This is a genomic window from Actinoalloteichus sp. AHMU CJ021 (genome assembly GCF_002895405.1).
Classification (GTDB): domain Bacteria; phylum Actinomycetota; class Actinomycetes; order Mycobacteriales; family Pseudonocardiaceae; genus Actinoalloteichus_B; species Actinoalloteichus_B caeruleus.
Map to the genome: position 1 here is coordinate 4,776,983 of NZ_CP025990.1, position 57,671 is coordinate 4,834,653.

Annotated in this window: 53 protein-coding genes and 1 riboswitch (2 of these 54 running past the window's edge); of the genes, 37 read left to right on the top strand and 16 right to left on the bottom strand. The window is 73.5% G+C overall.

The features are described 5' to 3' along the window. Window positions 1-152, bottom strand: partial view of a redox-sensitive transcriptional activator SoxR gene (gene soxR / locus C1701_RS20285; RefSeq protein WP_026420050.1) — the 5' portion only. 310 nt of this gene lie to the left of the window's left edge; 152 of the gene's 462 nt are visible here — the first part of the coding sequence; the start codon lies at window positions 150-152; its stop codon lies off the left edge, out of view. A 52-nt stretch (window positions 153-204) separates the two neighbouring features. Between soxR and C1701_RS20290 the strand changes: the two genes are divergently transcribed. From C1701_RS20290 to priA, 7 genes are all read left to right on the top strand, one after another. Beyond that, window positions 205-975 (top strand): thiamine pyrophosphate-dependent enzyme, encoded by a 771-nt coding sequence (locus C1701_RS20290; protein ID WP_372493001.1) that lies wholly within the window; start codon window positions 205-207, stop codon window positions 973-975. Continuing rightward, window positions 972-1,925, top strand: coding sequence for a transketolase family protein (locus tag C1701_RS20295; protein WP_211237584.1), 954 nt, complete (start codon window positions 972-974; stop codon window positions 1,923-1,925). The genes C1701_RS20290 and C1701_RS20295 overlap by 4 nt, the downstream gene beginning before the upstream one ends. Before the next feature lie 116 nt (window positions 1,926-2,041). Further along, window positions 2,042-2,905 (top strand): helix-turn-helix domain-containing protein, encoded by an 864-nt coding sequence (locus C1701_RS20300; protein WP_026420053.1) that lies wholly within the window; start codon window positions 2,042-2,044, stop codon window positions 2,903-2,905. Further along, on the top strand, window positions 2,902-3,132 hold the full coding sequence (locus tag C1701_RS20305) for a DUF397 domain-containing protein (protein WP_337661844.1): 231 nt from the start codon (window positions 2,902-2,904) through the stop codon (window positions 3,130-3,132). Before C1701_RS20300 ends, C1701_RS20305 begins: the two co-directional genes overlap by 4 nt. Before the next feature lie 480 nt (window positions 3,133-3,612). Then, window positions 3,613-4,242: an imidazole glycerol phosphate synthase subunit HisH gene (gene hisH, locus C1701_RS20310; protein WP_337661845.1), complete on the top strand. Its 630-nt coding sequence runs from the start codon at window positions 3,613-3,615 to the stop codon at window positions 4,240-4,242. After that, on the top strand, window positions 4,239-4,448 hold the full coding sequence (locus C1701_RS20315) for a hypothetical protein (protein WP_026420056.1): 210 nt from the start codon (window positions 4,239-4,241) through the stop codon (window positions 4,446-4,448). Before hisH ends, C1701_RS20315 begins: the two co-directional genes overlap by 4 nt. A 78-nt stretch (window positions 4,449-4,526) precedes the next feature. Continuing rightward, entirely contained in the window at window positions 4,527-5,276 is a 750-nt protein-coding gene (priA, locus tag C1701_RS20320; RefSeq protein ID WP_026420057.1) for a bifunctional 1-(5-phosphoribosyl)-5-((5-phosphoribosylamino)methylideneamino)imidazole-4-carboxamide isomerase/phosphoribosylanthranilate isomerase PriA, read from the top strand. Window positions 5,277-5,309: 33 nt separating this feature from the next. Here the strand turns inward: priA and C1701_RS20325 are convergent, their stop codons facing one another. After that, entirely contained in the window at window positions 5,310-6,041 is a 732-nt protein-coding gene (locus C1701_RS20325; RefSeq protein WP_026420058.1) for a CPBP family intramembrane glutamic endopeptidase, read from the bottom strand. 35 nt (window positions 6,042-6,076) lie between these two features. Here C1701_RS20325 and C1701_RS20330 point away from each other — a divergent pair, with 35 nt between their 5' ends. The 12 genes from C1701_RS20330 to C1701_RS20385 all read left to right on the top strand — a co-directional run bounded on the left by C1701_RS20330 (window position 6,077) and on the right by C1701_RS20385 (window position 18,057). Then, window positions 6,077-7,264, top strand: a complete 1,188-nt coding sequence (locus C1701_RS20330) for an acyltransferase family protein (protein ID WP_103056447.1) — start codon at window positions 6,077-6,079, stop codon at window positions 7,262-7,264. A gap of 192 nt (window positions 7,265-7,456) precedes the next feature. Continuing rightward, window positions 7,457-8,230: an imidazole glycerol phosphate synthase subunit HisF gene (gene hisF, locus C1701_RS20335; protein WP_026420060.1), complete on the top strand. Its 774-nt coding sequence runs from the start codon at window positions 7,457-7,459 to the stop codon at window positions 8,228-8,230. After that, window positions 8,227-8,613, top strand: a complete 387-nt coding sequence (locus C1701_RS20340; protein WP_026420061.1) for a hypothetical protein — start codon at window positions 8,227-8,229, stop codon at window positions 8,611-8,613. The genes hisF and C1701_RS20340 overlap by 4 nt, the downstream gene beginning before the upstream one ends. Window positions 8,614-8,695: 82 nt before the next feature. Continuing rightward, entirely contained in the window at window positions 8,696-9,055 is a 360-nt protein-coding gene (gene hisI, locus C1701_RS20345; protein WP_026420062.1) for a phosphoribosyl-AMP cyclohydrolase, read from the top strand. Between the two features lie 68 nt (window positions 9,056-9,123). Next, the gene (locus C1701_RS20350; RefSeq protein WP_026420063.1) at window positions 9,124-10,752 is read left to right on the top strand and encodes an anthranilate synthase component I; all 1,629 of its coding nucleotides are present in this window, start codon (window positions 9,124-9,126) and stop codon (window positions 10,750-10,752) included. Then, complete coding sequence (locus C1701_RS20355) at window positions 10,736-11,419, top strand: Trp biosynthesis-associated membrane protein (RefSeq protein ID WP_026420064.1); 684 nt, start codon at window positions 10,736-10,738, stop codon at window positions 11,417-11,419. Before C1701_RS20350 ends, C1701_RS20355 begins: the two co-directional genes overlap by 17 nt. Before the next feature lie 119 nt (window positions 11,420-11,538). After that, window positions 11,539-12,348 carry an indole-3-glycerol phosphate synthase TrpC gene (gene trpC / locus C1701_RS20360; protein ID WP_026420065.1) on the top strand — a complete coding sequence of 270 codons (810 nt, stop codon included), beginning with the start codon at window positions 11,539-11,541 and terminating at the stop codon, window positions 12,346-12,348. A 38-nt stretch (window positions 12,349-12,386) separates the two neighbouring features. Further along, complete coding sequence (gene trpB / locus C1701_RS20365) at window positions 12,387-13,664, top strand: tryptophan synthase subunit beta (protein ID WP_245588910.1); 1,278 nt, start codon at window positions 12,387-12,389, stop codon at window positions 13,662-13,664. Beyond that, window positions 13,664-14,461 (top strand): tryptophan synthase subunit alpha, encoded by a 798-nt coding sequence (trpA, locus tag C1701_RS20370; protein ID WP_103056448.1) that lies wholly within the window; start codon window positions 13,664-13,666, stop codon window positions 14,459-14,461. The genes trpB and trpA overlap by 1 nt, the downstream gene beginning before the upstream one ends. Before the next feature lie 362 nt (window positions 14,462-14,823). Next, on the top strand, window positions 14,824-15,864 hold the full coding sequence (lgt, locus tag C1701_RS20375; RefSeq protein ID WP_245588911.1) for a prolipoprotein diacylglyceryl transferase: 1,041 nt from the start codon (window positions 14,824-14,826) through the stop codon (window positions 15,862-15,864). 40 nt (window positions 15,865-15,904) lie between these two features. Next, window positions 15,905-16,582, top strand: coding sequence for a response regulator transcription factor (locus C1701_RS20380; RefSeq protein ID WP_016699564.1), 678 nt, complete (start codon window positions 15,905-15,907; stop codon window positions 16,580-16,582). Beyond that, window positions 16,582-18,057: a sensor histidine kinase gene (locus C1701_RS20385; protein ID WP_016699565.1), complete on the top strand. Its 1,476-nt coding sequence runs from the start codon at window positions 16,582-16,584 to the stop codon at window positions 18,055-18,057. The genes C1701_RS20380 and C1701_RS20385 overlap by 1 nt, the downstream gene beginning before the upstream one ends. 613 nt (window positions 18,058-18,670) lie before the next feature. Here the strand turns inward: C1701_RS20385 and C1701_RS20390 are convergent. Next, window positions 18,671-19,642 (bottom strand): TAXI family TRAP transporter solute-binding subunit, encoded by a 972-nt coding sequence (locus C1701_RS20390; protein ID WP_337661846.1) that lies wholly within the window; start codon window positions 19,640-19,642, stop codon window positions 18,671-18,673. 297 nt (window positions 19,643-19,939) lie between these two features. On the opposite strand from C1701_RS20390, the gene dctA reads away from it, so the two are divergent. The 5 genes from dctA (at window position 19,940) to C1701_RS20415 (ending at window position 24,969) form a co-directional block, all read left to right on the top strand. After that, window positions 19,940-21,346, top strand: a complete 1,407-nt coding sequence (gene dctA, locus C1701_RS20395; RefSeq protein WP_035274813.1) for a C4-dicarboxylate transporter DctA — start codon at window positions 19,940-19,942, stop codon at window positions 21,344-21,346. Between the two features lie 106 nt (window positions 21,347-21,452). Beyond that, window positions 21,453-22,181, top strand: coding sequence for a (d)CMP kinase (gene cmk / locus C1701_RS20400; protein WP_026420068.1), 729 nt, complete (start codon window positions 21,453-21,455; stop codon window positions 22,179-22,181). Further along, entirely contained in the window at window positions 22,178-22,933 is a 756-nt protein-coding gene (locus C1701_RS20405; RefSeq protein WP_245588912.1) for a lysophospholipid acyltransferase family protein, read from the top strand. Before cmk ends, C1701_RS20405 begins: the two co-directional genes overlap by 4 nt. After that, complete coding sequence (der, locus tag C1701_RS20410; protein WP_026420069.1) at window positions 22,914-24,332, top strand: ribosome biogenesis GTPase Der; 1,419 nt, start codon at window positions 22,914-22,916, stop codon at window positions 24,330-24,332. Before C1701_RS20405 ends, der begins: the two co-directional genes overlap by 20 nt. A gap of 16 nt (window positions 24,333-24,348) precedes the next feature. After that, on the top strand, window positions 24,349-24,969 hold the full coding sequence (locus tag C1701_RS20415) for a hypothetical protein (protein WP_026420070.1): 621 nt from the start codon (window positions 24,349-24,351) through the stop codon (window positions 24,967-24,969). Window positions 24,970-25,195: 226 nt separating this feature from the next. Here C1701_RS20415 and C1701_RS20420 read toward each other — a convergent pair whose 3' ends face one another. The 4 genes from C1701_RS20420 to C1701_RS20435 all read right to left on the bottom strand — a co-directional run bounded on the left by C1701_RS20420 (window position 25,196) and on the right by C1701_RS20435 (window position 27,678). Beyond that, entirely contained in the window at window positions 25,196-25,660 is a 465-nt protein-coding gene (locus C1701_RS20420; RefSeq protein WP_026420071.1) for a DUF2690 domain-containing protein, read from the bottom strand. A 134-nt stretch (window positions 25,661-25,794) separates the two neighbouring features. Then, window positions 25,795-25,968 (bottom strand): hypothetical protein, encoded by a 174-nt coding sequence (locus C1701_RS20425; RefSeq protein ID WP_155886229.1) that lies wholly within the window; start codon window positions 25,966-25,968, stop codon window positions 25,795-25,797. Window positions 25,969-26,136: 168 nt separating this feature from the next. Then, window positions 26,137-26,844: an HAD family hydrolase gene (locus C1701_RS20430; RefSeq protein WP_026420073.1), complete on the bottom strand. Its 708-nt coding sequence runs from the start codon at window positions 26,842-26,844 to the stop codon at window positions 26,137-26,139. Between the two features lie 279 nt (window positions 26,845-27,123). Next, window positions 27,124-27,678: a GNAT family N-acetyltransferase gene (locus C1701_RS20435; RefSeq protein ID WP_026420074.1), complete on the bottom strand. Its 555-nt coding sequence runs from the start codon at window positions 27,676-27,678 to the stop codon at window positions 27,124-27,126. Window positions 27,679-27,805: 127 nt separating this feature from the next. On the opposite strand from C1701_RS20435, the gene C1701_RS20440 reads away from it, so the two are divergent. Continuing rightward, entirely contained in the window at window positions 27,806-28,570 is a 765-nt protein-coding gene (locus C1701_RS20440) for a hypothetical protein (protein ID WP_026420075.1), read from the top strand. Between the two features lie 477 nt (window positions 28,571-29,047). Here the strand turns inward: C1701_RS20440 and lpdA are convergent, their stop codons facing one another. The 7 genes from lpdA to C1701_RS20475 all read right to left on the bottom strand — a co-directional run bounded on the left by lpdA (window position 29,048) and on the right by C1701_RS20475 (window position 39,315). Next, window positions 29,048-30,445 (bottom strand): dihydrolipoyl dehydrogenase, encoded by a 1,398-nt coding sequence (gene lpdA, locus C1701_RS20445; RefSeq protein ID WP_103056450.1) that lies wholly within the window; start codon window positions 30,443-30,445, stop codon window positions 29,048-29,050. Between the two features lie 573 nt (window positions 30,446-31,018). Further along, window positions 31,019-31,810 (bottom strand): ECF transporter S component, encoded by a 792-nt coding sequence (locus C1701_RS20450; protein WP_051314266.1) that lies wholly within the window; start codon window positions 31,808-31,810, stop codon window positions 31,019-31,021. Window positions 31,811-32,196: 386 nt separating this feature from the next. After that, on the bottom strand, window positions 32,197-33,825 hold the full coding sequence (locus tag C1701_RS20455; protein WP_030225519.1) for an ABC transporter ATP-binding protein: 1,629 nt from the start codon (window positions 33,823-33,825) through the stop codon (window positions 32,197-32,199). Continuing rightward, complete coding sequence (locus C1701_RS20460; protein WP_081715629.1) at window positions 33,825-35,054, bottom strand: CbiQ family ECF transporter T component; 1,230 nt, start codon at window positions 35,052-35,054, stop codon at window positions 33,825-33,827. The genes C1701_RS20455 and C1701_RS20460 overlap by 1 nt, the downstream gene beginning before the upstream one ends. Further along, window positions 35,051-36,085, bottom strand: coding sequence for a hypothetical protein (locus C1701_RS20465; protein WP_103056451.1), 1,035 nt, complete (start codon window positions 36,083-36,085; stop codon window positions 35,051-35,053). The genes C1701_RS20460 and C1701_RS20465 overlap by 4 nt, the downstream gene beginning before the upstream one ends. Beyond that, window positions 36,085-38,049: an LPXTG cell wall anchor domain-containing protein gene (locus tag C1701_RS20470; RefSeq protein WP_103056452.1), complete on the bottom strand. Its 1,965-nt coding sequence runs from the start codon at window positions 38,047-38,049 to the stop codon at window positions 36,085-36,087. Before C1701_RS20470 ends, C1701_RS20465 begins: the two co-directional genes overlap by 1 nt. A gap of 154 nt (window positions 38,050-38,203) precedes the next feature. Beyond that, window positions 38,204-38,289, bottom strand: a riboswitch (cobalamin riboswitch). A gap of 174 nt (window positions 38,290-38,463) precedes the next feature. After that, window positions 38,464-39,315 (bottom strand): fumarylacetoacetate hydrolase family protein, encoded by an 852-nt coding sequence (locus tag C1701_RS20475; RefSeq protein ID WP_103056453.1) that lies wholly within the window; start codon window positions 39,313-39,315, stop codon window positions 38,464-38,466. Window positions 39,316-40,165: 850 nt separating this feature from the next. On the opposite strand from C1701_RS20475, the gene C1701_RS20485 reads away from it, so the two are divergent. After that, window positions 40,166-40,762: a cadmium resistance transporter gene (locus C1701_RS20485; RefSeq protein WP_030105926.1), complete on the top strand. Its 597-nt coding sequence runs from the start codon at window positions 40,166-40,168 to the stop codon at window positions 40,760-40,762. A 288-nt stretch (window positions 40,763-41,050) separates the two neighbouring features. On the opposite strand, the gene C1701_RS20490 is transcribed toward C1701_RS20485, so the two are convergent. Together C1701_RS20490 and C1701_RS20495 are read right to left on the bottom strand one after the other, a co-directional pair. Further along, complete coding sequence (locus C1701_RS20490) at window positions 41,051-41,749, bottom strand: hypothetical protein (RefSeq protein WP_103056455.1); 699 nt, start codon at window positions 41,747-41,749, stop codon at window positions 41,051-41,053. A gap of 365 nt (window positions 41,750-42,114) precedes the next feature. After that, complete coding sequence (locus tag C1701_RS20495) at window positions 42,115-42,780, bottom strand: phosphotransferase (RefSeq protein WP_026420083.1); 666 nt, start codon at window positions 42,778-42,780, stop codon at window positions 42,115-42,117. A 200-nt stretch (window positions 42,781-42,980) separates the two neighbouring features. Between C1701_RS20495 and C1701_RS27725 the strand changes: the two genes are divergently transcribed. From C1701_RS27725 to rapZ, 11 genes are all read left to right on the top strand, one after another. Continuing rightward, a complete protein-coding gene (locus C1701_RS27725; protein WP_337661847.1) occupies window positions 42,981-45,815 on the top strand; it encodes an ATP-binding protein in 2,835 nt (944 codons plus the stop codon). A 350-nt stretch (window positions 45,816-46,165) separates the two neighbouring features. Next, complete coding sequence (locus tag C1701_RS20500) at window positions 46,166-47,749, top strand: WD40 repeat domain-containing protein (protein ID WP_245588922.1); 1,584 nt, start codon at window positions 46,166-46,168, stop codon at window positions 47,747-47,749. 404 nt (window positions 47,750-48,153) lie between these two features. Next, window positions 48,154-48,417, top strand: coding sequence for a hypothetical protein (locus C1701_RS20505; protein WP_026420086.1), 264 nt, complete (start codon window positions 48,154-48,156; stop codon window positions 48,415-48,417). A 316-nt stretch (window positions 48,418-48,733) separates the two neighbouring features. Next, on the top strand, window positions 48,734-49,846 hold the full coding sequence (locus C1701_RS20510; RefSeq protein ID WP_051314233.1) for a glycerophosphodiester phosphodiesterase family protein: 1,113 nt from the start codon (window positions 48,734-48,736) through the stop codon (window positions 49,844-49,846). 907 nt (window positions 49,847-50,753) lie between these two features. Then, window positions 50,754-51,209, top strand: a complete 456-nt coding sequence (locus C1701_RS20515) for an HIT family protein (RefSeq protein WP_030105931.1) — start codon at window positions 50,754-50,756, stop codon at window positions 51,207-51,209. A 333-nt stretch (window positions 51,210-51,542) separates the two neighbouring features. After that, window positions 51,543-51,626 carry a putative leader peptide gene (locus tag C1701_RS28205; RefSeq protein WP_372493023.1) on the top strand — a complete coding sequence of 28 codons (84 nt, stop codon included), beginning with the start codon at window positions 51,543-51,545 and terminating at the stop codon, window positions 51,624-51,626. A 177-nt stretch (window positions 51,627-51,803) separates the two neighbouring features. Beyond that, on the top strand, window positions 51,804-51,956 hold the full coding sequence (locus tag C1701_RS27730; protein ID WP_169731700.1) for a hypothetical protein: 153 nt from the start codon (window positions 51,804-51,806) through the stop codon (window positions 51,954-51,956). Beyond that, a complete protein-coding gene (locus C1701_RS20520; RefSeq protein WP_026420089.1) occupies window positions 51,956-53,119 on the top strand; it encodes a YeiH family protein in 1,164 nt (387 codons plus the stop codon). The genes C1701_RS27730 and C1701_RS20520 overlap by 1 nt, the downstream gene beginning before the upstream one ends. Before the next feature lie 290 nt (window positions 53,120-53,409). After that, complete coding sequence (locus C1701_RS20525) at window positions 53,410-54,792, top strand: hypothetical protein (RefSeq protein ID WP_026420090.1); 1,383 nt, start codon at window positions 53,410-53,412, stop codon at window positions 54,790-54,792. A 70-nt stretch (window positions 54,793-54,862) separates the two neighbouring features. Further along, a complete protein-coding gene (uvrC, locus tag C1701_RS20530) occupies window positions 54,863-56,920 on the top strand; it encodes an excinuclease ABC subunit UvrC (RefSeq protein ID WP_030105935.1) in 2,058 nt (685 codons plus the stop codon). Further along, window positions 56,917-57,671: the 5' portion of an RNase adapter RapZ gene (gene rapZ / locus C1701_RS20535; RefSeq protein ID WP_245588914.1), read on the top strand. It continues 148 nt past the right edge of the window; 755 of the gene's 903 nt are visible here — the first part of the coding sequence; its start codon is at window positions 56,917-56,919; the stop codon falls past the right edge of the window. Before uvrC ends, rapZ begins: the two co-directional genes overlap by 4 nt.

Below are 57,671 nucleotides of genomic sequence, written 5' to 3' on the forward strand. Positions count from 1 at the left end.
CGCAGGACGGACCGCTCGTAGCGGCGCTGGTTCCCGCTGGTGCGGTGGGAGGAGATCAGGCCGCGGTCCTCGTAGAAGCGCAGGGCGCTGTGGGGGACTCCGCTGCGGTGGGCGATCTCGCCGATGCTGAGGGTGGGGCTGCTCGCGGGCATGAAACAGCCTAACCCTTGACCTAAACCAATGTCGAGGTATCAGGCTGGGGTCATGATGATGAAGAACCCCACCACCCCCACCACCACGCGGTGGGGGTACGCGGACCTGCCAGCCCTCGTCCGCCGGATGACCGGCGACGAGAAGCACCACTCCGCGTCCTCCTCCACCCTGGACGTCCTCTGGGTCCTCTACGACCGGATCCTCGACGTCAGCCCCGAGCGGATCGACGACGAGGGGCGCGACCGCTTCCTACTCTCCAAAGGGCACGGTCCGATGTCCTACTACGCGGTGCTCGCGGCCAAGGGGTTCCTCGACGCCGACCAGTTCCCGGACTGGGCGTCCTTCGGCTCCCCCCTCGGCCACCACCCCGACCGGATGCTGCTCCCGGGGGTGGAGATCGGCAGCGGCTCCCTGGGTCACGGGCTCCCCCTGGGCGTCGGCACCGCGTTGGGACTGCGCGCCCGGGGCATCGGCTCCCGCGTCGTGGTCCTCACCGGGGACGCGGAGCTGGACGAGGGCAGCAACCACGAGGCCATCGCGGTCGCCGGTCGACTGGGGCTGGAGCAGCTGACCACGGTGGTCGTGGACAACGACTCCGCCTCGTACGGCTGGCCAGGCGGCATCGAGGACCGGTTCACCCGGGAGGGCTGGAACGGGGCCACCGTGGACGGACGGGACCACGACGCGCTGTACGCGGCGTTCACCAGGCCCTCGAACGGGCGGCCCTCGGTGGTCGTCGCCCAGGTCGAACCGTACGACGACGACGCTTCCGAGAGCCAGGACCAGGGCACGGCCACGACGACGGAGGAGCAGACCCGATGAGCACCCGACCCGCCACCAGCAGCGAGATCGACGAGCGGCCCACCCGGACCATGCGCGACGTGTTCGTCGAGACGACCACCGCCCGCTTCGACACCGACGACCGGCTGGCCGTGGTGCTGGCCGACATCAGCGCGGACAGTTTCGCCCCGGCGGCGGCCCGCTGGCCGGACCGCGTGCTCAACGTCGGGATTCGTGAACAGGCCATGGTCGGGGTGGCCGGCGGCCTCGCGTTGACCGGTCTCCGCCCCGTGGTCCACTCCTACACCCCGTTCCTGGTGGAACGGCCCTTCGAACAGCTCAAGATCAGCATCGGTCACCAGGGGGTGGGTGCGGTGCTCGTCAGCATCGGCGCCTCCTTCGACGCCAGCAGCGAGGGACGCACCCACCAGGCACCCGGGGACGTGGCCCTGCTCGACACGCTGCCGGGGTGGCGGGTGCACGTCCCCGGCCACCCCGACGAGGTCCCCGCGCTGTTGCGGGACGCCTTCGACTCCGACGGCCCCGTCTACGTGCGGTTGTCCGGTCAGACCAACTCCACGCCGATGCCGGTCGGCGCCGGATTCCACCAGGTCAGGGGCGGGTCAGGCTCGGACAGGGGGGTGGTGCTCGCGGTAGGCCCCGTGCTCGACCAGGTCATCGAGGGCGTCGGGGACCTCGACGTCACCGTGCTCTACACCCCGACCGTCCGGCCCTTCGACGCGGTCGGCCTGGCCGAGGCGGTCGGTCGTGCCCGGCACGCCGACGTCATGCTGGTCGAGCCTTACCTGGCGGGAACCTCCGCGCACCGGGTGGGCTCGGCGCTCGAGGCCGTGCCCCACCGCGTCCGGTCGCTGGGCGTGTCCCGGGACGCCGAGTTGCGCGCGTACGGCACACCCGAGGAGCACAGGGCGGCGCACGGCTTGGACGCGACGAGCATCGGGCTGGCCGCCCGGGAGTTCTTCCGACCGTGACGGCGTCAGCCAATATCACTAGTGGCTATCGCCCAAGAGGTTGATTGCCACTGCTACACCGATGGGGTTGTGTGGGCGGCGGCAATTCGCACGACAGTTCGAAGGAAGGAACCGTGATGGCGCCGTCCTCACCCACCGTCGCAAGTTGGGAACTGGGACTTCGGCTTCGTGAACGTCGGGAGCTGATGGGGCTCACGGCGCAGGCGGTGGCCAAGCGCAGCGGGTGCACCCAGGGCTACCTCTCGGAGGTCGAACGGGGAAAGACCAAGATCGCCGAGGAACGGCTGGCCGCGTTGACCGAGATCTACGAGTTCCACCGCGACGAGGCCGAGGAACTGGCGGCGCTGCGGCGCGACGCCAACCAACGCCCGTGGTGGAACTCCTACTCGGCCCTGTTCAGCGACGACCTCCTCCGGTTCTTCGGCTACGAGCACGGCGCGGAGAGCTGCCGCGCCTACGACGGGGGCCTGGTGCCCGGTCTCCTCCAGACCGAGGACTACGCCCGCGCGGTGATCCGGGGAGGGGGCCCCAACATCCGGCTCGCGGAGGTCGACCGGCGGGTCGAGGCGCGGATGCAGCGCAAACAGCGGCTCACCGGCCCCACACCCATCCACTACACGGCGGTGATCAACGAGGCCGTCCTCCGCCAACACGTCGGAGGCCCCCGGGTGCTGGCCGACCAGCTCACCTACCTCGTCGACATGATCGAGTCCTGCCCGGACACCCTCGACCTGCGGGTCGTGCCCTTCACCGCGGACGCCTACCACGCGCTGGGCGGATCGACCTTCTACCTGCTCGACTTCGCCAGCTCGCGGTTACCCACGCTGGTCTGGCAGGAGACCGTCACCTCCACGGACCTGATCGATCACTACATGAGGGTCCGCGAGTACGATCTGGCGTACTCGCAGGCCGCCACGCTGGCCCTGAGCGCGGCCGACTCGTTAGCCCTCATCCGCCTGATCGCCAAGGAGCTGCTGTGACCAGTCGGGTGTCCCCCGTTCGTCACGATCGGTCGGCGCGCTCCTCCTGGTTCAAGTCGACGCGGAGCGCGGGCAACTCCTCCTGCGTGGAGGTGCGGTTCGTCTCCGGGGAAGCCGGGGTGCGGGACTCCAAGAACCCGTGCGGGCCGGCACTGGTCTTCGCCTCCTCGCAGTGGTCGGGCTTCGTGGGCAACGTGCGGCGGGGCTCGTTCGACGACACCCCCTGAGCGCCGGCTGGCGGTAGCTCGGTGGCGCGGATCTCACTCGGATCGGTGGTAGGCACCCGCACGCTTCGTGAGCGGTGCGGATCCGGGGTCCCAAGGCCCCGATCGGGTGCCGTCACGGTGAACAAGTGGGCGTGGTGACCTGTCCGGGGCCCGGCCGAGGTGGCCCTGGACGGGCGGAGCGCCCGAGGCGGGGCGCCCGAGGCGGGGTGCCCCGGGGCATCAGCCGCGGTAGGTGGTCCCCACCTTCCGCGTTCCGCCAGGGCCGCCGCCGCTCCGGCCGCTGACCAGGGCCTCGTCCGCGTGTGGCCCTCCGGTCAGGGCGGGAGGTGGCGGAACGCGGACGGGACGCCGAGGCCACTCGCGCCCGACCCGCTCCGGCGATGGCCGCCGCCGACCTCCCTCGGCGCGGCGTCCGTCACACCCCGCCTCCTCCCGACTCCGGCCCGTGGGCAAGCCGGCCCGACGGTTTAGCCTGGACGCGTGGCATCAGTCGTCGTGTTGGATTACGGGTCGGGCAACCTCCGGTCCGTCGAGCGGGCGTTGGAGCGAGCGGGCGCCGAGGTGACGGTGACCTCCGACGCTCGCGCGGCCGTCGAGGCGGAGGGCCTGGTGGTGCCGGGCGTGGGCGCGTTCGCCGCATGCGCGGGAGGGCTGCGCGAGGTGGGCGGCGCCGAGATCGTGGACCGGCGCCTCCGCGACGGGCGCCCCGTCCTCGGGGTCTGCGTCGGCCTCCAGATCCTCTTCGAACGCGGCGTCGAGCACGGGGTCACCGCCGACGGGCTCGGCCGGTGGCGGGGTCAGGTGGAGCGCCTGAAAGCGGATGTCCTACCCCACATGGGCTGGAACACGGTCCGCGTGCCGGCGGGCAGCCGGCTCTTCGCCGGCCTCGACCCGGAGACCCGCTTCTACTTCGTCCACTCCTACGCCGTCCGCACCTGGGAGCCGGACGGAACCGGCGGCGCGGGACCGCTGGTCACCTGGGGGCACCACGGCGAGGACTTCGTGGCCGCCGTGGAGGACGGTCCGCTGTGGGCGACGCAGTTCCACCCCGAGAAGTCGGCGGACGCGGGCGCGGTCCTACTCCGGAACTGGTTGCGGGAACTCCGGTGACCGGGCGCCGCTACCGCTCCGTGCGGCCCGGGAGGGGGTCCAGGTTCGTCGCGCTCCTGTTGATCGTCGTGATGACGGCGAGCGTCGGCCAGGCCGTGCTGGTCAACTTCGGGCTCTCGCTGTGGGAGGCGCTGGCCGTGCTGTTGCTGGTGATCGCGGTCCCCGCCGCCGTGGTGTTCGGCCGCAACCGGGACCGCGACCGCTGAGCCACGATGTGCCGCCCAGCGCGCCGGTACGGGGAACCGCTCCGGCGTCGGCGGCGCGTCAGGCCTTAAGGTTGCCCGGTGACTTTCACCTTGCTCCCCGCCGTGGACGTGGTGGACGGCCAGGCCGTCCGGCTCGTGCGCGGTGAGGCCGGTACCGAGACCTCGTACGGTTCCCCCCTCGACGCCGCGCTCGCCTGGCAGCGCGACGGAGCCGAGTGGGTGCACCTGGTGGATCTGGACGCCGCCTTCGGACGGGGTGAGAACCGCGAGCTCCTCGCGGACCTCGTGGGGCGCCTTGACATCGACGTGGAACTGTCCGGCGGGATCCGGGACGACGCCTCGCTGCGCGCCGCCCTGGCCACCGGCTGCCGACGGGTGAACCTCGGAACGGCTGCGCTGGAGAACCCCGACTGGTGCGCCCGCGCCATCGCCGAGCACGGCGACCGCATCGCCGTCGGCCTCGACGTGCGCATCACCGAACGCGGGCACCGGGTGGCCGCCCGGGGCTGGACCAGCGACGGCGGCGACCTGTGGGAGGCGCTGGAACGCCTCGACCGGGACGGCTGCGCCCGCTACGTCGTCACCGACGTGGGCCGGGACGGGACCCTCACCGGCCCCAACCTGGACCTGCTCCGCGCCGTCTGCGAACGGACGCCGGCGCCGGTCGTCGCCTCCGGTGGCGTGGCCAGCATCGAGGACCTGACCGCCCTGGCCGGCCTCGCCGACCTCGGTGTGGAGGGCGCGATCATGGGCAAGGCGCTCTACTCCGGCGCGTTCACCCTCCCGGCGGCGCTGGCCGCGGTCCGGGACACCGCCGTCCGAGGCTGACCCGCTCCGGTGGCGGCGCCTGACCGGGCCCGGTCAGGCGTGCAGCAGCCAGGCCAGCAGGAACGCGCCACTGTTGCTGGCCAGGTGTCCGAGGACCGGCGCCAGCAGGCCGCCTCCGAGCCGCCGCACGCCGCACAGCACCAGACCGAGGACGAAGGTGGCCAGCACCGCGGTGAGGCTGGTCAACAGGGTGGAACCGCCGAAGAGCGCGCCCACCGCGTCGTTGCCCTCGCTCAGGCCGAGCGAGGGCAGGACGTGCCACAGGCCGAAGCACGCCGAGGCCAGGGCGGCCGCCGGCCACCAGCCGCGGCCCTCGGGCCGGAACAACGCGGGCAGGACCCCCCGGAACGCCACCTCCTCCAGGAGGACGGTCCCGACCGGGATGCGGACCAGCACCGCCCACAGCATCGCCCCGGTGCCGACCTCGGCCGCGCGTTCGTCGGCGAAGGCCTGCCGGAGTTCGGGAACGACCAGCGCGATGGCGAACGCGAGCAGCACCACCGCCACGGCGGCGGCGCCGACGAGGAGCCCGCGCCGGTCCAGATCGGACCCGATGCCCAGCGTCCGCCAGCTCAGGCCGCAGCGGCGGGCCACGACGACGGCGAGCACGGCGACCACCCCGTTCCAGAACGGGTAGGCGGTCGCGGGCAGAATCGTGTTGGTCATCACCACCGAGCAGGCCAACATGACCAGCACGAGGAACAGGCCGCGGCGGCGGGACCACCGAGCCGTCCCCGGATCGGAACCGACCTGCGCCATCGTCATGCCATCCTGCCGGAGAACCTGGGGAGAGGGTAGCGATGGTCGGGCCGGACGGGGTGGGGCAGGCTCCGGGCGCGGGGGACGAATCCCAGTTCACCGCGTCCGGCCAGCGGGACCGCTACGTCGACCTCCTGCGAGCTCTCAGCCTGCTGGTGGTGGTGTTGTGGCACTGGGCGTTCACCATCCTGATCTGGACTCCCGACGGCCCCGTCGCCACCAGCCCGCTCGGTTTCACCTCGGGGCTGTGGATCTTCACCTGGCTGCTCCAGGTGATGCCGGTGTTCTTCTACATCGGCGGCTACGTGCACATGATGTCCTGGCGGCGGGCGAAGGCGCGGGGCTCGGGACTCGGTGGCTTCGTCTGGCGCCGGATCAGGCAACTCGCCGTCCCGGGTGCCGCGCTGATGCTCACGTGGATCGTGCTCGGACTGGTCCTCGGCGCGCTGTTCGACATCCAGTGGATCGGCCAGGCGGTGCTGATGGTCATCAGCCCGCTGTGGTTCCTCGCCGTCTACCTCATGCTGATCGCCCTGCTCCCCGTGGCGCTCTGGTTGCACCGCCGCTTCGACGTGCTCGCCCTCGTCTGGTTGGGCGGCCTGGCCATGTGCGTGGACGTCCTCCGGTTCCGCTACGGGCTGGAGGAGCTGGGCTGGCTGAACATGGTGCTGGTGTGGGGACTGGCCCACCAGGCCGGCTTCTTCTACCGGCGCCTCGTCCTCGCCTCCCGCCGACTGGACCTGTCCTTGTTGTGGGCCGGGCTGTTCGCCCTGGTGGGGCTCGTGTTCTCCGGGCTCTACCCGGGGTCGATGGTGGGCGTCCCCGGCGACCGGCTCTCGAACATGGCGCCGCCGACCTTCGTCATCGTGGCCCTGCTCGTCTTCCAGATGGGTGTGGTGGAGACCCTCCGCCCCCGGATGGAGGGAGTGCTCGAGGGCGTGCGCTGGCGACGGTTCAACGACGTCATCAACCGGTTCGCGTTGCCGCTGTTCCTCTTCCACACGACCGGGATGGCCCTGTGGCTGGTGGTGTCGTGGGGGGTGTTCGGCGTCACGGTGCCGGAGGCGATCGTGCCAGACGCCGGGTGGTGGGTCCGCCGCCCGCTGGCCCTGGTGGGCCCGCTGTTGTTCACCCTCCCGGTGATCGCGCTGTTCGGGAAGTTCTGGATGCGGCATCGCACCGAACGGCGCCCCGCCGTGATCCCACCCCGCCCCCCGGGACCCGGGTAGGACGTGGCGCCGGAGCCCCGGACGGGCGACGTCCTGGCCGGCCCGGCCACCTGGGGGCGGACGGGGCGGCGCCCTCGGCCAGGTGGTGGCCGGCCCGGCCGGCGGGGGAGAACGCGGGCCCTGCCCGCCCGAACCGGAGCGCGGTGACCGGCGGTCGACGGACGTGGAGGGGGCAGCCTCTACCCTGGGCGCATGTCAGTCGCCGTACGCGTGATCCCCTGCCTGGACGTGGACCGGGGACGGGTCGTGAAGGGGGTCAACTTCACCGACCTCGTGGACGCCGGTGACCCGGTGGAGCTCGCGGCCGCCTACGACGCCGAAGGCGCGGACGAACTCACCTTCCTCGACGTCACGGCCTCCTCCTCCGAGCGGGAGACCACCTTCGACGTGGTGCGCCGGACCGCCGAGCAGGTGTTCATCCCCCTGACGGTCGGCGGCGGGGTGCGCAGCGTCGAGGACGTCAACCGGCTGCTGCGTGCCGGTGCCGACAAGGTGAGCCTGAACACCGCCGCCGTCGCCCGCCCCGAGCTCCTGCGGGAGGCCTCCCACCGGTTCGGCGCCCAGTGCGTCGTGTTGTCGGTGGACGCCCGACGGGTCCCGGCCGGGCAGCCACCCACCCCGTCGGGGTTCGAGGTGACCACCCACGGGGGCCGCCGGGGCACCGGCGTGGACGCGGTGGAGTGGGCGGCCACCGGCGAACGACTCGGAGTGGGGGAGATCCTGTTGAACTCGATGGACGCCGACGGCACGAAACGGGGCTTCGACCTCGAACTGATCGAGGCGGTCCGCCGGGAGGTCTCGGTCCCCCTGATCGCCAGTGGCGGCGCGGGGACCCCGGAGCACTTCGCCCCGGCGGTGCGGGCCGGTGCGGACGCGGTCCTCGCCGCCAGCGTCTTCCACTTCGGCGAGCTGCGCATCGGCCAGGTCAAGGACGCGCTGCGCGAAGGCGCGGTGACGGTGCGATGACCCGGGCGGAACGCTCGACCGAGGCTGGTCCGCCACTGGAGGTGCGGGTGGCCATCGGCGTCCTCTCCGGTGGGGGCCTGTTGTTCCTGGTGCTGGGCCTGGTGCGCCTGGTGACCGAGGGTGGCTCCGACGTGATGTTGCTGCCCACCATGATCACCATGCTGGTGCTGGCCGCCTCGGTGAGCATCTACGCCGGCCGCCCGTCGCTGCGCGCCCTGGGACTGGCGGGGGCGACATTGGCCGGGCTCCTCTACCTGCTGCTGGCGATGAGCGACGGACCCTGGTGGCTGACCGTGGTCGGTCTGCTGCTGGCCGCCAGCGCCTTCTACACGCTGGTCCTGCTCAACACGGGGCCCGCCCGCCGGTACGGCGGACTGGCCTGATCCCGGGGGCCGCCCCGACCGGGGCGCCGCCGGCCACGCCGCCCCTCCAGGGCGGCGAACACCGAGAACGTGGAGGTCGTCGATGAGTTCGGCGCGGCTGGATCCCACCATCGCCGACCGGCTCAAGCGCAACGAGGCGGGTCTCGTCTGCGCGGTCGCGCAGCGCCGGGAGGACGGCGCCGTGCTGATGGTGGCGTGGATGGACGACGAGGCCCTCCGACGCACCCTCGCCACCCGGCGCGCCACCTACTTCTCCCGGAGCCGGGGGGAGTACTGGGTCAAGGGGGAGACCTCCGGGCACACCCAGTACGTGCACGAGGTGCGGTTGGACTGCGACGGCGACACCGTGCTGCTCACCGTCGACCAGACGGGCGCCGCCTGCCACACCGGCAGCGCCACCTGCTTCGACGACGGGCTCCTGCTCGCCGCCGAGACGGGCTGAGCGCCTCGCGGGCAGGGCGTTCGCCGAGCCCAAACCCGGTTTGGGTGACGGCCCGGTCCGGCGGCACAATGGCCGGCATGGCTGGCGTGCACGGTGGCGGTACTGGTTCGGTGAGCCCGACCAGGGAGGAGTTCCGGCAGCTCGCGGTCCAACGGCGGGTGATCCCGGTGGTGCGCAAGCTCCTCGCTGACGGGGAGACGCCCGTCGGCGTCTACCGGAAACTCGCCAGGAACCGGCCCGGGACCTTCCTGTTCGAGTCGGCCGAGAACGGCAAGTCCTGGTCGCGCTGGTCCTTCGTCGGTGTGCGCAGCCCCGCCGCGTTGACGGTGGTCGACGGCCAGGCCACCTGGACCGGGAGCCCACCGGTCGGGTTGCCCAGTGGGGGTGATCCGATGGCGGTGCTGCGGGAGGCGGTGGAGCTGCTGCGTACCGATCCGCTGCCAGGCCTGCCGCCGCTGACCGGCGGCATGGTCGGCTACGTCGGCTACGACGCGGTGCGCCGGCTGGAACGGCTGCCCGAACTGACCGAGAACGACCTCCAGGTGCCCGAGCTGATGATGCTGCTGGCCACCGACCTCGCCGCGCTGGACCACCACGAGGGCACCGTGACCCTCATCGCCAACGCGGTCAACTGGGACGACAGCCCGGAGAACGTCGACGCCGCCTACGCCGACTCCGTCCGCCGCCTCGACGAGATGACCCGGCTGCTGTGCACCCCGGCCGAGCCGACGGTCTCGGCGTTCGGCCGCCCCCGCCCGAGTTTCACGCGCCGCCGGTCCCGTGAGGAGCACTTCGCGGCGGTGGAGACCGCGAAGGAGGCGATCCGGGCCGGCGAGGCGTTCCAGGTCGTGGTGTCCCAGCGGTTCGAGGTGGAGACCGACGTCGACGCCCTCGACGTCTACCGGGTGCTGCGCACCACCAACCCCAGCCCGTACATGTACCTGCTGCGGCTGTCCGCGCCCGACGAGGACGGTGTGGAGCGCCCGTTCAGCGTCGTCGGCTCCAGCCCCGAGTCGCTGGTCACGGTGCGGGACGGCCACGCGACGACCCACCCGATCGCCGGCACCCGGTGGCGGGGCGCCGACCCGGACGAGGACGCGCTGTTGGAGAAGGACCTGCTCTCCGACGAGAAGGAACGCTCCGAACACGTGATGCTCGTCGACCTCGGCCGCAACGACCTCGGCCGGGTGTGCCGCCCGGGCAGCGTGCACGTCGTCGACTTCTTCCGCATCGAGCGCTACAGCCACGTCATGCACATCGTCTCCACCGTGCGCGGTGAACTCGCCGAGGGCCGCACCGCCTTCGACGCCGTCGCCGCCTGCTTCCCCGCCGGGACCCTGTCCGGCGCTCCGAAGCCCAGGGCGATGGAACTCATCGAGGAGCTGGAGCCGACGCGCCGGGGGCTGTACGGCGGAGTGGTGGGCTACCTGGACTTCGCCGGCGACGCCGACACCGCCATCGCCATCCGCACCGCGCTGATCCGGGAGGGCGTGGCCTACGTGCAGGCCGGGGGCGGTATCGTCGCCGACTCCGACCCGGAGGCCGAGGACAACGAGTGCCTGAACAAGGCCGGTGCCGTCCTCTCCGCGATCGCCACGGCCGAGACCCTGGCCGAACCGGGACCCGTGGGTGGCGAGGGCACGGACGGCGGTGCCGAGACGACGACGAGGGCGGCGGCGGATGTCGCGGGCGTCTGAACCCGGCGGTTCGGGAACGGGGCCCGCCCAGGCGGAGGCTCCCGCGAGCAAGGACGCCGCCCGCCGGCGCGGCGGTCGGCTGTGGCCGCTGGTGGCCGGCCTCGTGTCGGCCGCGCTCCTGCTGTGGGGCGCCAACCAGCTCAGCTGGGGTTTCGTCGCGGACTGGCGGCCGGGGCAGGCCAGGCTGCCCGGGGACATCCCGGGTTCCGCGGCCGTCGGTGGACTGGCCGCGGTCGCGCTGCTGTCCCTGGCCGCCGTGGCGGCCGTGCTCGGCACCCGGGGCTGGCTGCGCCGAGGGGTGGGCGTCGTGCTGGCCCTCGCCGGGATCTGGGTCCTCTGGTCGGTGAGTTCCTTCGATCCGGGCGCGGCTGTCGGTGTGGTCGGCGACACTGGTCACGTCCCGGTGGACCCGATGTCCGTCGCCGACCCCGGCGACGGGGGCCCGCCGTGGGGCAGGGTGCTCGGCGGCGCGGGCGGCGTCGTCCTGGTGCTCAGCGGGCTGTCGCTGGTCCTGCGTTCCGGCGCGCTGCCCGTGCTGGGCGGGCGCTACCGCACGCCCGCCGACCGGCGCTCGGCGGCGCCGTCCGACCGCCAACTCTGGGAGGCGATGGACAGTGGTGACGATCCGACCACCGCACGCGACCAGCACGACGCGGCGCGCGAGTGATGGTCCACCCAGTGCGGGGGGTCGCCCGCGAGCGGAGTTAGCATCCTCGACAACCAGCGGCGCGCGAGGGGAGTGGGCGTGATCGAGCGCACGAACGGGCACGGCGACGAGGTGATCTCGTGAGCGTCCTGGAGTCCATCCTCGACGGGGTGCGGGCCGACCTGGCGGAACGCGAGTCCGCGGTCCCCTTCGAGGAGATCAAGAGGCGGTCCCTGGAGGTCGCGCCTCCCAAGGACGTCAAGTCCGCGATGCTGGCCCCGGGTGTGGGGGTCATCGCCGAGGTCAAGCGGCGCAGCCCCTCCAAGGGTGAGCTCGCCGAGATCGCCGACCCGGCGGAGCTGGCCAGCTCCTACGCGGCGGCGGGGGCCAGGGCGATCAGCGTCCTGACCGAGCGGCGACGTTTCGGCGGATCGCTGGAGGACTTCGACGCCGTCCGGGCGGCGGTGGACGTCCCTCTGCTGCGGAAGGACTTCATCGTCAGCACCTACCAGGTGCACGAGGCCAGGGCGCACGGCGCGGACATCGTGCTGCTGATCGTCGCCGCCCTGGACCAGAACACCCTGTCCGCGTTGCTGGACCGGGTCGAGTCGTTGGGCATGATGGCGTTGGTGGAGGTGCACACCGCCGAGGAGGCGGACCGCGCGCTGGAGGCCGGGGCCAGCCTGGTGGGCATCAACGCGCGCGACCTGCACACCCTGGAGGTCAACCGCGAGGTGTTCGGGCGGATCGCGCCGGGCATGCCGGCCGACGTGCTCAAGGTCGCCGAGTCCGGGGTGCGGGGCCCCAGCGACCTGATGGCCTACGCGGGCGCGGGCGCGGACGCCGTGCTCGTGGGTGAGGGCCTGGTCGTCAGCGGTGACCCGAGGGCGGCGGTCACCCAGCTGGTGACGGCCGGTTCCCATCCGGCGTGCCCCCGCCCCAGCCGCTGATGGCGGGCGCGCACCAGGGAGCAGGAGACGGACGGACGGTGGGTGACGTGAGCGGAGACGACGGAGCGGCGCGGACCACGGACGCGGCCCCTCCCGCGAGCACCCTCCCCAGCGGGCACGACCCCGACGAGCGCGGGCGCTTCGGCCCCTACGGCGGCCGGTTCGTCCCCGAGGCCCTGGTCGCGGCCCTCGACGAGCTGCATGCGGAGTACGAGAAGGCCCGGGTCGACCCGGCCTTCGTCGACGAGTTGCGCCGACTGCTCCGTGACTACACGGGGCGGCCGTCGCCGCTCACCGACGCGCCCCGGTTCGGTGAGCACGCCGGTGGGGCCCGGGTCCTCCTCAAGCGGGAGGACCTCAACCACACCGGCTCCCACAAGATCAACAACGTGTTGGGGCAGGCCCTGCTCACCCGGCGGATGGGCAAGACCCGGGTGATCGCCGAGACCGGCGCCGGGCAACACGGCGTGGCCACCGCCACCGCCTGCGCCCTGTTCGGTCTGGACTGCACGGTGTACATGGGCGAGGTCGACACCCGGCGGCAGGCGCTCAACGTCGCCAGGATGCGCCTGCTCGGGGCGGAGGTCATCCCCGTGCGGACGGGGTCGGCCACCCTCAAGGACGCCATCAACGAGGCGATGCGGGACTGGGTCACCAACGTCGCCGACACCCACTACCTGCTGGGTACCGTCGCCGGACCCCACCCCTTCCCCGTGATGGTGCGTGACTTCCACCGGGTGATCGGACTGGAGGCGCGGGCGCAGGTCCTGGACCGGGTCGGTCGGCTGCCGGACGCCGTCGCCGCCTGCGTGGGGGGCGGTTCCAACGCCATCGGCGCGTTCCACGCGTTCCTCGACGACCCGGGCGTGCGATTGGTGGGCCTGGAACCCGGTGGGGAGGGCCTGGAGACCGGGCGGCACGGCGCCACCCTGACCGCCGGTTCGCCCGGCGCGCTGCACGGCGCCATGTCCTACCTCCTCCAGGACGAGGACGGCCAGACCCAGGAGACGCACAGCATCTCCGCCGGTCTCGACTACCCCGGTGTCGGGCCGGAACATTCCTGGTTGAAGGACACCGGGCGGGCCGAGTACCGGCCCGTGACCGACGCGGAGGCGATGGACGCCTTCCAGCTGCTGTGCCGCACCGAGGGCATCATCCCGGCGATCGAGTCCGCGCACGCCCTGGCCGGGGCGTTGACCCTCGGCCGTGAGCTCGGCGAGGACGCCGTGGTCCTGGTCAACCTCTCCGGTCGGGGCGACAAGGACGTGGACACCGCGGCCCGGTGGTTCGGGCTGCTTCCCGGAGAGGACGCCTGATGGGGCGGTTGGATTCCCTGTTCGCCTCCTGCCGGGCCGAGCGGCGGGCCGCTCTCGTGGGCTACCTGCCCGCCGGTTACCCGACCGTGGCGGACTCCGCCGCCCTGCTGGGCGAGATGGTCGCGGGTGGCTGTGACCTGGTCGAGATCGGTGTGCCGTACTCGGACCCGGTGATGGACGGGCCGACCATCCAGTCCGCGGCCGACACCGCGCTGCGGGCCGGGTTCCGGCTGCGGGACGTGTTCTCGCTCGTCGAGTCGGTCGCCACCGCCGGTGGTCGCGCCGTGGTCATGACCTACTGGAACCCGGTGCACCGCTACGGCGTGGACGCCTTCGCCCGCGACCTCGCGGCCGCCGGGGGGCTCGGCGTGATCACCCCCGATCTGATCCCGGACGAGGCGGAGCCGTGGCTGTCGGCCTCCGACGCCCACGACCTCGACCGGATCTTCCTGGTGTCGCCGTCCTCCACCGAACAGCGGATCGCCATGACGACGAAGGCGAGCCGGGGTTTCGTGTACGCGACCGCCGTCATGGGGGTGACCGGGGCCAGGGACCAGGTGGGTTCCGACGCTCCCGGTCTCGTCCGCCGCACCCGGCAGCACACCGACCTGCCGGTCGGCGTGGGGCTGGGTGTCCGGTCGGGGGCGCAGGCGGCCGAGATCGCCGGTTTCGCCGACGCGGTGATCGTGGGCTCGGCCTTCGTGGCGCGCGCCGGCGGTGACCAGGAGCGGGCCCGGTCGGACGTCCGGTCGCTGGCCGAGGAGCTCGCCGCCGGGGTCCGGGGCCAGGTCAGCTGACCGGCCGGCTGCCCGGCGGCCCGTCACGGGAGGACCGCGCCCACCGGCCGGGGACGAGCCCCGCCCCTCCGCTGACCGGGGGCGTCGGCCGCCCGACCAGCCTGGTGCCGCCACCAGCCGGGGCGGACCCACGCGCCCGCCGGCGGCGGCGACATCGGTGGAGTCCGCTCGGGGGCGGCCTCGCCCGACCCGTCGCGGGCCGCTGGCGGCGGCCCGCCATCACCCGAACGGCGGCACCCGAGGTGCTCCCGAGGGATCTTGCGCGGCCACCCCGACCACCGCGCGTCCGGACCGCCCGCTGCCAGCGCGATCGCGACCACACCGCCGGACGCCGGGGACACGTGGACGGTTAGTGTGGTCCGGTGAGCACTACGGCAACCGTGTTCCTGGCGAACATCCCGAGCCCGGACCAGGGTGTGTGGCACCTCGGCCCGATATCGCTCCGCGCCTACGCGCTGTGCATCCTCGCCGGCATCCTCATCGCACTGTGGTGGGGCGACCGGCGGCTCGTCGCCCGGGGCGCGGAGAAGGGCACCGTGCTCGACATCGCGGTGTGGGCCGTCCCGTTCGGGCTGATCGGCGGCCGCCTCTACCACGTGATCACCGACTACCACCAGTACTTCGGCCCCGGCCGCAACCCGCTCGACGCGCTGGCGATCTGGAACGGGGGCCTGGGCATCTGGGGAGCGATCGCCCTCGGCGGGGTCGGGGCGTGGATCGCCTGCCGGCGGCGGGGGATACCGCTGCCGGTGGTCGCGGACGCCATCGCCCCGGGCATCATCGTGGCGCAGGCCGTCGGACGCGTCGGCAACTGGTTCAACCAGGAGCTCTACGGTGGACCGACCGACCTGCCGTGGGGGCTGGAGATCTACCAGCGGGTGAACCCGGCGACCGGGCTGAACGACCCGCTGAACGGAGTGGCCATCGACCACACCCCGATCGCGGTCGTCCACCCCACGTTCCTCTACGAGCTGCTGTGGAACGTGCTCGTCGCCCTCGTGATCGTCTGGGCCGACCGCCGGTTCCGCCTCGGCCACGGCCGGGTGTTCGCCCTCTACGTCGCCGGTTACACGCTGGGCCGGTTCTGGATCGAGCTGATGCGGACCGACCAGGCAACCGAGATCCTCGGGGTGCGGGTCAACGTCTACGTCGCGGCGCTGGTCTTCCTCGGTGCCCTGGTCTACCTGCTCGTCGCCCCCAAGGGACGGGAGGACCCGTCGGTGTTGGCCGTCACCCGGACCGACGATGACGGGGACGTCCCGGCCGGAGCCGGGGACGCCCCGGCGGACGGGGACACCGCGGCCACTCCTCGCACCCCGGCCCGCCCCGCCGGTACCGAACCCCGCCAACCCCGTCGCCCGGCCGGCGGAACGGACCGCTCGGACGGAGACGGGACCAGCTGAGAAGCGGCGCCGTGCCGTCGGAGCCTTACGATCCCCAGTCATGCGAATCCTCCTCGTCGAGGACGACGACCGGGTCGCGGGCGGGTTGACCGTGGCGTTGCGCCACGCCGGCTACGAGGTGAACCGGGTCGGTACGGCCGCCGCGGCGCTCGCCGCGCCGGAGTCCGACGTCGTGCTGCTCGACCTCGGACTGCCCGACGGTGACGGGATCGACGTGCTGCGCCGACTCCGGGAGCGGCCCGGCGTCGCGGTCATCGCGGTGACCGCGCGCGGCGAGGAACGCGACCGGGTTCGGGGCCTGCGGACCGGCGCGGACGACTACGTGGTCAAACCCTTCGGGACGGCGGAGCTGCTCGCGCGCATCGAGGCGGTGCTGCGGCGGACCCGCGCCGCGCGGGCGCACTCCGCGCCCGCCGCGCCGCTGCGCGCCGGCGATCTCGTCCTCGACCCGGCGACCCGGGTGGCCAGCACCCCCACCGGCCCGCTGCCGCTCACCCGCAAGGAGTTCGACCTGCTCGCCCTCCTGGTGGCGCAGGCGGGAGCCGTCGTGAGCCGGGTGCACATCCTCGACCAGGTGTGGCAGGCGGCCTGGGAGACGTCCTCCCGGACCCTGGACACCCACATCGCCTCGTTGCGGGCGAAGCTCGGGGACGCCGCGCGCATCGACACCGTCCGGGGGATCGGGTACCGGCTCTCACCCGGCGGGCGGGCCGACTAGTGCTGCGCCGGTTGCTGGCCGTCCTGGTCCCGCTGCTGGTCGTGCTGATGGCCGCTCTCGGGGTGCCCCTGGGCGCGGTGGTGGCCCAACGGGTGACCCAGGAGGTGTACCTGGACCGCCTCAGCGATGTCGGCCGGTTCGCCTCGCTCGCCGAGAGCGCCCTGTCCTCCGGCCGGATCGAGGCCCTGCGGGACGAGATCGCCCGCTACGACGACCTGTACGGCATCCCCGTGGCGGTCCTCGCACCCGGCGGTGAGGTGCTGCTCTCGTCCAGGGACGCGTGGCCGGCGGCCGACGAGATCGACGGGGACGACCTGTCGGGGCAGCTGCGGCAGGCGTTCGCCGGGTACCGACCGGAGCCACCCGCCCTCCTCTGGCCGTGGCAGGCGCGACCCCTGCACGTCGTGGAACCGGTCGGCCGGGACAGCGAGGTGGTCGCCGTGGTGGCGATGGCCTCCCCGACGGGCGGGTTGCGGGCGGAGATCGGCTGGCAGTGGCTGCTGCTCGGGCTGGTCGGGCTGGTTCCCCTCGGGGGGCTGGTCCTGGCGGCCTGGCCCATCTCCCGCTGGGTGCTGCGACCGGTGCGCCAGCTCGACGAGGCCACGGCGGCCGTCGCGCGGGGACGCCTGGACACCCGCGCCGACGAGGTGACCGGCCCGCCCGAACTGCGGCGGTTGGCCGCGTCGTTCAACACGATGGTCGGCGTGGTGGGGACCGCGTTGGAACGGCAGCGGGCCTTCGTCTCCGACGCCTCCCACCAGATGCGCAACCCCCTGGCCAGCCTGCGGCTGGCCGTCGAGAACCTGGAACCGCACCTGCGGGACGACGACGCCAGGGAGGCGCAGCGGGTCGCCGTCGACGAGGCGGCCGCCCTCGGGCGCCTGCTGGACGCGATGTTGGCCGCGACCCGGCTCGACAGCGCCACCGACGCCGAGCCGGTGGCCCTCGACGACCTCTTCGCGACCCATGAGCCCGGGTGGCGGGTGCAGGCGAGGCAGGCTGGCATCCGCCTGGAGGTCGACCCGGGGCGGGGCCTCGGTGCCCTGGAGCCTCCCGGCGGGTTGGGCGGTGTCCTCGACGAACTCGTGGGCAACGCGGTTCGGCTCTCGGGCGCGAGTTGGGTGACGGTTCGGGCCCGCCGGGTGCGGGAGCCGACCGAGCTGGCCGACCTCAGCTCGGAGGAGGTGGCCACTCCGGCCTCCGGCACGGAATGGGTGCGGCTGGAGGTCACCGACGACGGGACGGGTCTCGACGAGGCCGAACGGACGGCCGCCCTGAACCGCTTCTGGCGTTCCCCCCGGCACCAGAACGTCGCCGGGACCGGGCTGGGCCTGGCGATCTGCCACGAGCTGGTCACGGCGGCGGGGGGAAGGTTCGAGCTGCGCCCCGCCGGCGAGCACGGGCTGGCGGCGGTGGTCACGCTGCGCGCGCCCGCCGGGTCCGTCGAAGGGGAGGTGGCTGGCGGGACGCCCTGACGTCGCCGGCCGGAGCGCGTGGGGGACCCCGGCCCGCGTCGCCGGGCGCGGGCCGAGCCGTCGGGGTCGCCCGGGATGTTCGGGCGCCGGGACGGTGCCGAATGTGCGCGAACCACGGGGCCAGGCACCGGCCGCGTCGGACGGTACCCACCCGCCCCCGCTGCGACGACCCGGGTGGGGCTCGCCGGCGACCGGGGTCGAGGAACGGCGGGGCGGGTGTGCCGACCCACCGGGCCCGGGCGGGCAGGGGCGTCGGCCGGCGACGTCCCCGCACCCCGGGGCCGCTGGCGGGGGCGCGCTCGTCCTTCCCACCGTCCACGCCGCCGCGCGGGAAGGCCTGATGCCGTGACCGTGCCCGTCCAGGGCCGCCCCGACGTCGTCGTGCTCGGCTGGGCGGCGGACCACCCGGGAGTCGTGGGACCGGGGGTCAGCGAGTGGACGGCACCCGTCGAACCCCGGCCGGCGCGTCTCCGGCCGAGCGGGCGGTCGAACTCCCTCCCGCGCCTGCCGGGAGGGGGCCTCGGGGCTCCCGCCGGTGCCGGCTCCCGCTGGGCGCCTGCCGGCGTCGACGGCCACCACTCGGGCGCACCGACCGGCAGCCCGCCGGCCGCCCTCACCGCTTGGCGTCCTCGAACCAGTCCCGCGCCCCCGGGTGCAGGGGCACGGGACCGGTGGCGATCCCGGTGCGCACGTTGATCCGCGCCGCCTCGGGGCGGTTGGCCGCGATCCGGCCCGACTCGGTGAACACCACCTCGGTGACCAGGGTGGCCACCTGGTCCGCGACGTCGTTCCTGACCAGGAGCACGTTCGGTACGGCCACCGTCGGACAGGGCGGCACCCGGTGGTAGGTGGTGGCGGGGACCGTCGCCGGGATGTAGGCGCCACGGTGGGCGTCGGCCATCCGGTCGGCCTCCTCGTCCAGGGGCACCAGGCGGAAGGGGGCGACCCCGGCGAGGGTGGTGAGAGCCGGGGTGGGGATGCCGGTGAGGGTGAAGGCGGCGTCGATCTCCCCACCCGCGAGGGAGGCGGCGGACATCGCCTGGGGGAGTGGGAGCTTCTCCACCTCGACCCCCGTGAGGTCGAGCAGTCGGGTCACGATGAACTCGGTGCCGGAACCGGACGCCCCGATCGAGACCCGCAGGCCCGCCAGATCGGACAGGTTCCGCACCGGCGACCCGTTCAGCACCGCCAGCTGGAGGAAGCTGTCGTAGAGCCGGCCGATCGCCGAGACCGAGTCCGCGGGGCGGCCTTCGGCTCCCACCACCGCGTCCAGGCTGCACAACGCGAGCTGCGCGTCGTCGGAGGACAACAGCGAGAGGTTGTCCACGCTCGCGCTGCTCGGCAACGCCTCCACATCGGTGTCCGGCATCCGCTGGTCCAACGCCTCCGCCAGCGCCCCGCCGATCTCCCGGAACACGGCACCTTCCGGTCCGGTCGCCAGGACCAGCCGGGGAGGGAACCCACGGCCGCCGGCGGAGCACCCAGGGAGGCCCAGGGTCAACGCCGTTCCGCCGACCGCGCCGAGGCGGAGCAGGGAACGACGGGACAGCGACGGCGCCGCGGAGCGAGGCTGGTTCCTGGGCACCACGGCAGGTTAACCCGTTCGGCGGGGCACACGGTGCCGGCGAACACGCTCAGGCACGCACGACGACCACTCCGTGGGCGAGCGACACCAGGAGCGACCACTCCATCACCTGGTGTGCGCGTTATGTCAAGCGAATCTGAAGTTTCGTGTGCGTTTCTTGCCTGGTGTTACCCCTGTGCTCAGGATCACTCCTTGTCCCGGACGACAGATCAAGGAGGATTCGTGTCTGCCGACGACAGGAAGAGGAAAGAGGGGGCATCGCCTGACGACGCGATGTCGTCGGCAGTGGATACCGCCGTGGCGGGCACTGCGGCGAACGCCCCCACCAAGCCGAAGAAGAAGCGCATCTACCACCACCTCTACTTCTGGGTGCTGATCGCGATCGCCCTCGGCGTCGGAGTCGGGATCGCCTTCCCCGCGCAGGCGTCCGAGATGAAGTGGCTCGCCGACTTCTTCATCAAGCTGGTCAAGGTCGTCATCGCGCCCACCATCTTCTGCACGGTGGTCGTCGGGATCGCCAGCCTCGGCAACCTCGCCAAGGCGGGCGGCCTGGCGCTGAAGACGGTGCTGTACTTCAACATCACCACGGTGTTCGCCCTGGGCATCGGCCTGGTGACCATCAACCTGCTGAGGCCGGGCGCCGGGCTCGACATGGAACTCGACGAGTCGGCCGCCCAGAGCACCCTCGACGCCGCCGCGGCGACCGAGGCGGAGGGCTTCACCTCCTTCCTCCTCAGCATGGTGCCGGACTCGTTCTTCTCCGCGTTCGTCGACGGCCAGCTCATCCAGGTCCTGGTCCTGGCCATCCTCGTCGCGGTCGCGCTGTCCATGCTGGGTACCCGCGCCGAGCCGGTGATCCGCGCGCTCGACACCACCTCGCGGGTGTTCTTCGGCATCATCAAGATCGTGATGTGGGCCGCCCCCATCGGCGCCTTCGGTGGCATGGCCTTCACCATCGGCCGCTACGGCGAGCAGATCCTGGGCAGCCTGGCCTACTTCATGCTCAGCTTCTACCTGACCTGCGTCCTGTTCGTCTTCCTCGTGCTCGGCACGGTCTGCCGCCTGGCCGGCTTCAGCCTCCTCAAGTACATCCGCCTGATCAAGGACGAGCTGCTGATCGTGCTCGGCACCTCCTCCAGCGAGTCGGTGCTGCCCAGGATGCTGGTCAAGCTGGAGGCAGCCGGCGCGAAGAAGTCGGTGGTCGGCCTGACCATCCCCACCGGCTACTCCTTCAACCTCGACGGCACCGCCGTCTACATGACCATGGGCGCGATGTTCATCGCCCAGGCCACCGGCAACGAGGTCTCCGTCTGGACGCAGATCGCGATCCTGCTGTTCATGCTCGTCTCCAGCAACGGTGCCGCCGGCGTCAGCGGTGCTGGCCTGATCACCCTGGCCGCCTCCCTCCAGGCCTTCGACGACGTCATCCCGCTGGTCGGCATCGCACTGATCGTGGGCATCGACCGGTTCATGTCCGAGGGGCGCGCGTTGACCAACCTCACCGGCAACGGCATCGGGACCCTCGCCATCGCCCGCTGGCAGGGTGATCTGGACCGCGAGCGACTCGCGAAGGTGCTCGACAACCCCAAGCTCGTGGACATGGACGAGCTGATGAAGCTCGACGCCGAGGGCGGCCATCGGAGCGAGGAGGGCTCCGGGGCGGCCGACCGGAAGGAGCCGGCCTCGACCAGCGCGTCCTCCTGACGCGCCCGCCGTCGCCGACCCGTGCGGAGCCCTGACGGCCACCCCCGGCGGGCGGGCAGAATGGGGGCCGACCAACACGGGTCGGTGACGGCGATGAGGAGCACGAGTGGACAGCGGGCAACTGCGCGGCGTGGTGGCGCTGGACGGGCCATCCGGCACCGGGAAGTCGACGGTGGCCCGTCAACTGGCGGTCGGCTACACCGCCCGCTACCTGGACACGGGGGCCATGTACCGGGCGGCCACCCTGGCCGTCCTGCGGGCTGAGGCCCCCCTGGACGACCCGGCGGCCGTCACCGAGGTCGTGACGGCGGCCGACCTGCGGGTGGGGACCGACCCGAGCCACCCCACGGTGGCCCTCGACGGCGAGGACGTCAGCGCCGAGATCCGTGGCCCGGAGGTCACCGGCGCCGTCTCCGCGGTGTCCGCGGTGCCCACGGTGCGCACGAGGCTGGTGGGACACCAGCGCTCCCTGATCCGCGAGGCGCTGAGCACCGTCGGTGGCGTCGTCGTGGAGGGCAGGGACATCGGTACCGAGGTCGTCCCCGACGCCGGGTTGAAGGTGTTCCTGACCGCGAGCGTCGAGGTCCGGGCCCGCCGTCGGAGCGTCCAGGACAGCGCCGCGGGGCGGCGGGCCACGCTCACCGCCACCCAGGCCGACGTGGAACGGCGGGACACCCTCGACTCCACGCGCGCCGTCGCTCCGCTGCGGGCCGCCCCGGACGCGGTGGAGGTCGACACCTCCGACCTGGACGTCAGCGGGGTGCTCTCCCGGTTGCGGGAACTGGTGGAACAGCGTGAGCTGCTGGCCGACACCGCCACCGGGGGCACGCGGTGAACCGGCGCCCGTGGCAGCGCTGGTCGGCGCTGGGGGACGGTCCGGGAGACGGGGTGCCGGAGGGCGGCTCGGCCGGCTGGTACCGCGCCGGACGGTGGGTGGGCCGCCTCGGTGGCGGAATCGGCTACCGCATCCTCGTCAACGGTGAGGACCGGTTACCCGCCAGCGGGCCGGTCGTGGTCGTGGCCAACCACACGTCCTTCGCCGATGGCCCCCTGTTGTTCGGTCTCCTCGCCCGCCCGTCGGTGTTCCTCGTCAAGGAGTCGATGTTCCGGGGGCCGCTGGGCGCGCTGCTCCGCAGGCTGGGCCAGCTGCCGGTCCGCCGGGGTCAGACCGATCGGGAGGTGCTGCTGACGGCGGTCCGCCGCCTGCGGGCCGGTGGCGTCGTCGGCGTGTTCCCGGAGGGCACGCGGGGCGCGGGAGCGGTGGACAACGCCCACCACGGCGCCGCGTGGCTCGCGCGGTCGAGCGGCGCGGTCGTGCTGCCGGTCGCCCTGCGCGGAACCCGCCGCGAAGCAGGATCCGGGCGTAGGCCGCGGCCGACCGTGCACGTATTGTTCGGACAGCCCCTAACCTTGCCCGACGCTCGTGGGCGCGCGGGGTTGACCGCCGCCACCGAACGGGTACGCGAGGAACTGGCGGGCCTGGTGCGGGAACTCGACCGCCGGCGACCGCGGCCGCGGGCCGGAGCGGGCGAGGGGGGCACCCCGACAGCAGCAGAGGAGAACGAACGTGACCGGCCTGGACGGTAGCTGGACCGACGAGGCCGACTGGGACCTCTCGGCGGAAGCCGGAGACGAGAGCGCTGACCAGGGGTCAGCGCTGCCGCAACCCGTGCTGGCCGTCGTGGGGCGACCCAATGTCGGCAAGTCCACCCTTGTCAACCGCATCCTCGGGCGACGCGAGGCCGTCGTGCAGGACACGCCGGGTGTGACCCGGGACCGCGTCGCCTACGACGCGCTGTGGAACGGCCGCCGCTTCACCGTCGTCGACACCGGCGGGTGGGAACCGGACGCCAGCGGGCTCCAGGCGGCCGTCGCCGCCCAGGCCGAACTGGCCATGAGCACCGCGGACGCCATCCTCCTGGTGGTGGACGCCACCGTCGGGGCGACGGGGACCGACGACGCCGTGGCCAAGGTGCTGCGGCGCTCCAAGCGGCCCGTGCTGGTGGCGGCGAACAAAGTCGACAGCGAGCGGGCGATGGCCGAGGTCGCGGCCCTGTGGGGGCTCGGACTCGGCGAACCGTTCCCGGTCAGCGCCCTGCACGGCCGGGGATCCGGCGACCTGCTCGACGCGATCCTGGAGGCCCTGCCCACCACCCCCCGGGACACCTTCGGAGGGCAGCCCGGCGGCCCCCGGCGGGTGGCCCTCGTCGGCAAGCCCAACGTGGGCAAGTCGAGCCTGCTCAACCGGCTCGCCGGGGAACAGCGGGTGGTCGTCGACTCGGTCGCCGGGACCACGGTCGACCCGGTCGACGAACTGATCGAGATCGAGGGACGCCCCTGGCGTTTCGTCGACACCGCCGGCCTCCGCAAACGGGTCAACACCGCGAGCGGGACCGAGTACTACGCGTCGCTGCGGACCAAGGCCGCCATCGACGCGGCCGAGGTCGTCATCGTCCTGCTCGACGCCAGCGAACCGGTGACCGAGCAGGACCTGCGGGTCATCACGCAGATCGTGGAGGCGGGCCGAGCCCTGGTGCTCGCGTTCAACAAGTGGGACCTCGTCGACGACGACCGGCGCCACCAGCTGGAGCGCGAGCTGGACCGGGGCCTGGTCCGGGTCCCGTGGGCGGAGCGGCTGAACATCTCCGCCAGGACGGGACGCGCCGTCGGCAAGTTCGCCCCCGTGCTGGACCGGGCGCTGGAGTCCTGGGACACCCGGGTGCCCACCGGCCAGCTCAACGCGTGGTTGAACGAGATCATCGCCGCCACTCCGCCACCCGTTCGAGGTGGCCGGCAGCCCAAGGTCCTCTTCGCCACCCAGGCGCAGACGCGGCCGCCGACGATCGTGCTCTTCACGACGGGTTTCCTGGAGGCCGGCTACCGGCGGTTCCTGGAACGCAAGCTCCGGGAGACCTTCGGGTTCTCCGGAAGCCCCGTTCGGCTGTCGGTTCGGGTGCGGGAGCGCAAGCAGCGCAACAAGGGCTGAGGAGAGGAGTGGCCCGATGGCGTCGGAACCCGGCTCGGCGCTGCGCGCGTTCGCGGAGTGGACCATCCGCGGGTCCCGGCACGACGAGGCCGCTGGCAGGAGGATCGCCGTGTTCTGGCGGTGGAGCACCGCCCTGGTGTCCTGGCTGGCGGCGGCCTTCGCCGTACTGCTCGGGCTGTGGGGCCTGCTCTCGCTGATCTCCCCCAACCTGCCGGTCGCCGACGTCTTCGCCTTCGCCGGTGTGGTCGCGCTGGCCGTCCTGCTGGTGCTGGTCCTGGGGGCCAAGAACCGGGTCGAGGTGCGGGAGCGGGGCCTGCTGGTGGTGAACTCGCTGGTCCGGTACTGGATACCGTGGTCCGAGGTCCGGGCCGTCGACGCGGCGGATGACGTCGCGGTGCGGCTGCGCGACGGCAGCGTGGTCAAACCGACGATCACGGCCTACTCGATGGCCAGCAGCCTGAGCGGCCGACGCCTCCAGAACGCGGTCGCCGAGGCCGCCGAACAGGCCAGGAAGGCGGCCAGAGGCCGTCCCGAGCGGCCGCTCACCCGAACCGTGGACGTGCCGTGGCGGAGTGCGCTGTTCCTCGCGGTGGTGCTCTTCGCCGCGGCCACGACCAGCGTGCTGCTCGCCCCCTGACCGCCCGCCGGGCCGGCGGAGCGCGAGCTCCCTGCCCGAGGGCACCGGAAGCGTGACCTCCGGCCGGGAGCCCTCCCCACGTGGTTCCGGCCCACCGGCCGGCCCGTCGCCGGTTCAGCCCGCGGCCCGAGGCGCGGCGGGTGGGCGCCCGTCGGGTACGGCGGCCGGACCTCGAACCACCAGGCATGGACGGATGCGCCGCGCCGCCGACCGTGCCGGAGGTGGATCAGTACCAGTCCGTGCAGGTCGGCACCTGGCGGGAGAACGCGCAGGCCCGCGCCTCGTCCAGCCCCCACCGGTTGGGCACCATGCCCGTCCACTCGGTCACCCCCGACGTCGCGATGGTGGCCCCGTGCCGCCGCTCCTGGGTGTTCTCCACGCTGATCACGTCTCCGTTGGTCGACCGGGAGACCCGCGTCCACGAGGCGTGGCAGCGGGGGCTGTACCGGTGTTCGAGATACCCGCCGCCGGCGAGGTCCCGCCACCCGTTCTTCGGGGTGTAGGCATCGGAGGCGCACCGGGTGACCAGCGGGTCCTGCCCGAGGCAGTCCTCCTCGGAGCATGCGGGAGCGGACATCCCGAGGGCACCGGGCGGCGGGTCCACGACGTTGGCCTGGGCGGTGGGGGTGAGCAGGACGGCGACCACGGCGACGGCGATCACGAGTGCCTGGCGGCGGATGCGGAATCGCATGTGGATCCTCCCGACGAGCGGTCCCCACGCGACCACGCGGGGAAGCGGAGCGACTCGATGCGTGTTCCGCCAGCCGGCGCCCAGCGGCGGGCGCGGTGATCCGCCGGCGCGGAGCGTGGACTGGCCGAACCTCGTCACGGATGCGACCGGCGGCTGGGGGAGGACAGCACGAGGTCGGCGCGCCGTTGACCGCTCCCACGGTAGACGGGAGCGGGCTCCCCGACTATCCACCGTTCGGTGTCGTCCCCGCGCTGGGTCGGCGGAACGACGCACTCCGAGGCGCTGGTCAGCGTGACGGGCTCGGTCACCGAGGCCACCAGCGGTCCGCCCGGACCAGGAGGCGGGTGCCGCCCCCGACGGCCGTCCCGCCCCCGTGCTGGGCGAGCGTTCCCCTCGGCAGTCGGGACCCCGCCGCCCCCAACCCCCACCGAACCCGCCAGCGCACCCCGCCGCCCGCGGGCTCCGGCCGACGGCGCTCAGGCCGTCAGGATCGCCTCCCGCACCAGGGCCAGGTCCTCCAGGTTCGCCAGCACGCGCACGGCCCCCGCGTCCCGCAGGTCGGCGACCGAGTAGACGCCGGTCGCCACCCCGACCACCCTGGCTCCGCCCCGCAGCCCCGCGAGCACGTCGTGCGGGGTGTCACCGACCAGCACCGAGGTCTCCTCGGTGGCGGTGCGACCCGTGACCGCCCGGTGGCGGCGGCGGGCGATCCCCACCAGCTCCGCCCGGTCGTGCGCGTCGTCGCCGTAGGCACCGCTGGCCAGGTCCAGGAGGCCGTCGAGGCCGAAGGCACGCAGTTTCACCTCGGCGACCTCCAGGGTGTTGCCGGTCAGCACGCTCTGGTGGACGCGGGGGTCGGCCGCCAACGACCGCAGGGCCGCCTCCGCCCCTGGCAGCGCCCAGCCGAGTGCCGCGAGTTCCCCCTCCCCCTCCCGGTAGGCGGCGGTGCGCGCGGCGGACAGCCGGGCGACCAGGTCCTCGGTGGGCTCCAGCCCGTGCAGGGCGAGGGTGTCGTGGATGATGTCCAACTCGGTGCGACCGTGCACGTCGGCCAGGGCGCGCAGCGGCCGTCCCACCACCCGCGGGAAGATCCGCTCGTACACCAGCCGGCCGAAGCCCCGGTTCTCGATCAGCGTGTGGTCGATGTCCCACAGGACGAGGCGGGTGTCCTCGGCGGTCGTCATGACCACCAGTCTCGCAGGCCGGTCGGGCTCGCGTCGCCACCCGAGTCGCCCCGCACGGAACATCACGGGTGCTCCGGGACGCCCGTCCCGGCAACCCGCGCGCCGTTCCCGGCCGTGCCCGCCCGGGGCGTTGGCCCCGCTCGGGACGAGGTCACCGGCGCGCCGGCGACGATTCCCGGTGCCGGTCCCCGCCGGTCAGCCCCAGTCAGCGCGGCCGGCGAGGCGCTGGCCGCTCCCACCGGAGGTCGAGCCCGCCACCGTCGGGCGGACGGCCCCGCCTCACGGCCCCGCGGGCAGGGGAGCGTCCTCCGGGGGCGCCTGCTCGGGGATCCGACCCCGGCGCACGGTGAGCAGCCGGGTGATCCCACCACCCTCCTCGGTGAAGTCCCGGACGGCCTCGAAGCCCGCGGCGGCCAGCACGACCAGCGATCGGGTGTTCAGGACGTCGACGGTGGCGTGCAGTTCGGGGAGGCGGCGTACCGCGAAGGCCTGCCGCAGCAGCCCGCCGACAAGCTCCCGGCCCAGACCCCGCCCCCAGACCGCACGGGCGAGCGCGTAGATCAGTTCGTGGCCCTCCGCGCGCGAGCAGGGCTTGAGCTCGGCGTGGCCGACGTGCGCACCGTCGAGCCAGACCGCCCAGACGTCGAACCGGCGAGTCGGGTACACGTCGGTGAGGACGCGGTGGAACAGCGCGCGGTCCGCCGCCTCGGTCTGGAGGCCGTCGCCCACGTACCGGACGACCTCCTCGTCCTGGAAGAGCCGGACGAAGCTCTCCTCGTCCTCCCGCACGTAGGGTTTGAGGAGGAGGCGGTCGGTGCGCACCACGTCCGTCATGACCGCCACCGTAGGCAGGGAGGGGCTCCGCGACCACCGAGTTTCCGGGCGCGCGGCGGGAGGACATGATCGCCGGCGGGAGTGTCCGCCCGTCGGGGGCGTTTTCCGGCCGGTAGCGTGCTGGGTCATGGCGGACATCGAGCAGAGAGTTGTCGCGCTGCGCGCCGAGGCCGAGTCCGGGGACGCCGGGGCCGCGGCCGAACTGGGGCGGCTGCTGTGCGTGCGTCCCGCGCTCTCCGACGCGGACGACGTCGAGGACCTGTGGCCCAGCGAACGGTGGCTGCGGGCCGCGCTGCGGGAACGCCCGGGTGACAGCGTGACCACGAACCTGCTGGCCAGTCGCCTCGTGCAGCAGATCGACGCCATCCACGAGACCGACCTGACCCTGGGGGAGGAGTCGGCGCGGGACGGTGTCGAACGTCGGCGGAGCGAGGCCCTCGCCCTCTACGACCGGGTGCTGGACGTCAACGTCGCCGACCCGGCGGCCTCCGCAGGACTGGCGGCGTTGCGCGCCGCCGCCAGCGACGAGGAGCCGTCGGCCGACGAGCTGCGCCAGTCCCGCTACAGCTGGTACCTCGTCGAGGTCGACACCGGGAGCGGAGCGGTCAGCTACGTGGAACAACTCGTGGTGACCGACCCCGACGAGCTCAGGTGGGCCTGCGACCGCTTCTTCCACACCTACGGGTCGCTGGCCGGAACCACGCTGATGACCTTCCAGGCCGGTGAGGAGGACGAGCGCATCGAACTGGCCGAGCTGGGCGAGGACGCCCAGCCCCACTGGGACACCGTGCGCATCCCGCCGCTGCGCGGAGAACCGCTCCCGGTGGCGCACCCCGTTCGGGTGGGCAGGATGGTCAGCCACTACGGCTACACGGTGCACGCCTACTTCTGAGCGACGGAGTCCACGGGCGGGTGTGAACGTGGGGGTCCGGTTCCGCCAGCACGCCTCGGTCCCGTTCGGAGCGTGGTCACGTGTGCCGGCCGAGGCGACCGGCTGGCAGCGAGGGGCCCGGCACCCGGCGGTGTGGGGCGTCGAGCCTTGAACTCGTGACCCGGCGGTTCGACCCACGACGAGGACCCGCCGGTGTTCCCCGTCCTCCCGGGGCCATCGACGGATCGTGACCAGTCACGCCGTCGTGCGCCAGCTCCCGCTCGTTGGTGCGCCGCCGACGCCGACAGCGGTGCGGACCTCGACGGGCGCTGCCCTGCTGGGCGGCGGCTCAGGCGTCGTCCCGCACAGCCGGCTGGTGGGGTGGACGTCGCGCTGGGACGATCTCCCGGGCGAGGACGGAGCCGGACCGCCGCGGGCCGACGGTCCTCCGGCTCCCCTGCGGCCGGGAGGCCCGGCCGCAGGGGAACGCGGAACCGCTCAGAAGTTGATCATGTGGCCGGCGAGGCCGTGGACGGCCTCCTTGACGGCCTCACCCAGCGTCGGGTGGGCGTGCACGTTCCGGGCGATCTCGTGCACCGTCAGGTCCCACTGCTGGGCCAGCGTCAGCTCGGGCAGCAGCTCGGTGACGTCCGGGCCGATGAGGTGCGCCCCGAGCAGCTCGCCGTGCGTGGCGTCGCTGAGGATCTTCACGAAGCCACCGGAGTCGCCCAGGCCGTGCGCCTTGCCGTTGGCCATGAACGGGAACTTCGCGACCTTGACGTCGAAGCCCTGTTCCCGGGCCTGCTCCTCGGTCCAGCCGAAACTGGCGATCTGCGGCTGGCAGTAGGTGGCCCTGGGGATCATCCGGTAGTCGAGTTCCATGGTTTCCGCGCCACCGATCGTCTCGGCGGCGATCACACCCATGGATTCGGCGGTGTGGGCCAGCATCAGCTTCGCGGTGACGTCACCGATCGCGAAGATGTGCGGCACGTTGGTCCGGCCCCGGCCGTCGATGTCGATCGCGCCCCGGTCTGTGAGGGCGACACCGGTGTTCTCCAGGCCGTAGCCCTCCACCCGAGGCTGGAAACCGATGGCCTGGAGGACCTTGTCCGCCTCCAGCACCTGCTGCGCGCCGTCCTTGGTGACGGTCACCTTCACCTTCGCGCCACTGTCGTCGATCGCGTCGACCCGCGTGGAGGTGAGGATGTCGATGCCCAGCTTCTTGTAGCGCTTGTTCAGCTCGGCGGAGACCTCGGCGTCCTCGTTCGGCACCACCCGGTCCAGGAACTCCACGATCGTGACGTGCACGCCGTAGTTGTGCATCACGTACGCGAACTCGACACCGATGGCGCCCGCACCGGCGATGATGATGCTCTCCGGCAGTTCCTCGGTGAGGATCTGCTCCTCGTAGGTCACCACCCGCTCGCTCAGCGACGTGCCGGGGAGCAGCTTGGTGGTGGCGCCGGCCGCGATGATGCAGTGGTCGAAGGTGACCGTCTCGGTGCCGCCGGCCGTGGTGACCTCGATGGTGTTGGCGTCGATGAAGGAGCCGCGCCCCTGGAACTCGGTGATCTTGTTCTTCTTCATCAGGAAGTGCACGCCCTTGACGCGGCCTTCCGCGACGTTCCGGCTGCGCTTGAACGCCGCCGAGTAGTCGAAGGTCACCTGGCCCTCGGTGCGGATCCCGTAGGTCGAGGCCTCGTGCTGGAACAGGTGCGCCAGCTCCGCGTTGCGCAGGAGCGCCTTCGACGGGATGCACCCGACGTTGAGGCACACGCCGCCCCAGTACTTCTCCTCGATGATCGCGGTGCGCAGACCGAGCTGGGCCGACCGGATCGCGGCCACATAGCCACCCGGGCCGGCGCCCAGGACCACAACGTCAAAGTGCGAGCTCATACCGGGCACCCTATCTAGCGGCGGCAACGGCCTCACGGGGGAGCATCGGGCCCGTCCTGGCTGGTGTGACCCGCCCCACCCACCCGCGGCCAGATGGCGGTTCCGGCCGTTGACCTGCGTCGGGTATGGCGGGCACCCCGTCCGGGGCGGGAAGTTGGACCGGCCGGACGCGGTGGTCCCGGTGGGGGCCTGGCGGGCAGGGCCGCGGGGGTGCGCGGGTGGCTGGGGGTCGCGCACCGTCCCACCTCCTGCCGCCTGTCCGGGACCGCGTCCTCCGCGTCGGCCGGCACATCCGAGCAAACCAGAGCGCCCTCGCGGTGATCAGGGACGTAGGTCCCGTCCTACCGGGGCCTTGGCCATTCCCGCTCCTGCTCCACCCGGAGGGCGGGGCCGCCCGGTCGCGCCCGGACCTCGGCCGTCGGGTGCGTGCCGCGACCACGTCGGGACACGGAGCCGGGTGGTGCGCCCCGCCGCCCCCGGTCGTGGGGGACGTGCCGTCCACGGGCCACCCGGATCGCCGGGGCCGAACCACCGCGCGCCGGGGGACTCGGCGGACGGCTCCGGGAGACGCGGTCAACCCCGGTCGAAGGTGGCCGGGGCGTGGAAGGCCGCCCGCCGGGCGGCGCGCCGCAGCACCGCGAGCACGGCGCCGCCGATCAGCGCGATCGCGAGCACGTTGGTCAGCGCACGTCCCGTGTCCCATCCGAAGGTGGAGGTGTAGAGGGTGAAGACCACGAAACGGTGCAGGTTCTCCAGCACCGGGTCGCCCGCGACGAAGGACAGCTGGGTGTCGATGCCGGCGGTGAACGGCCAGAACCACATGTTCATGACGAACCCGAAGAAGTAGGCGGAGAACGCCCCGTACCCGGCGAGCATCACGATCTCCGCCCGCCCCCGGACCCGGCGCGGGAGCAGCCCGGCACCCAGGCCGACCCAGGACGAGGCGAGCATCTGGAAGGGGAGCCACGGCCCCACCCCAGCCGTCAGCAGGGCCGAGGCGAACAGCGAGGTCGACCCGAGGACGAACCCGAAACCCGGCCCGAACACCCGGCCGGCCAGCACCAGCATGAAGAACACCGTCTCGATGCCGGCGGTTCCCGCGCCGAGCGGGCGCAGGGCGGCGTTGATCGCCGACAGCACGCCGAGCATCGCGAGGGCCTTCGAGTCGATGCCCCCGCTCGACAGTTCGGCCAGCACGATGCCGATGAGGACCGGCAGCACCACGACGAAGATCAGGGGAGCGTCGGCGCTGTGGGCCATCGCCTCCGGTTCCGGGGCGGCGAACAGGGGCCAGAAGAACATCGCGAAGCCCGCCAGGGAGGCCAGGGCGAGGACCACGGCGGTGCGCGGCGCGATCCGCACCACCCGGGGCGGTCCGGCCTCGGTCGGTCGCGGGGCGGCGTCGACCGGTCCCTCGCCGGAACCGACCAGGCCGGTGGATCCGCCACCCGTGCGTTCCCGCCGTTCCGCCGCCCGCGCCTCCACTGGCGGCGCGACGGCGACCTCCTCGTCCCCCGCGCCGGGGGCCGGCTCCTCCTCCCGTGAGGCCGGTGGGCGCGGTCCCGGTCGCCGGTGCCCAGCGGTGGCACCCGAGGCCGGCGTCCCGGATCCGTCCTCGCCCCCCGCACCGGAACCGGTGGTCGTGCCGTCCGCGTTGGCCCCGTCGCCGCCGGCACCCGGTGGGCGACCGGTCGGGGCGGCCGGGTCCGCCGTGGCGTCGTCGACCGGCACCTCGGGACGACCCGCCCCCGTCATACCCGGGCCTCCGCACCCGCGAGGGCGTCCCGCACCTCGGAGACGGTCAGCCAGGGTTGCGGGCTGAGCACCTTCGCCACCTGCGGCGCGAACGCCGGGGAGGCGACCACCACGTCGGCGGTCGGCCCGTCCGCCACGATCTCGCCCTCGGCGAGGACCACGACCCGGTCGGACACCCCGGCGACGAACTCGACGTCGTGGGTGGCCAGCAGCACGGCCCTGCCCTCCGAGGCCAACTCCCGCACCAGGTCGCCGAAACTGGCCTTGGCGTGGTAGTCCAGCCCTCGGGTGGGTTCGTCCAGCAGCACGACGGCGGGCGCGGCGGTCAGCTGCACGGCCAACACCAGGGACAACCGTTGTCCCTCCGACAGGTCCCTCGGGTGCCTTTCTGGTCGGATGCCCGGGGTCAACCGGTCGAGCAGCCGCCGACAGGTCCCCTCGGGGACCTCGGACTCCCGGTCGGCCTGCTCGCACTCCTCGGCCACCGTCTCCAGGTACAGCAGGTCGCCCGGGGTCTGCGGCACCAGGCCCACCAGCGCCCGCGCCTCGGCGGCGCTGACCTTCGCCGGGTCCGTGCCGTCGACGGAGACGGTGCCTCCCTGACGTGGCCCGGAACCCTGGAGCGCCCACAGCAGTGAGGACTTCCCGGAACCGTTGCGCCCCATCAGAGCCACCACCGCCCCCGGGGCCAACTCGACCGACACCTCCCGGACGGCGGGGACCCGGCCGTAGCGGACGACCACCCGCCGCGCCACCAGCCTCGGCCGGTCACCCACGCCCACGGCGGCCCGACCCCGGGCCGGCCGCGGCCGCTCCCGCAGCTGGTCCCGCAGCCCGGCCGCCCGCCGTCGGGCGTCCCGCACCGACAGCGGCAGCGGACGCCAACCGGCGAGCCTGCCCAGTTCCACCACGGGCGGGGCGACGGAGGAGACGTCGAGGATCTCCGGCGGCGCGCCGGCGAGCACCGAGCCGTCCCCGGGCAGGTGAACCAGCCGGTCCGCGTACTGCACGATCCGTTCCATCCGGTGCTCCGCCGCGACCACGGTCACCCCGAGGTCGTGCACCAGCCGGGTGATGGCCGCCAACACGTCCTCGGCGGCGGTCGGGTCGAGCGCCGAGGTGGGCTCGTCGAGCACCAGCACGGCGGGGTGGGCGGTGAGGACCGCCCCGATCGCCACCCGCTGCTGCTGGCCACCGGAGAGCGTGCGCAGGGGACGCCGTCGCAGCTCGGCGATCCCCAGCAGGTCCAGCGTCTCCTCGACCCGCTTGCGCATCACCTCCGGCGGGACCCCGAGCTGCTCCATCGTGTAGGCGAGCTCGTCCTCGACGGTGTCCGTGACGAAACCCGCCAGCGGGTCCTGCCCCACCCGCCCCACGAGGTGCGCGAACTCCCGGGGTGGTCGGCTCGCGGTGGACACGCCACCCACCCGCACCTCCCCGTGCAGGTGCCCGCCGGTGAAATGGGGCACCAGGCCGTTGATCGCACCGAGCAGGGTGGACTTCCCGGAGCCCGTGCGGCCCACCACCAGGCACAGCTCCCCCTCGCCGACGGTGAGTTCCACGTCGCGGAGCGCGGGCCCGGGAGCCTCGGGGTAGTGGACCGTGACCCGGTCAAACTCGATCATCAGGGTGTCGTCCTCTCGTGGGTGGCCGACGGTGGCACTGGCTGCCGCACGTCCCCTCCCGGTGTCCTCCGCCAGGCCAGGGCGGGAGCCCCGCTGCCAGCCGGTCGGTGCTCGTCGGGGTCGCCGGGCGAGGGCGACGACAGCTCCGGCGGCGGCGCCAGCCACGCCGGCAGCACCCCGACCAGGACGGCCAGCGAGGGCAACAACGCCAGCTCCGGCCAGGCCAACGGGTTCAGCGACGGGTACAGGTTCGCCGCGTCGACCTGGCTGGTCAGGTAGAGCAGGCCGCCGGCGCCGACCCCGCAGCAGATGACGAGGACCTCCCCGAGCCGCCACCGGTCCGGGCGGTGCACGCTGCGCCGCACCTGCCGGCCGCCCCACAGCAGACCGGCGGCCGCCACCGCCGCGCCGGCCACCAGCATCGGCAACCCCAACTGGCGGGGGGTCGACCCGTCCATCAGCCCGTACACCCCGACGCACACCCCGACCAGGCCGCCGAGCACCAGCACCCCGGTCACCAGCCGGGCCCGGCGGGACAGCGCCCCGACCCGGCCGTACCCCCGGGAGTCCATCGCGGCGGCCAGGGCCAGCGAACGGTCCATCGCGTCCGCGAGCACCGGGATGACGATGCCCCGCAACGCCCGCATCCCCCGCTGGCGGCCACCCCGCAGCCGCCGCGCCCGCCGTACCCGGAGCACGCTCTCCACCAGTTGCGGAGCCACCGAGAGGGCGACCACGACGGCCGAACCCACCTGGTACAGGGCGCCAGGGACCGCCTTCAGCAGCCTTTTGGGGTTGGCCAGGGCGTTGGCCGCCCCGATGCAGACCACCATGGTGGCCAACCGCAGCCCGTCGTAGAAGCCGCCGAGCAGCTGTTCCACCGCCACCGGCCCGAACAGGCGGATGCCGGCCGCCCACGCGGGTAGGGGGATCTCGGGCAGGGTGAACAGGATGTGATCTCCCTGCCCGCCACCGAAGATCACCCGGAACAGCACCCGGGAGAACACGATGAACGCGCCCAGCAGCAGGTACAGCCGGAACGCCAACGCCCACGGCGCGTCACCCCGCCGGCGGGCCACCACGAGCCCGGCGACGGCGATGATCAGGACCAGCAGCAGCGGGTTCGTCGTCCGGCTGGCCGCGGTGGCCAGCCCGAGAGCCCACAGCCACCACGCTCCCGGGTGCAGCGTCCTCGGGAGCCGGCGTCGATCGGGGAACCCGAGCGTCACGGGTGGTGCTGTTCGGCGCGTCGTCGCCGTACCGCCGTCGCCGTGCCCGCCGCCACGATGACCACCACGGCGGCCAGCCCCAACAGGGTCGCCGGTGGGATCCCCGAGGAGGCGCCGGTGTCGGCCCGGTCGGCCAGGGGGTCGGGGTATCCGGGATCCGCACCCGCCGGGGAGCCGGGCGGTCCCGGTGACGCCGAGGCACCGGCCACGGACGAGGTGGCGCCGGCCCCGGCGGAGGGCTCGGAGCTGGGCTCGGTGGAGCCCGACGGGGTCGCCGTCCCCGACCGCGACGGGGATCCGGGTTCGGGCGATGGTTCGAACTCGAAGACCGTTCCGGTGCGTTCGGCCCCGCTCGGGGCCTCCTCGGTGCCGCCGTGGGCGCCTCCCTGCTCGGCCGGCGGCCGTACGGGACGCTCCGGCTCCGGCTCCTGCGGTGGCGGGGCGGGCTGGTCGGGAGCCGGAGGCGGCGGTGGGGGCGCGGCCGGACGCCGAGGAGCCACCCGGGGCGGCGGGTTCGTGGTCTCGGTGCGGTTCAACGAGAACGACCAGCCCTCGAAGCTGCCCAGCGGAGGTTTGCGGTTCATGACCCCCCACTGGCTGTACTCCCAGGCCCCGCCGTTGGGTGAGTGCCAGTAGGACCAGTAGGCGGTGGCAGGTGGCGTGTCGATGCACGGTTCGGCCTCGGGGACCGGCAGGCCCTCGATCCGGCAGATGAAGGCCTCGCCCCACCGGTTCGTCCCGGTGATGTTGATCCCGGCGTTGCGGAGCGCGGCGTGACCGGTGGCCTGGTCGCCGTGTGCGCAGCGGATGATCGTCTGCCCACCGAGTTCCTGGAAGTCGATGACCACGGTGACGCCGTTGGCGTCGGGGCAGTAGCCGGCGGAGCCGGACGTCGGGGCGACCGACGTCGGTCGCGGACCGGTGGACTCCCCGTGGGCCACCACCGCCGCCGGCCCGACGGTCAGACCGACCGACAGCGCGACGGCGAGCGCGACGGCGGCCGGGCTCCGACGAAGTGGGCGTCGTCCCATCAGCTGCTCCCGATCCGTCGGCGGGACATCCACAGGAGCGCGGCACCGCCGAGCAGCAGGGCCCCCAGCAACGCCACGGCGACCCCGACGTCGGCACCGGTCCTGGCCAGCGGTGGCGGGGACTTCGGGTCGACCCCGGCGGGGTCGACGGGCGGGGGAGCGGTACCGGTGGGCTGGGAGGTGACCGGCTCCGAGGACGTCGGGGCCGGCGAGGAACCGGGCGGTGGCGTGTGCGAGGTTTCCGGTGCCGACGGCGTCGTCGGCTGCGAGGTGCTCGGGGGCGGAGGTCCCGGCTCCTCCTTCCCCGATTCACCCAGCGGGACCTTCGCCAACGCGAGCACGGCCTGGGCGGTGGCCCGCCGCCACTGGTCGCGGGCCATGTCGGTCACGCCGTCGGCGACGGCGGACGCGAAGGAGCCCGGGTTGTAGGCGATCGCGCCACGGTCGGCCGAGGCCGCACCCGCGTTCCCCTCGGTCAACTGGAGTTCGGCGACGTAGTCGGCCGCCTCGTCGGCGGCGTCCCGCAGGCCGGCGGCGGCCAACGCCTGCCCCGCCAATCCGCTGCTGTTCGTGTTCGACCCGGCCGTGGGGCCGGACCCCCCGAAGGAACCATCGTCCCGTTGCACCGAGGCCAGCCATCCCGCGCCCCTGGCCGCGGCCGCACCGGCGTGCTCGGCGCCCGCCTCGTCGGCGGCCAACAGCGCCTGCACCGCCATCGCGGTGGAGTCCGGGTCGAGGACCGCGTCCGGGGAGGAGTCGCAGGACGCCGACGGTGTGCCGAACAGTTCGGGTGACAGCCGGAACCCACCGGAGGAACACTGCTGGCGGATGAGGAAGTCCACGGCGGACTGCGGGACCCCGCCGCTGCGGGCCAGGCCGATCACGCCGAGGGACTGCCCGAAGGTGTTGGACTGGTCGGCCGTCCCCTGGTCCTTCAACCGCCCCTCCTGGACCCCCGCATCCGGGCCGGCGATCAGGTCCAACGTCTCCCGGCGCATGTCGTGGCCGCCGAAGTCGGTGGGGTCCCGGTCAGCGGCGACGGCCGCGACCAGGATTTTCGCGGTGGCGCCCGCGACGCGCACACCGGGCACTCCCCAGTCGTCGTGGCTGTTGTAGGAGCGGACGTTCGCGGCCACGGCGTCGGCCGCCTCCTCGACCGCGGCGGGGTCGGCGTTCGTGGCCGCGAGGGCCAGCAGCGCGTCGATCGTCAGTCCCCAGTCGGCCCCGACGAACCCGGGCATCCGACCGTCGACCAGTTCCTCCGCCAGCCACCGGCCGGCCGCCACCGCCTGCCCCCGGTGCGGGTTGGGTGGTGGGGCGTCCAGTGCGCCGGCGACGTCCGAGGCGGCCGTGTGCTCCGGGACCGGCGTCCCCGTCGCCGTGGGCGGGGTCGGGGTCGGTTCGGTGGGCTCCTCCACCACGACCGGGCGTACCGGGTCGAGCCGTGGGGGCGGGTTGTCGTCGAAGTCGCGGTCGAGGGCGAAGGACCAGCCTTCGAAGCTGCCGGGTGGTGGGGTGCGGAAGGTGGCGCCGTGGCTGCTGTACTCCCAGTCGCCCCCGTTGGGGGCGTGCCAGTAGGACCAGTAGGCGTGGGCGGGCGGGGTGTCGACGCAGTCCTCGGTGTCGGGGGTGGGCAGTCCGTTGATGCGGCAGATGAAGGACTTGCCCCAGCGGTCGGTCCCGGTGACCTCGAAGCCGGCGTTCTCGAGGGCGTCGAGGCCGGTCTCCTGGGGGCCGGGGGCGCAGGCGACGAGGGGGTCGGCGGTGGAGAGTTCCTGGAAGTCGACGATGACGGTGACGCCGTCGTCGTCGGGGCAGTGACCAGGGGTGGCCGGCGCCACCACCTCGACCGACGTCACCGTGGGAGCGGTCGGCGGCGGAGCCGGTGTCGCGACGGCGGTACCACCGCCGACGAGCAGGGTGACGGCGGCGGCCGACACCCGGAGGAGACGGAACCTGGACATCGATGGCACCTCTGGCGGTCGGGGAAGCCCGGCCGCCCGGCCGCCGCCCCGCGAGCCGGCCACCCGAGGTGGACCGGCGGTCGGAGGTGCCCGCGCGTGAGGGCTCCGTCCTGCAATCCTCGGCAGTTCGTGAGCGAGCGACCGGTGTCCGAGCGGGCATTCCGACTCGTGGCGGGCTCGTTCCACACGGTCCCGTCACACACGGCTGCGGGTCAGCGCCGGATTCGCACCGGCTTCCCCCGCTGGGGCCACCTGTTCAGTTGTGTCGCGCGGTCGGCGCCTCGCCCACCGTCGTCGAGATCGAACCCTGCCACGCTATCCAGCCGGAGATCACCTGATCGAGGGCTGCTCGCCAGCTGTTACCCGAGCGTGACTGGAGGTCAGTGGTTCGGGTGGTCGAGGACGAGTCCGTGATCAGGCCGGGACCAGGTTCTGCCGCTGCCGGCCCAACCCGTCGATCTCCAACTCGACCACGTCACCCGCCCGCAGGTAGGGGAACCGCCCGGACAGGGCCACGCCCTGCGGGGTGCCCGTGTTGATGACGTCGCCCGGTTCGAGCGCGAGGTACTGGCTCAGGTGCCACACCAGGTAGGCGGGGGTGAAGATCATGTCCGACGTGGATGAGTCCTGTCGGGGCTCCCCGTTCACCCAGGAACGCAAGCCCAGCGAGGAGGGGTCCGGGACCTCGTCCGCCGGGACGAGCCAGGGCCCCAACGGGTTGAACGTGCGGCAGCACTTCCCCTTGGACCACTGCCCACCCGAGTCCTCGAGCTGGTAGGTCCGCTCGGACACGTCGTTGGAGACGGTGTAGCCGGCGACGTGGGCCGCGGCGTCCTCGGGGGACTCCAGGTAGGCGGCCTGCCGGCCGATCACCACCGCCAGCTCCACCTCCCAGTCCGTCCGCTCCGCACCACGGGGGATCTCCACGTCGTCGAAGGGCCCCACCACGGTGTTCGGCGTCTTCAGGAAGATGATCGGCTGCTCGGGCGGCGCGGCCCCGGACTCGGCGGCGTGCGCCGCGTAGTTCTGCCCGACGCAGATCACCGACTGCGGGCGTACCACGGGCGCCCCGACCCGCAGCCCGTCGGTGTCCAGCACGGGCAGTTCCCCGGCCCGCAACGCCGACCTGACCCGGCCCAGCCCGCCCGAGGAGAGGAAGGCGCCGTCGATGTCGGCGGTCACCGGGGACAGGTCGTAGGTGGTGCCGTCGTCGGCGCGAACGGCGGGACGTTCGGCGCCCACCGGGCCGAGGCGGAGCAGTCTCATCCGGAACTCTCCCTGGTTCGACGTGGAGGGGCACGGCCGCTCACCACGAACACCCCGCGGAACCACAGCCGGTGCGCCGAGTGTATTGCCGCCGGTGGCGCCGATCCGGGCCGCAACTGGCCACGGGAGCCGGTCGCCTGGCGCCACCGGGGTCGGGTGCCGGGACGGCCCGGGCGTCCGGACGGGTACGGGCCCTGGTCCGCGCGGGCACCAGGGGTCCTCCCGAGACCCGGACCCCCTTCCCGCCTGGTGGGCGCGCGTCGGGGATCGGGCGGCTCCACCTCAGGGATGTGTGATGCTTCGGGGAGGAGCACCGGGGGGGCGGGGGACGTGGACGCTCGGGCACGAGGACGCCGTGGCGCGGCGAGGGGCGTCGCGTGCTGGTGGTCACGGCGCCGATGCCCCACCTGGTGGTGCGCGACCCGCCAGTCCCGTTCGCCGACCTCCGGCCAAGACGGATCGCCCCACGGCGCGGGCCGGAGCAGGCGACCCTCGACCTCGCGCGTCTCGCCTCGGGACGTCCGAGGATGACCTCGGCCCTCGGCGCTCGGCGTCGGGGTCGGCCCTCGGCGCTCGGCGTCGGCGCTCCGCCGAGGGCCGACGAGACCCGGCCCGTCCGGTGTTCCGCCCCAACCACGCGCGACCCGCCCTGATCCCGCACCGGATCATTCGGTGCCGACAGGACGTGGGACGTGCTCCGCGCGGCTGGTCACGTCGCGCCGCGTCGTGCCGCCGTACCGAGCAGCCGAAGGGTGAAGATGCGCTTACCGACCTCCTGCCGTCATGTCCGCACCGGGCACTCCACCGAACGGGCGGCCCTCCGGGCTCCCCTGTCGCCGGCGGTGGCGCCGTGAACCTGGGTCTCGTCGGTCAGGCGGTGGGGCTGTTCGTCGTCACGAACATCGACGACATCGTGGTGATCGCGTTGTTCTTCGCCCAGGGCGCGGGACGTTCCGGTACCACCCGCACCATCCTCCTCGGCCAGTACCTCGGCTTCTGCGGCATCCTGATCGTCTCGGTCGCCGCCGCGCTCGGTGCCACCCTCCTGCCCGACCAGGCGGTGCCCTACCTCGGACTCCTCCCGCTCCTCCTGGGCGTCAGGGCGGCGGTGGAGGTGTGGCTGCACCGGGACGACTCGGAGGAGGAGAGGGCCACCGCCCGGACCGGCCCCACCCTCCTGGCGGTGACGGCGGTGACCTTCGCCAACGGTGGGGACAACATCGGTGTCTACGTGCCCGTCTTCGCCACGGCGGGGGTCGGTGGGACGAGCGTCCACATCGTCGTCTCCCTCGTCCTGTTGGCCCTGTTGGTCCTGACCGGTCGTCACCTGGCCACCCGCCCGACCGTCGCCAGGGCGTTGGCCCGGTGGGGCCACATCCTGATGCCGGTCGTCCTGATCGCCGTCGGACTGGTCATCCTCGTCGAGGGCGGGGCCTTCGGCTTGTAGGGCGTCGTCGGGAGGACCGCGGCGGGGACCGCACGGCATCCACTCGCCGGCCAGCGCCCCACCCGCCGACCCGTCGCGCCCGCACCCGGCGAACTCGACAGGCCCGCCGTGGCCGGACGATCACGTCACGTGGGCCGGTGACGACCAGCGGGACCCGCTCGTCCAGCTACCCCGGCGGTTCAGCGCACCCGTCCGGCGAGTGCGCGCGCCGTAGGAAGGGCGTGCCGGGGTCAGCGGACCGGACCCGGTGCCGTCCGGAGCGAGCCCGTTGGGACGCGTCCGTGCCGGTCAGCGGCGTCCCTGCCCACCCCGCACTCGTTGGGGGCGCCGCACGGGGGCGGGAGACAGCGAAGCGACGACCTCGATTCCGGCTTCAGCCGGTGGACTCCGCGACCAGCGCCCAGAAGTCGCGGTGGCAGGCCTCGACCGGGTTCCCGTGGTGACGTCCTCGGCGCCGAACACCAGCGACCGCCCACCCGGCGTCCACGGCGCCACCGGCGCCCGTCCCGTCCGCGCGAAGCCCGCCCAGACCTCGATCACCCGGGAGGCGGTCCCCCGCTGCGCCGGCGTCAGCGGAACGTGGTTGCCCTCGATGTCGAGGGGTTGGCTGGCCATGTCGAACAGGTGGGGCAGTTCAGCGGAGTGCGCCGCGCCGGGCTTCGGGGCGCGCCGTCGAGGAGCGGCAGCGGGGCCGGCGCGGCGCGGTCGGCGAACTCGTGGGCGTGGACGTCGGTGTTTCTCGGACATCACGTCGTTGGCGTGCGACCGAGGACAGGCGAACGTGCGGTCGGTGCGCACCGCCGACCAGGCCTCGGTGTCGTCGGCGAAGGACTCCACCGGGTACTCGGCGAGCACGGCCTCGGCCCGCGCCCCGAAGGACTCGCGGATCGCGGGTTCGTAGGGGCCGGGGACGCGCGGAGCGCCGCCGCGACACCGGCGGCGGCTCGTGGTGACCGGTGGATTCGCTGTCGTCCACCGTGTGGCCACCGGCGGCGGCGCACACCCTACGAACGTCGGTACCCGGTTGAACCAACGTCGGTCGCTGCCATTCCCGCCCAGGAGAAGCCCCGGTCAGGGTCGCCGGCGGCGGAGCGGGCGGAGACGGTCCCTCGGTTCGGAGTGGCGCGGGGCTCCGCTGGAGATGGGCGGGTGCGCGGAGCCGCGGCCCGCCCGGTGTTCGCGGTGGCCGGCTTGGGGGAGGAGCGAGGAGGTCCGGCGCGTACCCCGGACCGTGGTCGGTCGGGGGCGGTGACGGCGTCCACCCGGGAACCCGCTCCCTCGACTCCGGTCGGGCGGGGAGCGGGCACCACTCCGTCGAGGAGGGCCCCCACCAGCCGTCCGCGTCGTGCCGATCAGGGGTCGGTGCTGAGCGCGCGGATCAGAGCCGCCGCCCGTCCGAGGTGGGCGATCTCCGCGTCCCCCTGGTTCGGATCGGCGCCGCGCGCCGCAACCGCCTCCTCCAACGCCACCAGGGCGTCCCGGCGGGAGTGGGCGAGGAACGCCGGGAGGACCGCACGGGCGATGCCCGCCAACGCGCCGCCCCCGTCCACGGCGACCTGCGCCAGGATCACGGCTGAGAGCGCGATGTCCAGGCCGGGCGGGCCCTCCGTCGTGTTGCGCCAGTCGATGACCACCGGACCCCGCGCCGCGAGCACCACGTTGCCCGGGTGCAGGTCGCCGTGGCGGATCCGCCAGTCCGGTTCGGTCGAGACCCGGGGCGGCAGCGTGTGCAGCCGCGCCTGGAGGTCGGCGAGTTCGCGGCCCGCGTCGTCCGCGCTGACCAGACCGTCGACCACGGCCTGGAGCAGGGTCGGGCCGTCCAGTCGCTCCAGCACCAGGTCGGCGTGGTCCACCCGGTGGACCCGGGGCACCGGGTATCCGAGCTTCCCGAGGTGCGCCATGACCGCTGCCTCGGGCGCCGCATCCGTACCCGCGCGGTAGCGGCGCAGGACGCGGCGGTCGTCGAGGGCGAAGACGTCCGCGTCGCGGCCGGCCGCGAGGAACACCGGGATTCCCACCCGGATGACCCTAACCTCGGGCCACGCCGGGACGTGGTCCGAACCGGGCACTCCACCAGCCCCGCCGCACCGACTCGGCCCGTGCCAGCCCCTGGGATGTCCCGACCCCGCCGGGGACTTCGCGGAACCGCCGCTCCTCGCGCCACCCCACCGCTAAGCTCCTTGTGACGGGGGTCACCTCAAGCTTCGGGGGTAGCTGGGTGAAGGCTGACGAGGGATCGTTCGACGCGGGGGACGAGGAGCCGGAGGGCCGGGCCGCGACCGGCGGCCACGGGCACGCCGGCACCGGGGATGGGATCGGGCGCGGCTCCGACCACGACCACGCCACCGGCGAAGATGGGTGGCACCTCCCGTCGCCCGCCGCGCCCAGCCCCGCCAGCGACCAGCCCCTCGCACGCCCGGACCCGTCGTCCACCGAGCGAGCTCGTCGTGACCGGCGCCGCGCCGGACGCACGGGGAACCAGGAGACCGGTGAGCGCCCCGGAAGCGGTGAGCGGACCGAGAACGACGACAACCACCTGGCCGGCGACGTCTCGCGCGACGTCCCCCGTGAGCAGGACAGTCCAGCGCACGCGGCGGCCAGGAACGGGGTGCGTCGCTGGTTCGGCCGCTCCTCGGCACGCTCCGGTCTCCGCCGGCTCGGTCCACCAGCGATCGCGGCGACCCTGACCGCCTGCGCCCTCGCGCCCGTCGCCGCCCCCGCCCTCGGGTTGGCCGGCGGAGCCGTCGCGGGCGCACTGGTCGACCTCCTCGGTGGGCTCGGCAGCGACTACCTCAGCGACCTCGTCTCCGGCGTCCGGGAACGTGCCGAGAAGGCCGCGCGAGGCGCGGACTCCGATGAGGACGCGCCGGAGTCGGAGCGGAAGCCAACGACCGCCGACGGCGGAGCCACGGCCGTGGACCCCGACCTCCTCCGAGAACTGCTCGCCGTCGAACTGGAACGCCGGCTGGCCGTCGGCGGTGAGGAGGCGGCGGCGCTGCGCCGGGAGATGGCCGCCGTCCTCCGTTCGGTCGACGCCGTCGGTGTGGCGCTGGAAGCCGCCGTGCGCGCCGAAGCCCGGGAGACGCGTCAGGACGTCGTCGCGGCGCTGCTCTCCCTCGGCGCGGAGTTCCGCGAGTTCCACTGGATGATCAGCGGCGCGCGGGAAGCGCTCCTCGACATGCAGCGGCAGCTCACCGACCAGACCTCCGCCCAGCGGCGGCACATCCTGCTCACCGAGCGGTCCCTGTACGAACTCACCGCGCTGCGCGCCGAACTGGCCGGCGCGCCCACCCCCGCCGAGGAGGGCGAGCACCCGCCCGCCCCGGTCCACGACCGTTCCTCCCGAGACGCCTGCCCGCCCGAACCCTGCCCGTACCCGGGCCTGGCCCCGTTCGAGGCGCACGACGCCCGGTGGTTCTTCGGACGGGAGCGGTTGACCGCCATGCTCGTCGGCCGGCTCGCGGCCACTGCGGACAACGGGGGACCGGTGTTGGTCCTCGGGCCCTCCGGCAGCGGAAAATCGTCGCTGATCCGCGCGGGTCTGGCCCGAGCGGTCGCCCGAGGTGACCTCCCGTTCCCCGGTTCCCGGAGGTGGCGTCCCCGGCTGGTCCGCCCCGGGGCGGACCCGGTGCTCCGGCTCGCGGAACAGCTCACGTCGGCCGCCGCCGGCTCCGACTCCCCGGGACTGGACTGGCCGGTCACCCGGATCCGACGCCGACTCGGTGAGGAACCCGGCTCGGTGCGTCGTGCGCTGGACGCCACGACCTCTGACGGGACCGGGCGCGTCCTGCTCGTCGTCGACCAGGCCGAGGAGCTGTTCACCCAGGCCAACGCCGTCGACCGCGCCCGCTTCCTCGACGCGCTGGCCGCCCTCACCGAGGCGCACGACGGGGGCGGTGGCGCTCCGGTGCTCGCCGTCGTCGGGCTCCGCGCCGACCACGTGCGTCGCTGCGTCGACCACCCCCTCCTGCTCACCGCGCTGGAACGGACCACGCTCGCGGTCGAACCCATGGGACCAGCGGAGTTGGCGCGGTCCGTGCTGGGTCCGGCCGAGGCGGTGGGGTTGCGCGTCGAGCCGGGCCTGGTGGACCTGCTGCTCGCGGATCTCGGGACGGCTCACCGGTCCGGGGAACCCGGGACGCTCCCGCACCTGGGGCACGCCCTGCGGGAGACCTGGCGGCGGCGGGAGGGGAACACGCTCACCGTCGCCGGCTACCGGGACGCCGGCGGTGTCTCCGGCGCGATCAGCGGCGCCGCCGAGTCCTGCTACCAACGGCTGTCCCCCGACCAGCGGCGCCTCGTCCGGCGCCTGTTCACCGAGCTGGTCACCGTGTCCGGCGACGCGGAACCCCATCGGCGGCGCCGGGGGCGCGCCGAGCTGGTTGAGGCGTGGGAACCCAGCGGCTCCTGGGACCCGGAGGTGCTGGACGGCCTGGTGGAGGCCCGCCTCGTCACCGTGGGGGAGGACTCGGTCGAGATCAGCCATGAGGTCCTGCCACGGTCCTGGGACCGCCTGCGCGCCTGGCTCGCCGAGGACCGCGAGGAACTGGTCCTGCGCGGCCGCCTCTCCGTCGCCGCCCGCGACTGGGACGGCGGTGGCCGGCCCCCGGACTCGTTGTGGCGGGGTACCCAGTTGGCGGTGGTGCGGGCGTGGGTGGGGGAGCGGCCCCGATCGCGGTTACCCGGCCGGCGGCTGCGGGGCCGCCGGTCCACCGAGGACTCCTCCCGCCCTCCCCGGTGGGGCTGCCGCCGGTCGAGGCGGACTTCGTCCGAGCGTCGGTCCGCCTCGACCGGCGACGCGACCGGGCCAGGGTGGGGGTCGTGGTCGGCCTCGTCGCCCTGCTCGTGGCGGCCCTCACCGGGGCAGGGGTGGCGGTGGTGCAACTGCGGACCTCCACGGTGCTCGCCGCCGAGGCGCTGTCCCGCCAGTACGCGGCCCAGGCGGCGCTCGACGAGGCGACCCAGCAACGTCGCGCCCAGCTGGGTGCGCTCGCCGCCTGGCGGGCCAGCCCGACCGTGGAGGCGAGGAGCGCGTTGTTCTCCCAGGTGCTGAACCCGTTACGAGGACCGCTGACCGGTCAGGGCGCGGCGGTGAGCGACGTCGCCGTCACCGATGACGGGACCGTCGCGGCCACCGCCGACGGGGGCGGGGAGGTGGTGCTGTGGAACGTCGCGGACCGGACCGAACGCACCCGGCTCCGCGTGACCGACAGCGGCGTCTACCGGGTCGTGCTGTCCCCGGACGGCGACCAGGTGGTCACCACGGACCTGGACCCGGGAGGTGGGCTGGCCGCCTGGGACGCGGCCGGCGGGAACCCGCGCTGGCGGGGTGGCCCGGGGACCAGTGAGCTCGCCTACCGGCCCTCGGGAGACCTGCTCGCGAGCGCGGACGCCGACAACGTGGTGCGGCTGCGCGATCCCGCCACCGGCCAGGTGGTCGACGAGGCGACCGCGCACGAGGACCTGGTGACCGGGATGGCGTTCAGCATGGACGGGTCCCGACTGGCCACCGGCGATCTCGTCGGCGAGATCGTGGTCCGGGACCTGCCCGGGAGTCGGGAACTGGTGCGGGTGCGCCCGACCGGCGCGGCGATCAGCGGGGTATCCCTCAACGAGGACGGCACCCGGCTGGTGACCGCGTCCCTGGACGGGATGGTCCGGTACTGGGACGTCGACACCGGTCTCGAACTGTTCGCACGGGACAACTCGGAGGATCCCGCGACCGCTGTCAGCCACCTGCCGGGAGACGGGATCGTGGTCACCGGGCACGTGAGCGGTCGACTGCGGGTGACCGTCGTCGGATCCTGGGAGTCGAACGTCCTGGGCACCGCGCGGGGTGTGGGCGGAGTGCGGGCCCTGGCGTCGTCCCCGTCGACCGGAGCGGTGGTCTGGGCCGGGGGCACCGGGGACGCCGTGGTCCACGACCACCAGGGCACCGTCCTCCTCGGGCACGAGGGCGCCGCCGGCTGCGTGGACTTCGACCCGACGGGGACCACGCTCGCCACCACTGCCGGCGACGCCCGCGTCCGGGTGTGGGACCACGCCACGGGACGGCGGACGGGGGCCGTCGACCTGGGGCCCTCCGCGCGCCCCCACTGCGTCGCCGTGGACCCCGGTGGCCGGCGCCTCGCCACCGGCGGCACCGACCGCGCGCTCCGGCTGTGGGAGCTGGACAGCGGGGAGCAGCTCGCCGAGATCACCCTGCCCCTGGAGGAGTCGACGGCGGAACCGGCGCACACCCCCGGCGAACCCGCCGTGCTGAGGTTCCGGCCGGACGGGCGCGCCGTGCACACGGCGCTCGCCCAGTTCGAGGTCGCCGAGCCGGACGAGGCGGAACCCGGAGTGCTCACCTGGTATCCGGACACCGGTGCCCTGCGCGCCCACGACGTCCGGGGCACGACCGGTGCCCTGGACCTGCACCCGTGGGGCACGCTGCTCGCGGTGGGCAGGCTCGACGGCACCATCGCCCTGCTCGAGTCCGGGACGGGAGAACGCCGAGGTGACCTGGGGGAAGCGGCGGTCAGCCAGTCGGGCGTGGTCGGGACCAGTCTCGTCTCGACACTGCGTTTCAGCCCGGACGGGACCTTGTTGGCGGCCACGCGCGCCGACGACCGGGTCTCCGTCTGGGACTGGGGGCGAGGCGAACTCGTCCACGAGCTCGCGACGTCCGCCGGCGCCAGGGCGACGGCCTTCAGCCCGGACGGTTCGCTGCTCGCCGTCGGTGGTGTCGACGCCGTGATCCGGCTCTGGCGGACCGACACCTGGGAGCCGTACGCGGTGCTCGACCGGCACGACGCGGCGGTGAACGACCTGGCGTTCAGCCCCGACGGCCGCACCCTGGCGAGTACCAGCGACGACGGTCGGGTCCTGCTCTGGCCGACCAGCGTGGACCAGGCCACGGAACGGCTCTGCTCCACGGTGGTGGACGCCCAGTTCGGATCCGACTGGCGGCGGTGGTTCCCGGACCTCGACGACACACCCTGCTAGTCGGCCGTCCGGGCCCCGGCGGCGGCGTCCTCGTCCTGGGCCGGGCCGTCGTTACCTCCAGTGGGTGGCCTGGAACCACTCGAAGGTGGTGAAAGTGGGGTGCGGTGATGATGTCGTGCTGCCGTCCCTCGGCAGCGCTGCCATGATCACGCGCGGCGGACGGAGTTCCGAGCACTCCCCGCGCGACAGGGCCGACGATTCCCGAGGGCGCACGACGACCGGGGGCGGACGCCCCATCCTCCGTCGCGCGGACGGCGTCGGTCCGGGAGACCCGGAGTGGACGCCGGTGCGCCGCCGGACGCGGGCGGACCACATCGACGAGACGTGTCGGGTGTCCGCGTCAACCAGCGGTCGACCGGATCCCGTTCGCCGGTCCGCGACCATGCCACCTCCTGAGGGGAGCCATGAACCAGTTCCGTGAGTCGGCCACCACTTCCTGCTCCGAAGCGGGGCCCCGCGAGTCGCTGTCGCTGCACCCCACCACCGTCGCCGCCATCGCTCGCGTGGCGGAGAGCGAGAACGTCCCCTACACCGAGGCGCTGCGCCGACTCGTGGCCGACGGGCGAGCGATGCACCGGGCACGAGCCAGCGGCGGACGGGTCGTGGTGCGCTACCTCGACGGCAGGGAGGAACCGCTCCGGGCCGGTGGCGTGCTCGAACCCGCGTGACCGGGGAACGGGGGGACCACCGCGGCGGGCTCCGGTCACGAGGTCCCGCTCCGACCGGACCTCCACGGGCTGTGCGGCGGCACCGGGGTGACGGCGTTCCCCCGCCCGCCCCACGCGGCGGGGCGTCCCACCACCCGGTGGGGCACCGGGCGGACCGACCTGGCGATGCCCCACCCGTCCCGCAAGCCCGAGGTTCCCGTCGCGGACCACCCGGTGGTCGGTAGTCACCCGTTCAACACCCGGCCAGACTGAGGACACGCCGGGGACACGCTGCCGAGGCAGCCTTGTCCCGCACGGGACGGGGAGGGAGCCGAGCATGCGGTGCTGGACACGGGGACACCCCCGGGCGTTGGTCGCGCTGACCCTGGCCCTGGGAACGGTCGCGACGGCCACCGGAGTCGCCACGGCGGGCCCCCACGACGCGGGTCCGGTGGAGGCCAGGGCGAGCGAGGACGTCTTCGACGTCCAGGCCCACCGAGGAGGTCTCGGCCTGCGGGTGGAGGGCACCCTCGACGCCTTCGCCAACGCCCTCGAGCTCGGGGTGTCCACGCTGGAACTCGACATCCAGATCACCAGCGACGGCCGGGACGTCGTCACCCACGACCGGCGGATCAGTCCCGCCAAGTGCCAGGACACCGGCCCGGTCCGACCGGACGACCCCGACTACCCCTACGTCGGCCGGTACGTCAAGGACCTGACGTTCGCGCAGGTGCGCACCCTGGACTGCGGCTCGCTGACCCTGCCGGAGCACCCGGGGCAGCAGCCCTCGCCCGGCGCGAGGATGCCCACGTTGGGCGAGGTCTTCGCCCTGGCCCGGCAGTACCGGGCCTGGGACGTCGGTTTCAACATCGAGACGAAGGTCGAGGCGGCCGCACCGCACGAGACCGCGCCCCGGGCCGAGTTCGTGCGGGTCGCCGCCCGCGAGATCCGACGGTCCGGTTTCCTCGACAACGTGACGGTGCAGAGCTTCGACTGGGGCGCGCTCATGCTGATGGCCCGGGTGGAACCCCGACTGCGGCTGGTCGCCCTCACCCAGCCCGAGTTCCTCCGCGCCCCGGACGGCGGTCCCTCGCCCTGGCTCGGCGGCCTGGACATCGACGACTTCGACGGCAGCGTCGTCCGGGCGGCGGCGTCGCTCGGGGTCGACGCGATCTCACCGGTGCACGGCAACCCGCAGAACGGGGCGGTGGACGACCCCGACTACCAGCCCTTCACCACCCGGGAGCTGGTGGAGGAGGCGCACGCCGCCGGCCTGCGGGTCGTGCCGTGGACGGTGAACGACCAGGCGACCATGCGCAAACTGCTCGACGACGGGGTGGACGGCCTGATCACCGACTACCCGGACCGGTTGCGTTCGGTGCTGGCCGAACGGGGCCTTCCCCTGCCGGAGTCGTACACCCGGCGCTGGCCGGTGGCACCGACCGGCTGACCGCCACCGCTGCTCCCCGCCGACCCGGCCGCACGATCCGGACCACCGCGGCTCGCTGGTCACCCGCTCGTCCCCGACCCGCCGGGCGGCACGGGGACCGGGTTGGCACCGGACCGGCCGCGGAGGTTGTCGCACCCCGGTCAGCCGAGGGGAGGACAGGGCGGTTCGGACCCATCAACCCGGTGTCCCGCGCGGTCACCCCGCACTTCCCCTGCCGTGCCCGTCGGACGAGAGCGGCCAGGAGCGCGCGCCGGCCCACGCCCGTGGTGGTGGTTGGCCGGTGCCCTCGGGTGCCCCCGTCACCGGGGTCGGGCGGCGGTGAGGACACGGGGAACCGAGCGCGGTGCGGATGAGGGGGACGTCATCCCGCCCGACCAGCGGGGCCGAGCGGGGGGGCCGACCAGGGGACAGCGGGTGGCGTCGGCACCGGACCGCGCGGAGGGACCCACTCTCCTCCGTGCTCGCGGCGGTGCCGGACGCCCCCACCTTCCACCGGTCCCCGCTCCCTGCTGCGGGACCCGGCGAGATCGGTTCGCCCGGCGGAGTCGACGCGGTGTGGCGCGTCCTCACGCACCGCACCACGGAACAACCCCACCGGTAACGTCCGCGTAACACGCGGATGCGACCCTGCCGTCGAGGAGACGGACCTCCCGGTGCGCGGGGTTGCGCCGAACCTTCGACTTCCGCGAAAGTCCCCCGGACGTCGTAGTCGCGGGGCCCGGAACCCGTCGGTCGGGTGGCACCCGGCCGGTGTCCCCTCCACCGGACGGCGGAGGCGGCGTACCGCCGTGGGAGCCGGGCGGGGAGCGGCGCGGTGGGAGCGGCGTGACCCGGGGTTCCCGAACGGGCACCGTCCGTCGGCCTGGATGCCTTCATTCGAGGGCCCGTTGCCGGCACAGTGGACCCCATGACTAGCGGACAGGGAACCGACTGCGCGTTCTGTGACATCGTCGCCGGTACCGCGGAGTCCAGCGTCGTGTACCAGGACGACCTCGTCCTCGCCTTCCTGGACATCCTCCCGTTCACGCCGGGGCACCTGTTGGTGGTCCCGAGGGAACACGCCCCAGGCCTCGCGGACCTGGACGAGGAACTGGGCGCGCACCTGTTCCGCACGGCGCACCGGATCGCGCGCGGGCTCCGTGCCGGACCGCTGCCCTGCGAGGGCGTGAACCTGCTGCTGGCGGACGGAGCCGTCGCGTTCCAGGAGGTGTTCCACGTGCACCTCCACGTCATCCCCCGCACCGTGCGCGACGGTGTCCGGCTGCACGCCAACCGCCGGCAGCCGCACCGCGCCACCCTCGACCTGATGGCGGGACGGATCCGGGACGCCCTCAACGCCGAGCACGGCGAGAGCCGGGCCTAGGCACCGCGATCCCGTCGGGCCCGGGGGCCAGCTCGGCCGGCGCGCCGGTGCCGAGGGGAACGCGCCGCCGGTCCCGCGCGGCCGCCGCGACGCCCCAGGAGCACGCGGTCAACGGTCGCGCCCGGCGAGGTCCGCGCCCCTCGCCGAGACCGGTTCCGGGCACGGGGGCCGCATCCCCCTGCCCGCATGGCCGGCGACGGTCCGGGCGGCCCTCGACGAGTCCGGTCGGCCACCGCCGACGCGCACCCACCTCGCCCGCCTGGCTGGTCCGCCGTCATTCCACCAGGCGATACGGTCTTGAGCGCCCCGAGGAGACTGGGCAGGCTTGTCCGCATGTCGCGGCCCGTTCCGCTGGTGGCCCGCCTCGCCGTCGATCTGATGCGCGTGGCCAGCGCGCTCTGTCATCACGAGCGCTGACACCTCTCCCCTCACCTCGACCGTCCCGGGTGGACGGACCACCACCACCCGCCGCGTCGTCCTCCTCGCCGTGCCCCGGTCCCCCGCCGTGCGCCCTCGGGCCGGTCACCACGCGCGCCCCCACCGCCGCCCACGTCCGACCGGACGGGTCGGGCGCCGACCACCCGAGGTCCTGACATGAACCAGGAGAACCCCCCTCCGCCCGCACCGGTCGCCGGAGCCCGACGCCACCGGTGGCGGGTGAACGAGGACTGGGCCGCGACCCTGCTCGGTCTCGTGTTGCTCGTCCTCGTGCTCACCGGCGCGATCCCCGAAGGACTGGTGCCCTGATGAGCGTCACCCGCGACACCGACGACCAATCACCAGAGCCGGCGAGCACGCCGATCGCGGGGGCCCCCGCCACCAGGCCCACCTCCGACACCGTCCTCTGGACCGCCCTGGGCCTGCTGGTGCTGCTGGCGCTCGCGGCCTCGGTGCGGCTGCTGGAGGACAACGTCCCCACCCTGCTCGCGGACACCGCCCTCGCCGACCTGGCCTCCTCGATCGAGTACCCGGTGTACGCGATCGCCCTCGGCCTGCTGGGCAACCTGGCGCTGGGCATCACGGGAGCGCGGAACCGGATGGCCCTCGCCTTCCGCACCGAGTTCCTCATCAAGACCGGACTCGTCCTGCTCGGCGCGTCGGTCAACCTCGGACTCATCGTCAGTGCTGCCGGCCCGGCGATCCTCCAGGCGCTGCTGCTGATCAGCGCGGTCTTCCTCTTCACCTGGTGGTTGGCTGGCCGTCTCGGCCTCGATGACCGGCTGCGGGCCCTGCTCGCGAGCGCGGTGTCGATCTGCGGGGTCAGCGCGGCCATCGCCGCCGCCGGCGCGGTCCAGGCCCGCAGGGAACAGCTGGCCTACGTCAGCGGTCTGGTGATCCTCTTCGCGCTGCCCTCCATCTTCCTGCTGCCGTGGGCCGCGGGGGCGCTCGGTCTCAGCGAGGCGGTGACCGGCGCCTGGATCGGCGGCAACATCGACACCACGGCCGCCGTCAGCGCGGCCGGTGCCATCGCCGGTGAGGGCCCACTCCAGATCGCCAGCATCGTCAAGGTCACGCAGAACGCCCTCATGGGGGTGGTGGCCGTCGCGTTGACCGTCTACTTCGCGGTCAGGGTGGAACGGCGGCCAGGGGCCGCCGCGCCCCGCGCGGGCGAGCTGTGGCGGCGGTTCCCCAAGTTCGTCCTCGGGTTCGTCGCCGCCTCGGTCCTGACCACCACCTACCTGACCTGGATCAACCCCACCACCGGTGGTGACGTGGTCGGGGTGGCCAACGACCTGCGCGACTGGTTCCTGATCCTGGCGTTCGTCAGCATCGGGCTGGAGTTCCGGCTCGACTCGCTGCGGAGCGCCGGGTGGCGTCCCGTCGGTGTCTTCGCGGGGGCCACGCTGGTCAACCTCGTGGTCGGTCTCGGGCTGGCGCTGCTGTTGTTCCGGGGCGTCGAGGTCGGCTGACACCGGAACGCCCGGCTGGGTCGGGACCGGAGCGCCCGAGCGCCGGGAGCACCCCTGGAGAAGGGTGTTCCCGGCGGGGAGTGAGCGGGAACGACCCGGGCGGGCGGCGCTCTCCCGTTCGAAGGGCGAGGACCGGTCTCCTCCTGACCCAGGGTGAGACGTCGTTCCACCCCAACTGGTCTGAGCGAGTGAGCATCCCCCTCCGTCCCGGTGTTTCCCCCGCTGAGCGTTCCTTTCGTTCCTTTCGTGCGTTAGGTTGCCGGTTGACTGCGGAGGGTGCAGGAGGCGGCATGTGGGTCGTCGGTACTCAGCGGGCGAAACCGCTGACCAGCACGTCCGGCTCGTGGTTCCGACAACGGTTGTTGGAGATCAGTCCTGACCTCGGCCCACCCGGCGTGGCGTACTTCGAGGTGCTCGTTCCCGCCGCCGGCGGCGAACCGGACCTCGTCGTGCCCGCGCTGCTGTTCACACCCGGTGCCCTGTTGGTGGTGGAGTTCCGATCACTGCCCTGGTACCGGCGGGGCGAACTGCGGGTGGAGCTGACCGGGCCCTGGACCGTGGACGGCATGGACTCCGGACTGGGCGACGAGGTCGACCGCAACCCGGGGGAACGCGTGACGAGGATGGTGTTCGCCCTCCGCGACCACCTCCGGCGGCACGGCCTCGCGGATCTGCCGGTCCGCGGGCTGGTCTGCGTGGCCGGCCCCGGTCTCCGCGTCCGCCAGCCGCGCTCGGTGCGCCGCCTCGGCCACTACGCGGTGTGCGTGGCCGACTCCGCCGCCATCGCCAAGGCGGTGGCCCGGCAGGCCGGCGGCCGCGGGGTGTGGGACGCCGAGGACGTCCGGGAGGTCCTGCGTTCGCTGCACCTGCACTTCGACATGCCCCAGGACCACCAGCTCGCCCCCGACGACTTCGACGGCCGAGGACGTGACGACGTCCGCGCGGTCACCGAGACCCGGTCGGAGCCGGCCGAGGGCGGGGGACCAGCGGAGAAACCCGATCGGGGGGAGCCGGACCCCGTCGAGGAGGCGGAGAAGGACCTGCCCCTGGCCGGCCTGCGCCGGTTCGTCCGGCCCGAGCTGCTGGTGGTCCCCGCCATCCTCATCCCGGCCATCGTGGCCATCGCCTTCATCGTCTGGCTGGTCAGCGGTGTCACCGGCGTCCTGTCCTGGTTCGGGTCATCCGACGAGGACGCCGCCGCACCGGTACGGATCGGCGAGACCGCCCAGGTCGACGGGCAGCAGTTCAACGTCATCGCCGTCGCCACCAACAACGACTGCGGCGAACACGCCACCGACGGGCTGCGGGAGTTCTTCACCAGGAACCCGTGCGAGCGCCTGGACCGCACGGTGTACCGCGGCGAGGTCGACGGAGCGCCGGTCGACGTGCTCCTCGCCGAGGTGGTGATGCCGGACGAGGAGACGGCGCGTGCCCTGGACGACGAACTCGGCCGCCCCGACCCGGGCCGCCTGGTCGGACCCCGGCTCACCGGCGAGCCGGTGGCCCTGGCCAACAGCGGAGCCGACACCGTCGAGTTCGTCACGACCGCCACCACGGTCCGTCACGACCTGGTGGTGCGCAGCGCCCATGCCAGTTCTGCGGACCCCGCCCGCCCGGCGCCCCCCGAGGCGCTGGCACGGCTGCGGGACGCGGTGCTGCGCTCGGAGACCTGACCGGGTGGAGCCCGCCCGGGACTCACCAGCCGGTTCGGAGTTGTCGGAGGGTGGCCGTAACCTTGGGTGAATGGCCGACCCGTCGACCTACCGTCCTCAGCCGGGTTCCATCCCGGACGCGCCTGGCGTCTACAAGTTCCGCGACGAGCACGGCCGGGTCATCTACGTGGGGAAGGCGAAGAGCCTGCGCTCCCGCCTGTCCTCCTACTTCGCCGACCTCACCGGCCTGCACCCCCGCACACGCCAGATGGTCACCTCGGCGGGTTCCGTCGAGTGGACCGTGGTCAGCACCGAGGTGGAGGCGCTCCAGCTCGAGTACTCCTGGATCAAGGAGTTCGACCCCCGGTTCAACGTCCGCTACCGGGACGACAAGTCATACCCGGTGCTCGCCGTCACCATGAACGAGGAGCTGCCCCGGCTCCTGGTCTACCGGGGGCCGCGTCGCAGGGGAGTCCGCTACTTCGGTCCGTACGCGCACGCCTGGGCGATCCGCGAGACCCTCGACATGCTGCTACGGGTCTTCCCCGCGCGGACCTGCTCGGCGGGGGTCCTGCGGCGCCACCAGCAGATCGGGCGCCCCTGCCTGCTCGGGTACATCGGCAAGTGCTCCGCTCCGTGCGTGGGACGGGTCACCCCCGAGGAGCACCGTGACATCGTCGACGACTTCTGCGACTTCCTCGGCGGCCGCACCGACACCATGATCCGCCGTCTGGAGCGGGAGATGGGCGAGGCGGCCGAGGGCCTGGAGTTCGAACGCGCGGCCCGACTGCGCGACGACCTGGGTGCGCTGCGGCGGGCGATGGAGAAGCAGGCCGTCGTCCTGGGTGACGGCACGGACGCCGACGTCATCGCCTTCGCCCAGGACGAGCTGGCGGCGGCGGTCCAGATCTTCCACGTCCGGGGCGGGCGGGTCCGGGGCCAGCGGGGTTGGGTGATCGACAAGGTCGAGGCCACCGACACCCCGGCCCTGGTCGAGCGGTTCCTCAGCCAGTTCTACGGCGAGCAGGCGACGCTCGTGGAGGTGACCGACACCGACTCGGACGCGGCGGCCGTCCCCCGCGAGGTGCTGGTTCCCGAGCTGCCCGCCGACGCCGAGGCCGTCACCGAGTGGTTGAGCGGGCTGCGCGGGGGGCGCGTGCGCCTCCGGGTCCCCCAACGCGGGGACAAACGGGCGTTGATGGAGACGGTCGCCCGCAACGCGGCGGAGGCGTTCGCGCAGCACAAGCTGCGGAGGGCCGGCGACCTGACCGCCCGGTCCGCCGCGCTCCAGGAACTCCAGGACGGCCTCGCGCTCGACAGCGCCCCGCTGCGCATCGAGTGCGTCGACGTCAGCCACGTCCAGGGCAGCGACGTCGTCGCCTCCCTCGTCGTCTTCGAGGACGGGGTGCCCCGCAAGTCGGACTACCGTCGGTTCGCCGTGCGGGAGGGCGCCGAGGGCGGGGACGTGGCCTCCATCGCGGAGGTCACCCGACGCAGGTTCGCCCGCTTCCGGAGCGACGGTGAGCGCCAGGACGCCGACGAACGCCGGGTCACCGAGGACGCGGTGGCCGAGACCCTGGGTGGGGCCTCGGCCACCGGGTCCGACACGGGCACCCCCGCCGGCGTCGACCCCGAGACGGGCCGGCCACGACGCTTCGCGTACCCGCCGAACCTGCTGGTGGTCGACGGTGCCGGGCCGCAGGCGAACGCCGCGGCCGACGTGCTCGCCGACCTCGGGATCACCGACGTCGCCGTCGTCGGGCTGGCCAAGCGCCTGGAGGAGGTCTGGGTGGCCGGCGAACCGGACCCGGTGATCCTGCCGAGGACCAGTGAGGCCCTGTACCTGTTGCAGCGGGTCCGCGACGAGGCGCACCGCTTCGCCATCGCCTACCACCGGCAGAAGCGGTCGTCCAGGATGACCAGGTCGGAGCTGGACGACATCCCGGGGTTGGGCCAGGCCAGACGGACCGCGCTGCTGAAGCACTTCGGTTCGCTGCGCCGGTTGCGGGCGGCGAGCGTCGAGGAGATCAGCGGGGTGCCGGGAGTGGGCCGGCACACCGCGGAGGCGGTGCGACGCGCGTTGTCGGGGGAACAGGAAGGGCGGACGGAGCGTCCCACCCAGGAGAGGAACGAAGGGGGAGCCAAGTGAGGGCAACACCCGTGGACGAGGGCGGCGCGGAGGGCACCGGCATCGAGGTGGCCGTGGTCACGGGGCTCTCCGGCGCGGGCCGGAGCACCGCGGCCAAGTGCCTGGAGGACCTCGGGTGGTTCGTGGTCGACAACCTGCCGCCCGAGCTGATCGTGACGATGGTGGAGCTGGGCGCCAGGTCCAACGCGGTGATCACCAGGGTCGCGGTGGTCATGGACGTCCGCAGCCGCGCGTTCACCGACGACCTGGCCTCCGTCATCAAGGACCTCGACGCCAGCGGTTACAAGCCGAGGGTGCTGTTCCTGGAGGCGACGGACGCGGTGCTGGTGCGCCGCTTCGAGCAGGTGCGGCGCGGCCACCCGATGCAGGGCGACGGGCGGCTGGTCGACGGCATCACCGCCGAGCGGGCGCTGCTCGCCCGGCTGCGGGCCGAGGCCGACCTGGTCCTGGACACCAGTGCGCTCTCGGTCCACCAGTTGCGGGCCAAGATCGAGGACACCTTCGGCACCGAGGCCAGCACGCACACCCGGGTCACCGTGCTGTCCTTCGGCTACAAGTACGGGCTGCCGATGGACGCCGACCTCGTGATGGACGTCCGCTTCCTGCCCAACCCGTTCTGGATCCCCGAGCTGCGCGAGTTCACCGGGCAGGACGCCGACGTGCGCAACTACGTGCTGGGCCAGGAGGGGGCTGAGGAGTTCCTGGAGCGATACCACGAACTGTTGCGGCTGGTCGGGGCCGGTTACCGGCG

Bases quoted from the DNA above. Each gene is read 5' to 3' on its own strand.
- C1701_RS20290 (WP_372493001.1), top strand. From the start codon at position 205: ATGATGATGAAGAACCCCACCACCCCCACCACCACGCGGTGGGGGTAC.
- C1701_RS20295 (WP_211237584.1), top strand. From the start codon at position 972: ATGAGCACCCGACCCGCCACCAGCAGCGAGATCGACGAGCGGCCCACC.
- C1701_RS20300 (WP_026420053.1), top strand. From the start codon at position 2,042: ATGGCGCCGTCCTCACCCACCGTCGCAAGTTGGGAACTGGGACTTCGG.
- C1701_RS20325 (WP_026420058.1), bottom strand. From the start codon at position 6,041: ATGACGATGGCGCAGGTCGGTTCCGATCCGGGGACGGCTCGGTGGTCC.
- C1701_RS20330 (WP_103056447.1), top strand. From the start codon at position 6,077: ATGGTCGGGCCGGACGGGGTGGGGCAGGCTCCGGGCGCGGGGGACGAA.
- hisF (WP_026420060.1), top strand. From the start codon at position 7,457: ATGTCAGTCGCCGTACGCGTGATCCCCTGCCTGGACGTGGACCGGGGA.
- C1701_RS20340 (WP_026420061.1), top strand. From the start codon at position 8,227: ATGACCCGGGCGGAACGCTCGACCGAGGCTGGTCCGCCACTGGAGGTG.
- hisI (WP_026420062.1), top strand. From the start codon at position 8,696: ATGAGTTCGGCGCGGCTGGATCCCACCATCGCCGACCGGCTCAAGCGC.
- C1701_RS20350 (WP_026420063.1), top strand. From the start codon at position 9,124: ATGGCCGGCATGGCTGGCGTGCACGGTGGCGGTACTGGTTCGGTGAGC.
- C1701_RS20355 (WP_026420064.1), top strand. From the start codon at position 10,736: ATGTCGCGGGCGTCTGAACCCGGCGGTTCGGGAACGGGGCCCGCCCAG.
- trpA (WP_103056448.1), top strand. From the start codon at position 13,664: ATGGGGCGGTTGGATTCCCTGTTCGCCTCCTGCCGGGCCGAGCGGCGG.
- C1701_RS20380 (WP_016699564.1), top strand. From the start codon at position 15,905: ATGCGAATCCTCCTCGTCGAGGACGACGACCGGGTCGCGGGCGGGTTG.
- C1701_RS20415 (WP_026420070.1), top strand. From the start codon at position 24,349: ATGGCGTCGGAACCCGGCTCGGCGCTGCGCGCGTTCGCGGAGTGGACC.
- C1701_RS20420 (WP_026420071.1), bottom strand. From the start codon at position 25,660: ATGCGATTCCGCATCCGCCGCCAGGCACTCGTGATCGCCGTCGCCGTG.
- C1701_RS20430 (WP_026420073.1), bottom strand. From the start codon at position 26,844: ATGACGACCGCCGAGGACACCCGCCTCGTCCTGTGGGACATCGACCAC.
- C1701_RS20435 (WP_026420074.1), bottom strand. From the start codon at position 27,678: ATGACGGACGTGGTGCGCACCGACCGCCTCCTCCTCAAACCCTACGTG.
- C1701_RS20440 (WP_026420075.1), top strand. From the start codon at position 27,806: ATGGCGGACATCGAGCAGAGAGTTGTCGCGCTGCGCGCCGAGGCCGAG.
- lpdA (WP_103056450.1), bottom strand. From the start codon at position 30,445: ATGAGCTCGCACTTTGACGTTGTGGTCCTGGGCGCCGGCCCGGGTGGC.
- C1701_RS20455 (WP_030225519.1), bottom strand. From the start codon at position 33,825: ATGATCGAGTTTGACCGGGTCACGGTCCACTACCCCGAGGCTCCCGGG.
- C1701_RS20465 (WP_103056451.1), bottom strand. From the start codon at position 36,085: ATGGGACGACGCCCACTTCGTCGGAGCCCGGCCGCCGTCGCGCTCGCC.
- C1701_RS20470 (WP_103056452.1), bottom strand. From the start codon at position 38,049: ATGTCCAGGTTCCGTCTCCTCCGGGTGTCGGCCGCCGCCGTCACCCTG.
- C1701_RS20475 (WP_103056453.1), bottom strand. From the start codon at position 39,315: ATGAGACTGCTCCGCCTCGGCCCGGTGGGCGCCGAACGTCCCGCCGTT.
- C1701_RS20505 (WP_026420086.1), top strand. From the start codon at position 48,154: ATGAACCAGTTCCGTGAGTCGGCCACCACTTCCTGCTCCGAAGCGGGG.
- C1701_RS20510 (WP_051314233.1), top strand. From the start codon at position 48,734: ATGCGGTGCTGGACACGGGGACACCCCCGGGCGTTGGTCGCGCTGACC.
- C1701_RS20515 (WP_030105931.1), top strand. From the start codon at position 50,754: ATGACTAGCGGACAGGGAACCGACTGCGCGTTCTGTGACATCGTCGCC.
- C1701_RS28205 (WP_372493023.1), top strand. From the start codon at position 51,543: ATGTCGCGGCCCGTTCCGCTGGTGGCCCGCCTCGCCGTCGATCTGATG.
- C1701_RS27730 (WP_169731700.1), top strand. From the start codon at position 51,804: ATGAACCAGGAGAACCCCCCTCCGCCCGCACCGGTCGCCGGAGCCCGA.
- C1701_RS20520 (WP_026420089.1), top strand. From the start codon at position 51,956: ATGAGCGTCACCCGCGACACCGACGACCAATCACCAGAGCCGGCGAGC.
- C1701_RS20525 (WP_026420090.1), top strand. From the start codon at position 53,410: ATGTGGGTCGTCGGTACTCAGCGGGCGAAACCGCTGACCAGCACGTCC.
- uvrC (WP_030105935.1), top strand. From the start codon at position 54,863: ATGGCCGACCCGTCGACCTACCGTCCTCAGCCGGGTTCCATCCCGGAC.